This window comes from Winslowiella iniecta (assembly GCF_001267535.1).
GTDB classification, from domain to species: Bacteria; Pseudomonadota; Gammaproteobacteria; order Enterobacterales; family Enterobacteriaceae; genus Erwinia; species Erwinia iniecta.
In genome coordinates this window covers 95774-139128 of record NZ_JRXE01000013.1, presented here as the reverse complement: position 1 = coordinate 139128, position 43355 = coordinate 95774, and the positions used below count along the sequence as shown (strand labels likewise).

The window sequence follows — 43355 nt, the reverse complement described above, 5'->3', positions numbered from 1 at the left end:
CCTATGCTCAAACTGTAGGGCAGGATCGTCTACCGGGGTGGGGTCAGTCCAAACTGTAGGGCAGGATCGTCTACCGGGGTGGGGTCAGTCCAATACGCTCAGAATTACGCCCACGAACTAAGCGGCATATGTAATCAAACTGGTCACTGTTTAAAGGAACATATTTGGTGATCGTTGAACCTGTGGCCTGCGAGCACGTCTCCATTTGAAACGGAAGCGTACCCAACTGGCGTAACTCTGAATTATGCTTTTGAATCAGCGCATATAGGTTTTTGTGCTTAACCCCAATACGCTTCGCGAATACTCGTGAATCGATTCGAGACTCCTGCTTGTACTGGATACAAATTTCTTTCTGGCTGGCTTCAGGGTGAATCTGGCCGCTGCCAGCTAAGGCAGTAATTTTTTTCTGAGTCATTTCTATTGCTCCGAATTAGTCTTTAATTAGAGCCGCCGCGACAGCGTTTAAGATGCTGCAATACTTTGTGCGCAAATCCACGCAAATTAATTTCTTTTCGTTGATAAGGCGATTTTGCGTGTAATTGCACAGTGAGACTGCCAGGCCGATTTGCGGCTGTAAGGGTTGTTGACGTCCTTAGCAGTAGGTGGATTACGTCCCCACCACAGCACATCGGAAAGCAGCCAGGCGCAACTGCTGCGGGCAAAGTGATAACGGGCAGGAAAGCTCTACAGGATTGAATATTAAATTTTAATCTATTGATTTTTAATCAAAATCTCTATTTTAATTTCGATCCATGCCCCCAAATGTGCCCCCATTTCTTTTGGTAGGCTGTGATCGTAAATAAAACAGACACCCCACTACACGGTAACAAAAGTTATGACCTCAATAATGGGTGGCGAGAACATTTTCTGAACAATTTATCAGCTTGTAGTGTTGCTTGTCGGGAAACATATGATATTCTGTTTCCCGTCAGGAAACAGGGAGAAGGACTCGTGATAAAAAGCTGGAAGCACAAGGGACTACAAAAGCTTTATGAGAGAGATGACACCAGCGGGGTACAGGCTAAAGATGCTGAACGCATCAAGCTGCGGTTATTGGTACTCGATGAAGCGACAACAACGGATGATTTCAAACATTATCCTGGCTTCAAATTTCATCCGTTGAAAGGTGACAAACAGAATCTTTATTCAATAACCGTGCGTGCAAACTGGCGGATCACTTTTGAGTTCAGAGACGGTGACGCCTATATATTGAATCTGGAGGATTATCACTGATGACTATGTTCACCCCCCCACACCCAGGTGGCCTGATTACGGAGTATCTTGAAGACTACGACGTTAGCCTCCGCTCGCTGGCAAAAGATTTAGGCGTTTCGCCTTCTGCACTTAGCAAGGTCGCCGCAGGTAAAACAGCGATTAGCCCGGAAATGGCATTGCGGCTTGAAGTAGGTCTAGGTATCGCCGCCAGCCTTTGGTTATCAATGCAGGCAACATATGATTTGAGCAAAGCGCGTGAGACGGTCGATATTTCGCATGTGAAACCGTCACCCTATACTCAGAATGTCCGGCCACGCTAAAATTTTTCCTTTGCAGAAAAGCTGCCATAGATAATAAGTTCGCATGGATTATGCCCTGCGAGCTTTAATGTCTTCTGCTGATAACGCTGGCATCCCGGTAGCTGAACTTTGGATAGCTTCAGATGCGACACTTCAGACGTCAGCGAACCAGATAATCAGTGTTCACGGGTGTTGCTGGGGATTTGTAGACTTGAGGAGACAACAACAGAAGAAAAGATGGTACGCCCTACAGGATTCGAACCTGTGACCTACGGCTTAGAAGTGCGAAGGTAATAGGCTTCCAAGCCTCTAAATAATCGCATTGTATTTATAATATTTTAATTAAAACAACAGTATAAACAAAAAATCTCATTGACGGAAATTGATGGGCGTTGATCTTTATACCCTCAATTTACTTACACCAGCCGTTACATTAGCATCTGGTGTAAGTATTCAATAAGGAGCTACAAATGGCGTCTTCGAGACAAAAACTCACCTTTGAACGATTGCGTAGATTTGAACTATCTGAAGGTAAATCGCAAGAGTTTCTTTGGGATTCAGACGTAACAATGCTGGCCTGCCGTGCAACTAAAGGAACAAAAGCATTTATCTTCCAGAGTGTATTTCTGGGGAAAACTCTGCGCATGACGATTGGCAAGATTAGCGACTGGAAAATTGATGATGCACGTACTGAAGCACGAAGACTTCAGATGCTTATTGATACAGGGATCGATCCCCGCATTGCTAAGGCAGAGAAAATTGCTGCCGTAGAATCACAACAGGCCGAATCACGCAGAGGGAAAGTTATCTTCTCTGCTGCCAGGGAAGAATATCTCAAAGAACTAAAAACGGGCATCAGCGCCAAAACTAAACGCCCTTACTCACCACGCTACCTTGCGGACCATATCAGGCTATCGGATCGTGGGGGAAAGGCTAGAAAGATAGGTGATGGTGTAACTATTGCCGCACCATTAGCATGTTTCCTTGATTTACCTTTATCAGAAATCTCCACAGTGCTCATTACTGAGTGGCTAACAAGAGAGAGACAAACCCGCCCGACGGTCACAGCCAACTCATACCGTATCCTTCGAACATTTTTGAAGTGGGTCGAGGACCACAAGCAGTTTCAGGGGATTATACCTGTTGACCTCACCCAAGACCGTAATGTCAAAAAAATGGTGCCAGTATCTGCCAGTAAAGCAGATGACTGCCTTCAGAAAGAGCAGTTGAAGAGTTGGTTCACTGAAGTAAGACGGTTAAGCAATCCTGTGATTTCAATCTATCTCCAGGTTCTTTTGCTCACAGGGGCACGGCGAGAGGAAATAGCATCTCTACGTTGGACCGATATTGATTTCAAATGGTCCAGCATGCGGATCAAGGATAAGGTTGAGGGCGAACGTATTATCCCACTGACACCTTATGTCTCAACTATTCTGTCTGAACTTGCTAGAACGTCAAAAAGTGATGTTAGTGAAGATCGCTGGGTCTTCACCAGTAAAAGTAAGACTGGGAAAATTGTCGAGCCCCGAAAGGCACATAACCAGGCATTAGAGCAGGCAAATTTACCCCATATCAGTTTACACGGCTTACGTCGAAGCTTTGGAACACTATCAGAATGGGTGGAAGTACCAACAGGTGTTGTAGCTCAAATCATGGGGCACAAACCGAGCGCCCTTGCGGAAAAGCATTACCGCCGACGCCCGCTAGACCTTTTGAGAAAATGGCATGAAAAGATTGAGACATGGATCTTAAAACAAGCAGCAATTCGCGAAAAAAACAGTGTCGATCTGCGTTGATTTAATTAAAAATCAAATGGTTACATTTTGCATGAGTGAATTGACAGAAATGGATTTTCAGGTAAGAATTCCAACCGTATCCTTCATAACCACTTTTTAAACAGGAGATAAACATGATGATAGATTCAAGTATTGAATCCACTGTAATCAGCCAGGAGGCGATCAGAACTCGATGGGATTTGCATTCAACAGAACCTTATCAGGCTGATAAAATCTCAGTATCTTGGGAACAAGTCATCAAGCATTTGAAAGACGTGAAGTGTGGTTTTGATAAATCAGTGGCGCACGCCAAAGCAAAATGTTCATTGCTCAGGAAAAGAATGCGCAACATTACGCTGCATAATGTTGTTGCACGTCTTATGCCTTGCAAAGCCCAGGCATCAAGATCTCATCGATGTGGGACAAAATCAGCAAAAAACTCTTCATCGTCAGATTCAAGTGATGGTAGTGACCCCGATCCTGAAACTGTTTCCCCCTCGCTCAAAGTAGCTTCTTTCAAAAAACCCCTTCAAAAATTAATACAACCCAATGCTTTCTTTGCCCATATCTTAAACAATGAGGTGGCAAAATGAACGCATTCGAACTCTCAGACACCACCCAGCCACAACTCATTTCAACAACTGAGTTAGCTAAAATCATTAGCTATAAATCCCAAACCATTCGCAAATGGCTTTGCCAGGATAGATTACCTGAAGGATTGCCTCGACCAAAAAAAATCAATGGTCGCCATTATTGGTTACGTAATGAAGTCGCAGAATTTATTGCTACATTTTCTGTGCGAGGAAATCTGTAAACACATGAATCAGGCGGCTATTCTGCATCAACAGATGCAGAATAGCTCTCCTTTTATCGAACCCTGACAACTCTGGAATTCACATGGCAAAGAAAATAACATCCCTGAATATCAGCGATGTATCAATAGAAACGGCTGACATGATTGGAACCGCTTTAAATATATCGCGCTCCGCTGCTTTTGATTACGTAATGTATGCGTATCGCCCCTTTGCGAGTCGAGTTAGCCATCACAATAATGAAGTGAAAAAACTCAGAGAGCTTTTATTAAATCAAACGATGGATGCACATTTATCCTCCATACGAGGCATACCAGAAATCACTCGTGAGGAATTTTTTTTGGCGGGCTGGAAAAGCCATATCAAAAGCCAACTTAACATACCCAGCTTTGAACATTATCGGCATAACACCAGTAATGGGACAATGAGCAAAGGCGAGAAAAAAATCATAGAGGAACAGCTTGAAGGCTTTGTCGATACTTACCGAATGAGAGGAGCCATTCACATTAAAACCGATCGTATCGTTGATAAAAATGGTCCTAACGTCAAAGGGTATTCCAACACAATACTCATTAAAAAGACTTCGTGGAATGGTTATTTTTTTGACTTTAATAATATAGTGCTCCTACCTATTTCCGACCTTATCATTCATGGTGTCAGAGATGTTTTAAAACGCAAAGAAATTTATTCAAATTCTCCTTATGTTTGCTGGATAAACATTTATCACACCAATGAACTGGCAGTCATGGTTCCAATCATTCAAGAAGATGAGGTATCAGATCACCGTAGAAATGAAAAAGTGATTATTGTCATCAATCCTTTTACAGAGGTGTGAAAAAATAATTAATGACACCCAACTTATTAAAAATCGACATTACTATTAGTGGGTTTAGGCTAGCCACTATGAAAATGATAATTATTTGCAATAAGAAAAGTGAGGAGCATATGCTCTGCATGCACTCACCTTTGTCACGGAGATCATAGATGTGAACTTTTTCCACTATCAGTTATGCAAAAACTCACAAGAAGCAAGAGAAATAAAGAAACACCCTTCCTACCTAGAGATCAATAAGGAGTTTGCAATTTCAGAGGGAAATGTGGCAATTGAGATTGCTGGGTATGAGCGGCGAATATTAAAAGAACTCATAAACAAAATAGGCAAAGGAGACACACTCGTTCTGACAGATTTAAACAGTCTGGGAGATACTATTGATGATGTGTTGGATACGCTATTTTCTTGCTTCAAGAAAGATATCAACGTTTACTGTTATCATCCCTATAGCAGAATTGAACCATCTGCTGAAAGCTGTATGTCTTTTCTAATATCGGTACAAACAGGGATAGATATTCAGAATCTTAAATCAAGCAGAAGTAAGCATAGGAGAATCAAGAAACCGCTTGGACGAAAAGAAGGCAGTCAGCATAAACTCAGTATCTACACACTCAAGTTGAAAGGGTATAAACAATCAGAGGTAGCAAGAGAATTAGGAGTCAGCTTATCCACAGTTAAACGAAATTGGAGAAACGGAATTATCGGTTAATTCAGCAAGCTAATTGCAGAGTAACTTTTAAACAGTCATCACAGGCTGGGGCTTACTTCATCTCAAATTTAGATGTAGGAAATGGTATTATAATGGCTGCATACCCTTGCAACTAATTAATGGATAACTAAGGGTACTATTAATAATCAGTGTCCATACTAAGATCTGATGCCAGTATATACTCCTAATCTTGAGTAAGTATAGCCCTGCCTGTCTGGTGATAACGAATACGGTCCCTTATAGACCGTAGGATCAATTACACAGGTATATATATTATGAAAACGTACAGAGGGACACACGGATTACACAACGAAGATAATCTTGATCAAATGATCGAAGTAATTGAAAACGCGAACAATGAATTTAGCAGCATCATGGCTTTGCGTGTTGATCTTCATTATCCCCCTAACCTTGAAGATACAGTTTGCTGCTTCCACAATTGCGAACCAGGAGCAATATCCCGGTTCATTAACTCATCGAATGAGATACTGGAAGCCAGCGAGCGGCGCAGGGAGCGTAACGGAGTCAGGGTTCATCCTAATACCTTACGTAGTATGTGGGCCAAAGAATTCAGTAAGTCCGGGAAATGCCACTTCCATACCTGCCTGGTGTTTAACAAGCAGGCGTATTATTATTTAGGAGACGACAAGAGTGAAGACTCGTTGAAAGGGATGATCACCAAAGCCTGGTACAGTGCATTAGGACTGGAACTGGATGACTACCCAGGGCTGGTTCATTTTCCTGAGAACTGCAAATATATTCTGGACAAAAATTCACCTGACTATCTCTATAACTATGGCATGCTGTTTGTACGCTTGGATTACCTGACCAAGCTTGATAGTAAAATTTACGAAAAGGGTGAAAGGAACTTCGGCTGTAGCCGGAAATAGCAGTCTTAAAAGGCCTTCTCTGCGTGGGAAGGCCTTTTTACGTCAGCACACCAGCGATTAAGTAACCCTTTGACCGATTGTTATTGTCGAACTCAGCAACACTTCCATGAGTGAGCCTCGTGTTTCGTGGGCAGCCAGATAACGGTCTTCATCCATTCGTAACCCTTTCCAGTAGCGGAGATAGTAGTAGCCGAACTGTTGATAATCTCGTGGGAATTGCTGATCCAGCCATGTCATATCGAATTTAGCTCCTGGCTCCTGCGAGTGAACTTCAAAGATTGGTAAATCTTTCCCCAGATTGCTACGAGTGATATACCTGTGGGCATCTTCGATGGACTCAACAACAAAAAAAGAATTGAGGCGAGAGGGCAATTCCAGACATTTCAATTCAGGGTTACCTATTCTGAAAAATTCCAGCCAGAATTCTCTGTAGGCTTCGTTTCCCAGCAAGTTAGTTTGAGGGGGGACTATTTGCTGTGAAGGGAATTGTTTAATACCAACGTGGCGAAATTGTTTCCAGTACACGTGACCAAATACAGAAGTAGTTTGCTCTGATAGCTCAATTGTCATGCCCTGCCGTAATCGAGCGCCCATATCTACATGATAGAATTTATACAATGTCTGAAACTCCTTAATTATTTAATGACCATATTGCACGATAGCTGACCTCTGGCCTTCTCTGCATTAGTAGCCCTTTTTTATATCGGGGGCGGGCCCCTATCGCATGTTTGTAAGGCACAAGATTGAATGCAATTTACATGAAAAAAACGATGCCCATAAGCCAATGAATTATTCACAAGCGATATGAGATTATGATATATACCTGAAGTGCATCGGGTAATTATTCATCCTGCAATTGCTGATTGTTGAGAAGACCAACTCTGTACCGCTCAATTGAACGGGCAAAGCGTTCCTCCTGAGTCCACGTCGTGGCATCGCGTTCTGTCAACTTTGTGATTCCATTCACATAACTTTCTGATAACGGGATGATGAGGGGAAAACTGCTCTTTTTCTTACCACCGGTTATCTGAGTTCCGCCCTTCAGCCAACATGCGATCAGGTGCACATTCGCAGGATCCCAACTAGCTTGTTGAGTCCGGTTTATCCTTTTGATCCGATAGTAAAACTGGTGCTGCCCGTTGCGAGTTTCGTGATTTGCCATCAGCATTAGCATAAGGGGTATGCTCCACTCTGGTAGCCAGGTATGTCGCCACATCCCGATGCTGTCAGCCACTTCGACCATACGGGTAAATTCCTTAAGCGTGAGCTGGCCTTGCCCACCACGAAGGTGCCGACAAATCAGATAAGAGCCCAGAAAGGTTGCAGGCTCCATGAATCGCTCACGCCTTAAATGTGCTTCTACCAACGATAGCGATTTTTCATTGCGATCCAGTGCGTAAAATCTCTTCGACTCTGACCCTAAAGGGCAAAACTCCTCACTAGGTTCTTTTTTTGCGTGGCTAAAGCGTGGTGTAAAATCCTCACTTGCAACAAGAAGCCCCTTTTGGTGAACCGATTTGTCACAAACAATACAGCAAAGCTCCGGCCAGGATTTCTTCTCTTTACCCGATATCAAATTGGCGTATTGATCGAGCGTGATGATTCTCCTGATCCCGTTCTCAACTAAAATAGCTGTTTCCATAAGCCCTCTAATGATTTATCGCATCACTCTTCGTCAAAATCCCTTCCCCGCAATTTCCCCACCTTCATCCGCATTGTGTGCGACATTTGATCTTCATTATCATTTCGAAGCCCTAGCATGACGTTATAGCCTGCAAGCAGATCCCGGTCGCCAAGCCTCAGAGGTTCGTCCCGCAGCCGTGTTTTATCAGCTGGCACAATGTTATTAGGCTATCTGCATCTCCGATGCCTTAACCCCCTCAGGAGTTGGAATGAGCGACCACAGCCGTGCATCAATTCCGTCATTTTGCAGTTTGCGCATGAAATATCGGGCCTGAAGAGCATCATGCGTTGCAATTACAACCTGGAAACCATGATCAACTATGTAATCACGCAATAAATCGAATACGGATGCTGCGTGGACCAGGTCGTGATGCTGTGTCGGGTCATCCAGAAGTAGGCAGCGCCATGAGGACCACTGGTGTTCCAGTGCCATGGAGAGCAAGAAGGTAAGCTGTAAATCAGTAAGCTGAGCTTCGCTCGCTATCGCCGGAACCGGTACTGACTCCCCATGTAACGGAACAGATACTTCAGCATGTTCCTTTCTGTAGATACTACGAAAACCCAAACTGGTGCCAGTAAAGCGCGGTTCTCTGACTACGCGTTTGAGCAAAGCCTGCCACCTTGGAACGACAGAGAGCACATGTTTTTGTACATTCGATATCTCAGCAGATAGGCAACGATTGAGCGTCTCCATCGCTTCAGATAATTGCAGCAACTGCATCTGATTTGTTCTTTCGTTATCAATTCGCTGGTTAAGACTCGTAGCAAATTCCCCCTCCGATGATGTTCCTCGGCGACGATCTATAAGCCCTTGTGCCAAACGAGTCTGTTCAAGCTTGCTCCAGGTACCAATCTCAATTTTTAGTGTTTGCAATTGTTCTGAATGTCGGGATAGGTCAGCAACGGATGACTGCAGTTGAATCTCTTTACTGCTCGCCACTTCGAGTGCGGGATCGCCAGGGAAGGACAGTTGTCTCCATGAATATCGGATTGAGGATAACTGAGCCTGTGCGTCAGTGATCTGCTTTTCGAGGCCAGTTATCTTATTATTAGCCTCAGTTAAGGGGATATTCTGTCTATACAGTGCAGACTGCTCAGCTTCAATTTGCGATTTTAATTCAGAGAGTTGAATCGTATTTTTGTTTTGCTCAGTGGATAAATCAGCCAGCGTTTTTGAAGGGAGTGCACCTGCTGTTATTGCAGCTAGCGCAGCGGTTGTTTGTTCAAGACTAGCCAAGGCTCCGGCCCGATTCTGCCGCGCAGTATCCAGTTCGCGAGTTGCCCTTTGGTACGCGTTTTTAGACGCTTCCAATATTTCAGGTGTTGGTAAGGGGGAAAGGTTATGCTGTTTTTCGTCAAGCTGCTGTTTCGCTGAAGCATTTGATTCTTCACGATGTTGGATAGATGCTTTCGCTAGTTGTACACTATCTCCGTCAAGAAGAATGTTTGTTTTGAGTTGATTAATATCCGCTACTGAGCGAACTATATCGCCTCGCAGTTCAACAATTTTACTCTGGCACATTTTTAATTCTGTTTCGGCATGCGTCACTGTTTCTGTGCATTTACGCAAGTGATCGGATGCTGTTTTGACCCGCTGTTCTGCTTCGATAACTTTGGGATCTATAGCCTCTAATGATTTGGTAATGCGTTCATGAAGAACGACAGCGCCGTGTTCCACTCCGCATAAAGGGCAGTCCCCGCGATCCTCTGGTAAATGTGCTGCAATGGAGGCTACGGATTGCCTTATCGAGTCAGCAGTAGACGTGAGCATTTCATGAAACTGCTTCACTGAAAGCTCATCTGTTTCAGCTGATGCCTTTAACGAGTTCGCGGTATGAAGACGCTCCTGAAGTACACGCTCCTGAATTTCCTCATCGCTAACCGAGTCGGTGATGGTCGCAATATGTTGAAGAATGTCTTCCCAGCGCTTGATAAGTTGATGAGCGGCAAGTAGTTCACTATCTACAAGTTGCAGAGACTTACGCTGTTTACTTATAAGTTCGTGTTCAATACGGAGCTGTTCGCTCCCCTCATATGCGTGTCGCAAGGTTGATGCCACAGATTGGGCGTCGTCCAACGCTTTGTCAGCTGACGCCAAGTCAAGCTTACGTTGTTCGAAGGCCTCTTTGGTTCGCGCCTCACTATTGAGCCGGTTAAGCTGCTGTATAATCAAATCACGTTCAGCTTCAGCTGTGACGAGTTTCTCCTGGAATTTATCTTTTTTATCAACTAGCTGAGATCGCTCCTGTTGTTTTTGTGTCAGCTCCTCTTTAGCAGTTATAAGTGCATTGCCAAGCTGCTCAGAACGCGCTTGCTCAGAAACGAACCGGCCAATTAGTCCATCCACTTCCGTAAGTGCTGCAATCTGTTCGCGAAGACGGCTCAACTTTGCTTGTACTGTTTGCTCTAATGCATCGTGCATTGTTTCCAGATTGCTGATACCCACTGGCGGAACCAGTAAACCTACTGGCAATTGTTCTGCGCTCTGAGTATTGCGAGCGATGTCTGAGATTGATTCTGCAATGTTTTCTTTGCTGCGCAAGGCACCCTGAGATTGTGATGCGGCTTGGTCACGATCAAGAATCAGGCTTTGCCATTCCGCAAACTCAGCTTCCAGCGCCTCAAGGGCTCCCTTTGCTTGCTTTAGCTTCTCAGTGAGAACGCGGCGAATGCCGCCAAGAGCATTACTAACTAGGGTTCCATCTTTACCGATTGGCAAGCGAGCCAGCTGAGCGCCCGCAACTTTTGCATCCGCTTTTACCAGCCATTGTGCCTCGCGCTGATCCAGTAAGTGGGTAAGTCTTAGTAAAAAGGGGATGTCCTCCGGGTTTGTATCCGGAAAAAGAGAGCTTAAATCACCAGTCCTTTCGACGTCACCCTCGTTGCTTACCTGTGCAGAAGCTTGTACATCCCCAAAATCTAGGATCACCTTAGCGACTGTCTGGCTGTCCCGGATAATGGGTGAGAGATTCTCACCTAGACGAGAAATATTACCCGTGAGACTGAATTCGATCGCTTCGAAGAAGGCCGTTTTCCCTGTGCCGTTAGGGGCCAGTAGAATGGTTGCACCGCCACTGAGCTCAATTTTGGTGTCAGCACCGTATCGGCGGATGTTTGAGAGAGTAATAGATTTAAGTTGTTTCATTGGAAGTCCTTCTCTCCAAACGCCATATCCTTCAGGGAGTTAACAATTTCATCGCCAGATTTCTCAGAGAGCAGCAATTCTCGCCATGTTTCAAGGTGAGGCTCTACCCAAGTGTGCGCCAGACACATCGAGTTCAGAGACGCTAGCAGAGGATCGCTGATATCATTCCCGCCTTTCGCAGGTGTTAACGACGCCAGAAAACTCCGATCAAGGAAGGAGTCGATATCTTCCCGCTCTCTGAGCACCACCTTTCTGCAGAAACGGTCGTCCGTTTCTAAGCGGGCAGCATCTTCTGACTCAATTCCGTCGATGAGCATGAACATGTAAAGGTCTGCCGTCTGAGGCTCTGCAAGGATGTCCCGGATATCAGCGGCCCACCTGAAAGCACTCTGAATATTATCCCGATCACTAGGGAATGCAGTGATCAACACTGTCCGCCATCCGGCATTTTCCCGATTACTACGTTTGAGCTGTATTGTAGTAATGCCTAAATCAATTGAGGGTGAAACCATTCTATCCACATCTTGCAAATGAACGTCATAGCGACCTTCAGCACGCTTCGTTATAGCGGTAACGAGTTCTTGGATTGTCGGCATTTCAGGATCCTTTCGTATTCTTCTCAATGGCCGATTCACGAGCGAATTTCCGATCTTGCCATTGCTTAGCGAAATGTTGGCGAACGGAGTTAAGCGTCCCGTTTTGTAGATGACGAAACATACCAGACCGGGTGACGAGCAGGTGCGGTTGACGCTCCGCTGCCATACTGGTCACAGTCTCGGCGTCGTCAGCCATTCCTATATTTAATAACTCTGTTGGTGATGTACTCACACCAGACAAGATAACAATGGGGTCTGGATCAGGGCCGATAACGGCTATTAAAGGATCGTCAGAAAGCTCACGCACTCCCGAAAAACCACCGACAGGGCCAGACCAGTACTTAAGAGCAATGTTCAACACTGGGCCACCTTCCTGAAAATATTCCCAGTTATTGCTGCCCTCTGGGAAACCCACTGCAACCAGCAATAAGGTTTCAACAGCAGTAACGAGGAGATTTAAAGTACGAAGACCCAAGCGAAGCGCATGTTTTTCATTTTTTCTCTCAGTTTTCGGATACAGAAGCTGATCCATGAATTTTCGGCGGCTTTCAGGTGCAGCTGTGAACCCTATCAACCATGACTGCCAGACTGTCTCCATTGCATCCGCTAGCGCCGAATCTGAGATTGAGCCTAGCTTTGCTGAAACCCCTTGAAGGAGGCGTTGCCACAGCACATCGTCCATGGCTTCAGCCAGCGCTTCTGCTTCTCCTCGGGCTGCACTTAACGTCTTAAACTCATGATCCTGCGCACACACTAGACGTTCGGCATTTTCAAGCCAAGGTAGGTCGCTGAAGTCGTGTTCTGCACAGCCAAGTGTGTGGCCGATTTCATGACCAACGCTACTGCGCCAAGCTGGTTCACCTAACATTAGTCCATGACTGCCTTGGGGTAAGTGCAAAGCCATACGCACGATGGCAGTAAGAAGAGTCAGATTATCTCCTGTTGGGGACGAGTAATTGGCATAAACTCTGAGCTTGCGGTTGCCTGGCTCACTACTCCACATGTGCTCAACGACTCCTTTTGCGGACCTTGCTGTTGGACCGGCAAGATCAAGCGTTCCGGCTAATGACCAAGATTTGCTGGCCATTGTAGAACCGTCGCTTAACTGATACTGCGCCCAAGTTTCAACATCAGGGCGGAGTTCACTTCGCAGCTCCTGAACGACGTCATGGCATCCCAAGGCTGCTACGTCAGATGTCTCTGCCGCGATATAGGTAATTAAGCGGTCCAGTGTACGTTTCGGATCGCTGAAGTAACGGCCAAGCGAGTGAATTGTCCGATCTTTTAATGTCGCATCGTTACCGATACAACTGATTTGAACCCGGCGAAGGACATTGCGTATTTGGCTCCAGTCTTCAAATCCACACCAAGTTGTTAGCCATTGATAAGCCCTCGTGGTTGGGCCATCCTGACGCTTAGCTAATTCCTCTATACTGAGTCCTTTTTGGCGACAAAGATCACAGACTTCTTCTAAATTATTGACTGAAAAATTATCTTTTATCTGCAGATGCAGACCCACGAGGGTGAGTCTGAACTCACGGTTGGGAGATTCATCAAGTTTTCCCGCTTTCGCGATTCTGGCAAGACTGGAAAACGCCGAGTCTAAAACGGAATTAGTCGGGGAGGTGGGCGAGGAACCTTTTCTGGGTTTTTTAGCGAGTTGTACAGCTTTATCAGGATCTTTGGTACAAAAGTCAGTCGACTGGCGCTTAATCTGTAAATGCTCATAGTGGTCTGTGGTGTGCATGATTACCACATCGTCCCACTCGTCAATGTCACCTTGTTCAGCACCAATCGACAGAGGCGCCAGCCTACCACTTAAGAATTTCTCAAGCATGTCCGCCAGACGCTGAGCAATCACCAGCTTTTCATAATCAGACTTCCGCTCTAACCGGAACCTTCTGAGCATTCAGATTTTCCTTATTGCATTTTCTTTTATGAAAAAATATCAGTTATGCTAACTGAATTGGCAGGGATTTTACAGTGAGTTTGACTCTCATATTGCAGAAAAAACAAACGTTTTCTTCGTGATTCTTTATGGTCTACAGCGCTGATAATTTACTTATGATATATAAATTGAGTAGCGCACCAGTTGCCAGTGCTACCTTTCTGTAAGGTGTGATGGAAGTTATGCGGGTATCGTCTGAGCGGCCTGAGTGTAAAACGCAGACCGTATCGTAATGGTCTGACCAATGAAGTGTATTCGCTTCGGCGTCCGGATGCGCCGAACCTTACCTAATCGATGCATTTTGTTATGGATGCACTCGCCAGCAGCAGCCGTGTTAAATGCCTAACCTGTGTGAGTGATTTCACCATGTAGTGCCTGACGCTCACCGCCGCTTTCGGGATTTCGGGTGTTCAGCTCTCGCGTATTCTGGACAACATTGAGCTGTTTCGTGGCTATTCGGCTGCGAGACGAATCGATCTGGCTGGAGGCAAAGCGCTTGACCAGTGGGCTTATGAGCATGGCGTGGAGCTGCGTCTTATCCAGCCGGGCAAGCCTACTCAGAACGGATTCATAGAGGGTTTTAATGGCCTCTTTCACGATGATTCTTTGAATGAGTACTAGTTCAGCGATACTGTTCACGCCAAGAAAATCATTAATGGCTGGCGGCAGGATTATAACGAATGCCGTCCACACTCAGCGCTGAATTATCAGACGCCATCAGAGTTTGCAGCACGGTGGCGCAACGAGCAATTAAACAGTAAACAAATGACCCTGACCCGAAATCCTGCTCCATTCAGAAACAGAATTTCGGCATGATAAACACTCCCCTGAACGGAGATGGTGCCGATGAAAACATCTCGATGAACTGTGGCATTCAGTCGGCGTTACTAATTTTTATACACATCATTCGTTTTACGTTCTATCCGCACACGTAGCGCATGTCCATAACGACTCATTCCATCCCAATCCACAACCTCTTTACCGTCAGCATCCGTCATAACAGGGACCATGATACGGGTCTTTGCTAGGCGCCCTAACGTAGCACCGTTTCCTCCCCAACTGAACTTACCCATTTGCTGATTTATCAACGCTAATAAAATTAAGCCATTGTCGGCATTCATACATTCATGCCGGAGCACTTGTATATTCTGGCTCGTATAGAATGCCACCGGCTGATAAGCAACTGTTTGTGTGTCAAGACCAATCGTTATGGCATTTCCAGGCTCTGGTTCCTTCGCCTGACGAACACATATACCATCAATTCCATTATTTTCGCGGGTTCGAGATACAAACGGGTACCTTCCTTTACCGGCATGAACTAACTTCGACTTGTCGTAACTAGCCGATGATGCTTTCATCGTTCCAAAAACGTCGGTAATAAGTTTTGCTTTAAATTCAAGATGCTGTAACGTGTCACCATCGTTAGGGGAGGAAATCATAACCTCTCCCATTCGTTTCTCCGCAACCCGGAGCAAATTCTCACCCAACCGTGTCATCCCTTCCCAATCAACTGCTTGCTCTCCATCAGTACTGACTATTACTGGAACCATAATTTTCTGACGGCCGAGACGATGCAACGTCAATTTATATCCAAATCCAAACTTTGGAACGCATTGATGCGTAAGCATACTCACAATCAATAGTAAAGCGGCTTTAGTAGCTTTGTCAGAAAGTGGTTCAAGTGCAATTACATCATCAGACGCACTAAATGCAGTTGGTTGGTACTTAGCGTGGCCAGTCCCACCATCACCATTGTAAATTAAAGTCAACCAGCCTCCCGGAAAAAGCACAGGGGTGTTTGCGAAATCGGTAATACTATTATTTACTCTGGAAGCAGCAACAAATGGGATATTGCCGGGTTTTCGATGTGCAGCAATTAACCGCTTTCCTTTATGAGCACGGAATAAGCCAGGCTGCCGCCCTTCAATGTCAACCACATACACCGGGGCAAACACCAAGTCATCAAACGTACTCACGCTCCATTTCCCCCATTGCAAGGTGTGATGAGTTCACCATTCCCATGGACATGCATGTCTACTTGCCAGGCAACGTAATCCGCAACTGTCTTCATGAAGTCTTCAACAGCAGGAGGTTGATCATTAAAGTAGAAATAAGAATGTTGCCACTCGTCCTGAGCTGTAATCTCCGAACGCACTATAAATTTAGTGTCATCAACAGCATCTCCTCTCAGTACTTCAAGCAAATGTTTACGTCGCGAAGCCGCAGTTCCATCGTCCGTTAGCCCGCGATGCATCTGAACTTTATACCCGTCATTCTGGAAATTGATAAACTTCACCTTCGCATCTGATGGATGCGGTCGCCATGCTGTGAATAACACAATTACCGCATGCACACCGACACCAGAATCGGCGAAAGTTTCACCGTTCATTGTTATCACTGAGTCAAGAGTATGCTTTTTAAGGAGCGAGACTTTTCGGTCCTTGTCTTCCTTAGTCTTTCCGACCATAGCCGACTGCGGAACGATTGCTGCGAGACGCCCCCCAGGGTTTAAAAATTCCAATGCTCTTTCGATGAAAGCTAGCTCAGATAAATGGCGCGTGGTCTTGTCTTTTGCTTGTGAGTAGGGTGGGTTCAGCAATACTTTTGTGAAACCATGACCTGGTATCCAGCAATCCCCTTTGCCTCGCTTATCCCCACGCATTTCATGAATCGGAGCCTCAAAAATCGAGTCGCGGCGAAAATTCGCTTTGCCGTCACCACGGAGTATCATGTTTGTAGCTCCGATCGCGAACAGCTTGTCCTGGAGCTCGACACCATGAAGCCGATTCTTTCGAATATCCTCTTTCACATCCTCATCGCCACGAGCATCTTTAAACATGCGATGCATTGCCGCGATAAGGAACGACGCAGTGCCGGCTGTTGGGTCAATTACCCAATCACCAGCACCGACGTCAATAAGCTCTGTCATCAATGCTGTTACATGCTCAGGAGTAAGCACAATACCAAGCGTGTTACCATCACCACCGCCATAAGAGATGAACTCATGGTAGAAATTACCAAGTACGTCGAACGAACTCATCGAAGGATCTGTCACAACCTTTTGGACATCTGTTTTGAGAATCTGGGCGAACCATTTGAGGGGAGTCATCCCTAATTCTTTATGTACACGGTTAAGCGCTGGTGATTTCTCAATAAATGCAAATTGGTCGAGCAGCGTGCCTATCTTCTGCTGCGGTCCAAATCCCTTCGAAACCATATAGGCATGCGCAGCTTTATAGATCTTTACACCATCCCAATCGTCCGGCAAAACTTGGTCGTATGACCCCTTTAGCTCATCGAGATCGAAACCAGGCTTTTCAAGTGCGAGTAAGATTGCCGACACAAGAGGTGCCTTACGGTCATTCTCGACTGAACCAAAATTACGCATTCCTTCATGCAATTTTGAAGCCGCAATCTTCACTGTGTCGAGCTGAATTTCTGCCTGTGGTTTGTTTCCAAGTACTGCAACCGAATGATATTCACCGATCGAATCCATTCTGAAAACATCAAGGTTATCAAGGTCGTCGAGCAATTTAATCTGGCCGGGGCCCACGAACGCTACGGCGATCTCATGGTGGTACTCATTTCCTCCGATGCCAATAGCAAAGATGCCTTTTTTATGAGGGACACCGTTATGCAACATGACACTTGCATAGTGGACAGCCCCGTTGAGTGCATAATCCTGCTTGAATGGAAACTCAGTGGTGATTAAGCCATCTTCAATAAATCGTGAAAATCGAGCCTCTTTTTTATCTTCAACAATCACAATATAGTCATCAACAACGAAAACAAACTCAGGTTTACCTTCCCCCTTTCCTGCTTTTGATTTAGAGGCGCGGGCAAGGGCATCACGTTTCCATTTAGGACCACCATCTTGCTCCCATGGTTTGGTTACTCCAATGTCACGCAAAAGATCACGCACAAACTGATCTGTGGCTTTTTCATTATCCATCTAATAAGTACTCATTCTCCGCTCAAGACTACGATGATGATACCATAAATGTCATATTCTCTGAGTTCCTCCCGATGATTGCCCTTTATGATTTGATTTCTGCTTCTTACTGGCATACAGCAGCCTGTAAGGCTCGACGCTCTAAAATCACTACAATCGAAGCCATTGGTATTTGAATAGCATTCAAAAAAATTTCAGACAGATATTATCTCCGTGAATCCCTCCTCCGAAGCCTTCTTGGGTCGGGGGTTTTGTTTTTCTGTCTGAGGTCGTTTCATGAAAAAATCACAAGGTCTGCAGGCCATCGAAAAGCCGCTGGCATCGCTCCCCCATGCCATTGGTAAACACATTCTTGAGCATATTCAAAAGCTCACACACTACGAACCGGTAATCGGCATTATGGGCAAAACCGGAGCGGGCAAGAGCAGCCTGTGCAATGCGCTTTTCCAAAGTGAGGTCACGCCCGTAAGTGATGTCCACGCCTGCACCAGTGAAGTGCTGCGATTACGACTGAACAGCGGTGAACACAGCCTGATACTGGTAGACCTACCCGGTGTGGGCGAGAGTGAGCAACGGGATAGCGAATATGAATCTCTGTATCGCAAAGTCCTTCCTGACTTGGATCTCATTCTGTGGGTTATTAAAGCTGATGACCGTGCGTTTTCCGTGGATGAACGTTTCTACCGTCGGGTGATGTCTGACCACCAGCATCGGGTGCTTTTTGTCGTTAACCAGGCTGACAAAATCGAGCCATGCCATGAATGGTATGTCACCGGCAATGCACCATCCCTGCCTCAGTTGGTAAATATTGAGGCCAGGCTGGAGTCCATTCGCCAGCTGTTTTCACCGCATTATCCGGTATGTGTCGTTTCAGCGAGAACAGAATGGAATCTGCCTGCAATGGTAGAAACGATGATGCGCAGCCTGCCTGACCGTACCATCAGCCCATTGGCGACGCAATTGCACGGGAGGTTATGCAGTGAACCGGTAAAAAAGCAGGCGCGTGAGGGCTTTGGCGATGCGGTGGGAGAGGTGTTTGATTCTGCGGAAGCGGCATCGTTTATCCCCGCGCCACTAAAAGCGGTCATTCGTACCGTCCGCGAGGTCGTGGTTTCCGTTGCCCGTGCCGTTTGGGACTGGATTTTCTTCTGACCTGGTTTACCTGCCATTATCACCGGGACATACCCTGTCCGTTTTGACGTTTTATACGCTATCGAATTTGGTCTGTTTTCTCTCTACACCCCATCACGGTTGATTACGGTAACCGTAAAAAATACGTCTTCGAGTGTCCATTCCCTGTCCCACCCCCTCATTACAATAATCGTTTTATTTTCAGCCAATTATCCTGCTGGAGTAACAATCTCATGACTCAAGCTGAACGTCGCCATGACCGGCTTGCCATCCGGCTGTCGTTAATTATCAGCCGCCTGGTGGCGGGTGAAACGCTGGATTTGCGAACGCTGGCAACTGAATTTGGTGTGTCGGTTCGTACCCTGCGTCGGGACTTTCGTGAACGGCTGATGTACCTGGACCTGGAGTATCGCAAAGGCCAGTGCCGTCTGTTATCCGGCAGCCGACAGCGGGAACTGGCGGTAATGACATTTGCCCGTCAGTCAGGCGTTGAAGCTCTGTTTCCTGATATGGATAACCATCTGGTCAGTTCACTGCTGAGCGGTCCCGGTGAGTCCCCCTGTCTTATCTGGCAGGGGGCGGCCCTGGTGCCATCCCCGGACTCGGGCGTGTTCACCCGGCTGGTAAGCGCTATATCGGAACACCGGAAGGTGACGCTACTGGGAAGTTGTTGCCGCTGTACAGGCCTCGCGCCTTATCGTCTGGTGTTGCGTGAAGGCGAGTGGTATCTGACAGGCGAGCATCAGGCCCGAGTTGCCGCATTTCCACTTGCCGATATCAGGGCTGTCACGCTCCACAACGACAGCTTTACCCCGGATACCGCCGTGCGCGACATCCTGTCCCGCACAGATTTTCTTCAGGCGTTACCTCACTTTCGCTTTTTCCACTCATTGCTTGTCGCGACTGACGACGGGCTTATACCTCAGAAGGAATAACCACATGAAATTTCTGACCACGACGGTGTTGGCTGCCTGCCTTTGCCTGGGTACTGTTTTTCCGGCTGACGCTGGAAACACCGTCGGCACTGTTAAAGCCTGGCAATACATGCAGGCCGACGGCTGGAAATCAGCCGATGGTATGGATGACAACACGCTGCACAACATGCTCTATCAGGCCAGCGTGATTGATAACTACCCATGGACAAAACAGTTCCTGTTACGCACTCGTGGCGGTGGTGCAATTTTCCTGGCCGATAAGAAAACCCACACCATTCGTCAACTAAAGCTGAATCCGCTTAGCGGTAATTACAACGATATTGAAACAGTCTACCAGGGAGAGAACAACGGGAATGGATGCTATTTCGCCATTATTGATAACAAATTCTGGGCAAGAGACGAGGCCGAGCGGAGTGTTCTCTATGGTTATCCTCGCGCCGATAATGTGGATAACGAGTTGGCTAAAGTCAGGCAGCAATTCAGCCCTGAGGTTGTTATGGTCATGCCGGATAACTGTGTGAATAAACAACAGCAAGCGGCGCTGGCGGCTAAACGCTCGGAAGAAGACCAAAAACTCCAGCAATGGGTGGCAAAGCAGAGCCTGGCAGAATTATGTCGCCGCACCGGTAACTGTTGAGACAACGTTTTTTGGAATGAAGGAATACAATATGACCAAGGATTATCAGAAGGTTACAGCAGCATTGATTCTGGGGCTGTCTGCGCTGCTCTCAGGCTGCGACAACAAAGATGATGCCGAAGTAAAAGCCATCAGCGGGTTTAAAGACCTGACGGTTCCCCGCTTTAGCGACGTGATGTCAACCCAAAAAGATATTGCTAATCAGTGGGTGAAGAAAGACGCTTTCGGGGCGGAACAATACAAGGTTATTAAAACCCGCAAATCGCCGGAAGGATGCAAAGCAGGGAATTATTACTATCTGGTCGATATGCGGGAAAAGACGGTTCAGCCGCTGATGGCATCCCTGTGTCTTGCGAGCAATATCACCCTGAGCTTTCGCGAAAAAACCGATAGTTATACCGGTGAAAAGTACGTTGTTTATTCTCACGATGGCAAGGAAATGGGCAAAGTTTACTTACCTCAAAATCAGGAGCAACATCAGTGAGCCAATTTGCTAAAGCCTTATCTGTCATTGCCGGTTTAATGCTGTGCCATCCGTCATCCGCTTACGCAGATGAACAACGCTATATCAGCATCCGCAACACCGATACGGTGTGGACGCCCGGTAACATCTGTGCTTATCAGTTTCGCCTGGATAACGGCGGTAGTGGTGTGGGTTTTGGCCCATTGGCTGTTTCGCTGCGACTGAAAGACAAAGCGGGTAACACGCTGGCGACAGGTACTATGGACGTTGCCCCGTTCGGCAACAGCGATGCAACCCGTACTCAGGAGGCTTTTCTGGAGCATGAATGCGTTGAAAGCGTCAGTGCTGTTGAAATCATAAAAGCGACTGAAGAACGCAACGGCTATCAGTCTGACCTGCCGCTGTCTGTTTTTGACTCTCAATATTACCAGCCACTACCGGTTTCAGTTGCCGGGAATAAAGCATCGTAACACGGTCGGACTTACATCCGCTTTAACACCATTATTCTGCCATACACCAGGCCATGCCTCCTTCGGGAAGCAAGGCCTTTTTGTTTTTAATCGTCCAATAAGGAATCACCTATGACTCGTTTAGCCAGCCGCTTTGGGGCGGTCAATCTCGTTCGCCGTGACCGGCCACTCACCCGTGAGGAACTGGCGCATTACGTGCCAAGTGTCTTCAACGAAGATAACCGCTATATCTCCAGTTACGGTATCCGTAAGCCATAACCGGTTTCACTCAGACATTCACTTTCCCGCCAGCCCTTACCGGCTGGCTTTTTATTATTCGGAGATAACCATTATGAACACCGAAACCAACCACTCATCCGATGTTTTCACCCTGGCGGCTGATAACAACCCTGTAGCGCTGGCTGCCACTGTTGTACCCGATGAACAACGCCTCCGTTTCTGGCCGCAGTACTTTGGTGCTATCCCACAGTGGATTTTGCTGGAACCGCGTATCTTTGCCTGGCTTGACCGCCTGTGTGTCGATTACCGCGGCGGCATCTGGCAGTTTTATACCCTCAGCAACGGCGGCGCATTTATGGCACCTGAAGATGGTGAAAAATGGGCGCTGTTTAACCAGATGAACGGTAACGGCGCTGAACTAAGTGCGCAAGCTGCCGGTATCGCCGCCTGTCTGATGGCGTACAGCCACCATGCCTGTCGTACGGAGTGTGATGCGATGACGGAGCACTATTACCGTCTGCGGGATTATGCACTGACACACGCTGAGTGCCGCGCCATTATGGCGATAATCGACTGAGGAGTATGTATGTCTGAGCTCGCCTTATCTCCGTGCTTTCCGCTTAACGAACAACGTATCATCCGCCGTGCCCTGCGTTTGCTGGAGAAATACCAGCGCCAGCCGAGGGAATCATTTACCTCCACCGTCTTTACCAAAACCTGGTTGCAGCTGCAGATGGCTAACCTTGAACGGGAGGTGTTTATCGTGATGTATCTTGATAACCAGCACTGCCTGATTGAACGGGAAACGTTGTTTACCGGTACGCTGAGCCATACCGAAGTCCATGCCCGCGAGGTGGTGAAGTCGGCTCTGCGTCACAACGCGGCGGCAGTCATCATTGCCCATAATCATCCGTCCGGTACGACCGATATCAGCCAGGCCGACCGGGTTGTAACAAAGCGAATAGCGGATGCACTCGGCCTGGTAGACGTCCGTCTGCTGGACCACCTTGTGGTGGGTGGCAGCGATATCGTGTCGTTTGCTGAATGCGGCTGGCTGTAAGGAAACACCATGAAAATCATCAGTAAGCGCCAGGCGATGACACTCTACCGTCAGCATTCTGGTTCCCGCCTGTTTCGCTTTTGCACCGGTAAGTACAAATGGAGCGGAAGCATCTGTCATTACGCTGGTCGCGAAGTACAGGATATTACTGGCGTGCTGGCGGTATTTGCTGAACGCCGCCAGGACCGCAACGGCCCGTATGTCATTCTGCGTAGCGTCACGCTCAATTAACACCCCCTCTTCGTTATAAAGGAATACATAAATGAAATCTGTCGCCCTGGCCGGTACACCACCGGAGGCCAGACCCTGCCTGCAATGGGGATTGAATCGCGAAGTTACCCCCGTCTTTGGTGCGCGTCTGGTGCAGGAAGGCAATCGTCTGCATTTTCTGGCTGACCGTGCTGGCTCTAATGGTGCATTCAGTGAGGATGACGCGCTGCGACTCGACCAGGCATTTCCGCTGATGCTTAAACAGCTTGAACTCAGGCTGCTCTCGGGAGATCTCAATCCTCGTCGTCAACATTGCGTTACGTTGAACCACAATGGCCTGACCTGCGAAGCCGACACCCTCGGTTCTTACGGGTATGTTTATATTGCCATTTACCCGACCAGCCTGTGCTCACCTGTGTGACCTTCTTCGCCGTACTTACTGCACAACATCGTTAATCTGAAGAGAACCCAACTCATGCAAACTTTACCTTTACCCCCGCAACGGACGGCTTCGTCCTGCCCGTCACCTGTTGAAATATGGCAAAAACTGCTGACGCATCTGCTCGAACAACACTATGGTCTGACGCTCAGTGATACTCCATTCAGCAATGAAATCACCATTCGCGAGCATATCGACGCTGGGATCTCCCTCAGTGATGCGGTGAACTTTCTGGTGGAGAAGTATGAACTGGTGCGCACTGATCAGCCTGGTTTCACCACTATGGAGCAGTCACCGTTTATCACCCCAATCGATATTCTACGCGCCAGGCAAGCCACCGGTCTGATGAAGCGTTGTGGTTATAAAGTAGTCAGTGACATTACCCGTGGCAAAATGAGCCGGCTGGATCAACACCATTGAAAATCTCAATGAATGTTGAAGCTGATGGAATTAACGTCCTAGCGCTCAACATGGGCAAAATCGCCGTAGATGTGGACGGTGTTGAAATTGATGAGCTTATAAATGTGGTCAACGACAATGGTTACACACTTCGCATTGCCAGTACACCTGGTGAAATCATTTTTGAAGATCCTCTGCCAGTGACCGCCAGAACTAACGGTATTCGGTGCAGTACCGCTCATATCACCGACGCAGACAATGCGTTGCTGCACACACTTTCCCAGCAATATCAGAATTATGGTGATGCAGAATGGGTCCACTACACGGGCTCGGGTTATCTGATACGCCTCGATGCCTGGGCATTCCCGGTTCTGCGCCTGAAACGCTGTGGGCTGTCGAAAGCCTGCCGTAAATTGCTTGTGACGCTGATACGTCGCTATGCCATCAGCACCATTCACTTTGACTCCTTTGGCGACATTCTCCCCGGCTTTACCACCTTCGACTGGTAGTTCGCGCTCATTCTTAACCTGACGGAAAAACCAGATTCGTCCAGATACGGCTGTCTTCTTGCAGGCGAAAATCGACAACGCGAGCAACGATATCTCCACTCAAAACACATAACCTGCAAAGCGCCAGCCCTCATTCGGCTGGCGCTTTGCATTGATATAAAGGAAATAATCCATGTCTGAGATACAAGTCAATAACGACCCCGACGTAATAACTGGTCATACCGAAATCATCAACTCCACCAGCATTGAACGTATCGTGACAGGCCGCAATGCGGCACTGTTACAGATCGAAGAACTCATCCAGCAACTTGCCGACATCTCGACGCTGACCAGTAGTATCGGTGGCAAAACTGCCCGTGACTGGGCGATGCGTCAGGACTTTCGTTGTGGCTGCTGGCTCATGGAAAACGTGAAAACTGCAATGAGTACCATTACCTGTAATCTTGATCGCAGCATCTGGCGTGATCTGATGCAAAAATCAGGGATGATCTCGTTGATGGACGCTCAGGGGCGTAAGCAATGGGATAATAATCTCGACGGTGACGATATTCCTGAGATCAGCGAAGCCAACATTCTTAGCACTTTTGAGCAATTGCATCACAGTAAAGCGGATGTGTTTGAGCGGGGGATTATCAACGTGTTTAAGGGATTGTCATGGGATTACAAAACGAACTCGCCTTGCCAGTTCGGCAAAAAGATTATTATAAATAACCTGGTGGATCACAACCGCTGGGGATTTAAGCTCAACTGGGGATGGCGTAGGGATCAACTGGCTGACCTGGAACGCATGTTGTTTCTGCTGGATGGAAAACCCATTCCGGAAAATCGTAACGATGTGACGGTCAGACTAAGTGAGCACATTAACCATAAAAGCGCATCGGAGATCTTCGACGATGAGTATTTTTCGATACGCTACTTTCAGAAAGGAACCGCGCACATCACTTTTAAACGGATCGACCTGACAGAAAAGATGAATGATATTGTGGCAAAGCACTATCCAGGGATGCTGGCTAGTTCAAGATAACGTTGATTTGCGTTGAGAAATTTTACTTACACCAGCCGTTACATAAATTTCTGATGAGTAAGACTCAGGAGAGGGGGTTTAGTGTAACCGATTGATTTTAAATGGTACGCCCTACAGGATTCGAACCTGTGACCTACGGCTTAGAAGGCCGGTGCTCTATCCAACTGAGCTAAGGGCGCATAGTGATTGCGTCGAATTATACGGTGCGCACGTGGTGAGTCAACGTTTTTACTTATCGCAGCGTACTGTTGCTGCACTTATGAACAGTCACAGCCTTATCTGTGCCCGAAAGCGGTATAACTTACAGATTACCGAAGCTGAAATCGGGTCTGCGTATTGACTCAGTGCCGGTTCAGCCGTGAATTAATCGAATAGATATTATCATGTTGCGTCCCGCTCCCCTCTTCCGCCGGAGCAAAACGCGCATTGTAGCGCAGGCGGAAAGCGTGCATCTCCTGAGCGTCTGGCTCGATTTCCCGCAGAAAGCTCAGCGCCAGACGGACATGCTCACTGCTTAACGTCGTCGGCAGATAGGCCTTGCGCAGTACGCCGCGCCAGAACTGCATGCTTTCGTCGGATTCATCAACGATAAATACCTGATAAATAAACAGTACGCTGGCAGCATTGGCAAAGTGGGATTCATTATCGCGTGACAAATAATCGATAAATTCATCCGCTGCCGGTTTACCCATCAGGCTTATCAGCGATTCAACATATACCGGATCGAGATTCAACCTTTTGCTCAGCGCTTTTGACGCACGGCGGGTTTGCGAGTTCAGCACGCGAAAACCAATAATAAACACCAACACCAGAGTCACAAGCATCAGCCAGATCATGCACTATCCTGCCAAAAGGCGTTTTAATCGGGTAAACAAGGGCGTCAGAGTAGCAGTCAGTCCCGAAGCAGGCAACCGGCGGAAGGGGCTGGCAGGTGCTGATGCCGCTTAAGTAAAAAGATCTCATTATGGCGTTATCAATAAACAGAGACGATTCTGTGCCTGACAGCGGCGCTTGCTTCTGCCAGAATAGGCATATTCCCCCGTTTCAACTCAACACAGATGGATTTCCTCTCTGATGGTAGCAAAAATTATTGACGGTAAAACGATTGCGCAGCAGGTGCGCCTTGAGGTTGCGGAAAAAGTGAAGCAACGTCTGGCAGACGGTAAACGTGCGCCTGGTCTGGCAGTGGTGTTAGTCGGTGAGAACCCGGCATCACAGATTTATGTCGGCAGCAAACGCCGTGCTTGTGAAGAAGTCGGTTTTCTTTCTCGCTCTTACGATTTGCCCGCCACCACCAGCGAAGCCGAGTTACTGGCGCTGATTGATAAGCTGAATAACGATGCGGAAATCGACGGTATTCTGGTTCAGCTGCCGCTGCCTGCCGGCATCGATAATGTCAAAGTGCTGGAGCGTATTTCGCCGGATAAAGATGTGGATGGTTTTCATCCGTATAACGTCGGTCGTCTGTGCCAGCGCGCGCCCAGACTGCGCCCTTGCACTCCACGCGGCATCGTGACGCTGCTTGAGCGTTACAATATTGATACCCATGGCCTGAATGCGGTAGTAGTTGGCGCATCCAATATCGTCGGTCGCCCGATGAGTATGGAGCTGCTGCTGGCGGGTTGCACCACGACGGTTACCCACCGCTTTACTAAAGATCTGCGTCACCACGTTGAACATGCCGATTTGCTGGTGGTTGCGGTCGGTAAACCCGGTTTTATTCCGGGTGACTGGATTAAGCCAGGCGCGATTGTTATCGATGTCGGGATCAACCGTCTGGAAAGTGGCAAAGTGGTCGGTGATGTGGATTTTGACGCCGCATCTGAACGCGCAGCCTATATTACCCCCGTGCCAGGCGGTGTTGGCCCGATGACCGTGGCAACGCTGATTCAGAACACCCTACAGGCATGCGAAGAGTATCACGACGGAGCAGCAAAATAATGGCAACCTTTTCTCTGGGTAAGCACCCACACGTTGATTTATGCGATTTACTGAAGCTGGAAGGCTGGGCAGAGAGCGGCGCGATGGCCAAGACGCTGATTGCCGATGGTTATGTGACGGTAAACGGCGCGGTTGAAACCCGCAAACGCTGCAAGATTGTCGCCGGACAAGTGGTAGAGTTTGAGGGGAATCAGGTCACGGTAACCGCCTGAGACCCATGATTAACGGCAGCTAAAGCTGCCGTTTTATTACTTACCCTGCAAGGCACTTCCAGCGTAGCTTTTTTCGGGATGAGGAACATACTTTTCAACAAGTTCTTGCAGTTGCACGCTGTGATACATATCCAGACATTTCATCAGATTGAGCCTGGTGCCATGTCCATGCTTTGACTGATAGTCACGAGATAAATATTCCTTTACCAGCTCGGGTACTTTTCCACTACTGTTCTCCAGATCGTACTCGCCCCAATTATCAATGCCATTGGCACTTGCAGATGCATCAGCGTGAGCGTTTCCATCTGCAGCATATGCCTGTGAAACACAGTACGCCAGAGCAGCGTCTTTGTAATTTTGCGCATAGGTGCGATAAGCTGTTTCGGGTAGCTGAGCCGACCATGCAGAGGTGGCAATCAAACTCACACCCGCCAAATAAACACGGCAGCAGCGGGCAACGGCAATCATGGCATGCTCCAGAAGCTGGCTCGCTCTGTGCGATAAGTTACGCCTGGGTCATCGAAATAGCAGTTATCACAACATTTCGCGCAGAAGGATTCACAGGATGGTAAATCACTCTGGAAGCTGCCCAGGCTTTTGAAAAAAAGAGGTCTTGTCATTTCCAAACTCCATGTTGGTTAGAAATCCTTTTACTGACACTATTTTCTCGTTAACCAAAATCTGATTTACTTACGACGCCAGCTGGTTCCCTGCGGACCATCTTCCAGAATAATCCCCAGCTCGTTCAGCTTATCGCGGGCGATATCGGCTTGCGCCCACTCTTTCGCCTGACGCGCATCAAAGCGCATTTTGATTAACGCTTCGATCTCCGCCACTTCTTCGTCGTTACTCTGCGCGCCGCTTTGCAGGAACTGCTCCGGGTCTTGCGCCAGCAGGCCCAGCACGCCAGCTAACTGACGCAGTTTCGCTGCCAGGCCGTTGGCTGCATCAATATCTTCGCTTTTCAGGCGGTTAACTTCGCGCGCCATATCAAACAGTACCGAGTAGGCTTCTGGCGTGTTGAAATCATCATCCATCGCTTCGCGGAAACGGGCTTCAAAAGCCTCGCCACCCGCAATCGCGGCGGAGGCATCAGTATTACGCAAGGCGGTATACAGACGCTCCAGCGCGGCACGCGCCTGCTTAAGGTTGTCTTCACCATAGTTAAGCTGGCTGCGATAGTGGCCGGACATCAGGAAGTAACGCACGGTTTCGGCGTCGTAATGCGCCAGCACGTCACGCACGGTAAAGAAGTTATCCAGCGATTTTGACATCTTCTCGCGGTCAACCATTACCATGCCGGAGTGCATCCAGTAGTTAACGTACGGGCCATCATGCGCGCAGGTTGACTGGGCGATTTCGTTTTCATGATGCGGGAACATCAGGTCAGAACCGCCGCCGTGAATATCAAAATGCTCACCCAGCTGTTTGCAGTTCATCGCCGAACATTCAATGTGCCAGCCCGGACGCCCTTCGCCCCATGGCGACGACCAGCTCGGTTCACCGGCTTTCGACATTTTCCACAGCACAAAGTCCATCGGGTTGCGTTTCACATCCGCAGCCACTTCAACACGAGCACCGGCCTGCAACTGCTCAAGATCCTGACGCGACAGCTTGCCGTAATCAGCATCGCTTTCCACCGAGAACATCACATCGCCGTTGCTGGCAACATAGGCATGTTCACGCGTAATCAGTTTTTCCACCAGCTCGATAATTTCACCGATATGGCGGGTCGCACGCGGCTCCAGATCCGGCGGCAGAATATTTAACGCGGCGAAATCGGCATGCATCTCGGCGATCATGCGGTTGGTCAGCGTTTCCACGCTTTCACCCTTCTCATTGGCGCGTTTGATAATTTTATCGTCAATATCGGTGATATTGCGCACATAATTCAGCTGATAGCCGCAATAACGCAGATAACGTGAGACGACATCAAACGCCACAAAGGTCCGACCGTGGCCGATGTGACAGAGGTCATAAACGGTAATGCCGCACACGTACATGCCAATCTGACCAGCATGGATAGGTTTAAATTCCTCTTTTTGACGACTCAGGGTGTTGTAAATCTTTAGCATTGAGACATTCCGTATGACGTGTGCGGGTTAACGAAACTGATGATCCCCTCAGTAGTTAGCGTGGCCACAGCAACACCAATTACCAGGGTATATAAAGGCTTAATTTGACGTATTGTTAACGTAAGCGCGCTGCAATGCAAGAACATGGCAGTAACTCGGCTGATGTCGCCATGCTGACGCGTCATCACAATTTGTGATATAAGAAGCGTCTGTCAAAACTGGCCCGGCAATTTAACCTAGCTGCCGTGAGCACAGTCGTTTAAAACTCCCACCTTAACAGGACGAGATTATGGTTACTTTCCAGACCAATCATGGCGACATCGTTATCAAAACTTTCGACGATAAAGCCCCAGCCACCGTGAAAAACTTCCTGGATTACTGTCGTGAAGGTTTTTACGACAACACCATTTTCCACCGTGTCATCAACGGCTTTATGATTCAGGGCGGCGGCTTTGAACCTGGCATGAAGCAGAAAGCGACCAAAGAAGAGATCCGTAACGAAGCGAACAACGGCCTGAAAAACACCAAAGGCACGCTGGCGATGGCACGTACTTCTGCCCCGCATTCCGCAACGGCTCAGTTCTTTATCAACGTAGCAGATAACGACTTCCTGAACTTCAGCGGTGAAAACCTGCAAGGTTGGGGTTATTGCGTATTTGCTGAAGTGGTTGAAGGTATGGACGTGGTTGAGAAAATCAAAGGCGTTTCTACCGGTCGTAGCGGTATGCATCAGGACGTGCCAAAAGAAGACGTCGTGATCCAGAAAGTGACTGTTAGCGAGTAATGTCACGCACGCTGTTTATCGCAGATTTGCATCTGTGTGAAGAAGAACCGGCAATTACTGCCGGTTTTCTGCGTTTTTTACAGCGCGAGGCACTGAATGCCGACGCGCTGTATATTCTTGGCGATCTGTTTGAAGCCTGGATTGGCGATGACGACCCTGACCCGCTGCATGGCGAGGTGGCTGCCGCGCTGCTGGCGCTGAAGCAGCATGGCGTGCGTTGCTACTTTATCCATGGTAATCGTGACTTCCTGCTCGGCTACCGCTTTGCCCACGCCAGCGGCATGACCCTGCTGCCGGAAGAGCAATTGCTGGAACTGTATGGCAAACGCATTCTGATCCTGCATGGCGACACGCTCTGCACTGATGATGAAGGCTATCAGCGTTTTCGCCACAAGGTGCATCAACGCTGGCTGCAAAAGCTGTTCCTTGCCCTGCCGCTGTTTATCCGTCAACGTATCGCCGAAAAAATGCGCGCAAACAGTAAAAATGCTAACGCCAGCAAATCGGTAGCGATCATGGATGTTAATCCCCACGCAGTGACTGACGCCTTTCAGCGCCACCGGGCGCAGTGGATGATTCACGGCCATACCCACCGACCTGCGGTACATCCATTACAGATTAACGGTCAGCCAGCAGAACGCGTGGTGCTGGGTGCCTGGCACCAGCAAGGCTCGATGATTGAGGTGACAGCTGACGCCGTCACACTGAGCGCTTTTCCATTCTGACATCGCGAAATAAGCATGATTTTGCCGCCTGAAGCGGCTACGCAACCGTTTTCCTTGCTGCTGAGTCATGCTATTCTCTCTGCCCTTCCCACCCTGCTGCTTAAAGTTGCACGGGTGAAGTTTGTACAATCACAGGAGTCAGACTCGCATGTCATCCAACGCCGCCCCAGCCCGCATTGCCATAGTTATGGGTTCAAAAAGTGACTGGGCAACCATGGAGTTTACCGCAGAGATCCTTACCAGCCTTGCGGTTCCTTTCGACGTTGAAGTGGTCTCAGCCCACCGTACCCCGGATAAACTGTTTAGCTTTGCTGAAAACGCAGCGGAAAAGGGCTATCAGGTGATTATTGCCGGTGCCGGTGGCGCGGCCCATTTGCCCGGCATGCTGGCAGCGAAAACGCTGGTTCCGGTACTGGGTGTGCCGGTACAGAGCGCGGCCCTGAGCGGCGTTGACAGCCTCTACTCCATCGTGCAGATGCCGCGTGGTATTCCGGTCGGCACGCTGGCGATTGGTAAAGCCGGTGCGGCCAATGCCGCGCTGCTGGCGGCGCAGATTCTGGCGATCCACGATCGCGAGCTGGCGGCACGTCTGGCCGACTGGCGTCAAAGTCAGACGGATGAAGTGCTGAATAATCCTGATCCACGGGGTAATGCATGAAACCGGTTTGCGTATTAGGTAATGGTCAGCTTGGGCGCATGTTGCGTCAGGCTGGCGAGCCACTGGGCATTGCAGTCTATCCGGTGGGGCTGGATGCCGAACCGCAAGCGCTCCCCATTCAGCAAAGCGTGATTACTGCTGAGATTGAACGCTGGCCGGAAACCGCGCTGACCCGCGAACTGGCGAAGCACCCGGCGTTTGTTAACCGTGATATTTTTCCGATTCTGGCCGATCGCCTGACGCAAAAACAGCTGCTCGACCAGCTTGGACTGGCGACCGCCCCGTGGCAACTGCTGGCGTCTGACGATCAATGGCCGCAGGTGTTCTCAACGCTGGGTGAGCTGGCGATCGTTAAACGTCGCACCGGCGGCTACGACGGCCGTGGTCAGTGGCGTTTACGTGTCGATCAAATCCAGGAGTTGCCGCAAGAGTGTTACGGTGAGTGCATCGTCGAACAGGGCATTAACTTCAGCGGTGAAGTCTCTCTGGTCGGCGCGCGTAGCCATAACGGCGAGACGGTGTTTTATCCGCTGACGCACAACCTGCATCAGGATGGCATTCTGCGCACCAGCGTCGCGCTGCCTGAGCCGGATGCCGCACGGCAACAGCAGGCGGAGCAGATGCTATCTGCCATTATGAATAAGCTGAACTACGTCGGCGTGATGGCGATGGAGTGCTTTGTAGTGCCGGAAGGCCTGTTGATCAACGAGCTGGCACCGCGCGTGCACAACAGTGGTCACTGGACGCAAAACGGCGCATCGATCAGCCAGTTTGAACTGCATCTGCGGGCGATTCTTGATCTGCCGCTGCCGAAGCCGGTGGTCAGTTCGCCGTCGGTGATGGTCAATCTGATTGGTACCGATCTCAATTTGCAGTGGTTACAGCAGCCGTTAGTGAATCTGCACTGGTATGAGAAAGAGGTTCGTGCGGGGCGTAAAGTCGGTCATCTCAATCTGAATGATGTCGACAGTACAGCGCTTATCAACGCGTTAGACGCGCTGGTAACGATGTTACCGCCGGACTATGCCAGCGGCATTGAGTGGGCGAAAGAGCAACTGTAATGACTCCCCGCATGCTATCAGGACGGGAGCCGAAAACGGCTCCCTTATAGCTATGCTGACTCATAACCTCTGAACAACGCCTTACCTTTCAGCAAACGCACCCCCAGCCAGCCGCCACACACTGACAATAACAGCGCACCGGTCAGCGGCAACACGCCCCACAACAGGAAATCCGGCTGCCACGGGAAATCAAACACCTTACGTTGTAAGCCCCACAGCGCCGCTTCGGCACCTGTCGCGGCGGCAAGCCCGGACACCGCACCCAGCACCGCAAATTCACGCCATAATGTGCCGCGCAGCAGTTTCTTGCTGGCACCCAGCGTGCGATACACCACCAGCTCCTGACGCCGCTGGCGCATACCAACCTGAATCTGCGCCAGTAACAGCAGCACCCCGCAGGCGGTCACCAGCACCACCATAATCTCCAGCGCGCGACTGACCTGCGTCAGCACCTGCCCGACCTGCCGCAGAATGCTGTCAATATCCAGCAGGCTCAGGGTCGGGAACTGGCGATTCAGCTGCGCCAGCAGTGCCGGGTCGTTATCCATATGGAAACTGGTCAGCCAGGTTTGTGGCTGCTGATCAAGCGCCCCCGGCGGGAAGATAAAGAAGAAAAATGGCCGCAGACTTTCGCGGTCAATCGAGCGCAGGCTGGTAATTTTTGCGCTGAACGACTGCGTGTCGCCGGTAAAAGTTAGCGTATCGCCCAGTTTCAGACCCAGGCGTTCGGTCAGTTCCTCCGCCATCGACACCTCGCCTTGTTTCGGCGGCCAGCTTCCGGCCACTACCGGGCTGTTCTCCGGCAGTTGCTCCAGCCATGTCAGGTTAATCTCACGGTTGTAAGTGTTGTCCTCAGCCGGGTCAACCGGCGTATTATTGGTTTCAGTCAGACGCACGCGGGCGATGGGATAGAAGTCTTCCGTCTTAATCTGATGCTGTTGCAGGAAGGTTTTAACCTGCGGCACCTGCTCCGTGGCGATATTCAGCAGATAGTAATTCGGGCTATCCGGCGGCAGTTGTTGCTGCCAGCGATCGAGCAAATCTCCGCGCATCACCAGCAGTAGCGCCAGCAGCATAAACGACAGTGAAAATGCCGCCAGCTGACTCAGCGTGGTCAGCGGTTGCCGCAGCAAACGGTTAATTGCCAGACGGAACGCCAGATTACGCACCGACAGTTTACGCAACAGCAATAAACCGCCCCAGCCTGTCGCGCCGAGCAGCACAGCCAGCAACACAATACCGGCGACCAGCGCCCATAGCAGAATGCTGCCGCCCACCAGCAGCGCCAGCAAACCCGTCACCACCAGCGCCATCACCGGCAGATAAAACTTTAGCGGCCAGACGTCGGCAATGGCATCACGCCGCAGCACCCGCAGCGGCTGAGTTGCCAGCAGCAGGCGATACGGTCGCAGACCGACCAGCAGCGAGATAACAAACAGTGAGCCGATGGCCCATAACCATGGCCAGACGCCGGACGGCGGTAATGCCGCAGGCAGCACCGGCTTCAACATCTGTAGCAGGAGCGCTTCAAACCCCAGCCCCAGCGCGCTACCCACCACCGCGGCCAGCAGCAATACCGCCAGCCACTGGCCGATAATCAGTTTACGCAGCGCCGCACGATTGGCTCCCAGCGTTTTCAGCACTGCCACTAAATCATAGCGGCTGCGACAATAGTGGCTCATTGCCACCGCCACCGCCGAAATCGCCAGTATCAGCGTCAGTAACGCCGACAACAGCAAAAATTGCTGCGCGCGTTGCAGCGAACGGCCAAGTGCATCGTCGGAATTCTCCACGCTCAACCAGCGCTGATCGGCTTTCAGCTGCGGCTCAATCCAGCGGTCATAGCGGCTCAGCTGCTCCGGCGTGCCGGCAAACTTATAGCGCCAGGTCAGCCGGCTGCCCGGCTGCACCGCACCGGTTTTTTCCACATCCGCCAGATTCATCATCAGTCGTGGCGCGGTCTGAAAAGGATTAAAACCGGAATCCGGTTCCTGAATGACTTCCCCCGCGATACGCAGTGAGGTATCGCCAACATCCAGCCTGTCGCCGGTTTTGAGATTCAGCAGCGCCAGCAGACGCGGTGCCGCCAGTACGCTACCCGGTTGGGGTTTGAGATTGGCCGGTTCAGTCCTGAGCTCACCAAACATCGGATAGGCATCATCGACCGCTTTCACCGACGCCAGCTGCGGCGTATTTTCGGCAAAGGTCATGGTCATAAAACTGAGCTGACTGCTGACCTGCAAGCCGTCACTGCGCGCCTGCTGCAACCACGCTGGCGACACCGGATGCGAGCTGCTTAACGTGCGATCGCCCGCCATAAAGTCGCGACTTTGCTGGCTCAGTCCCTTCTCCATCCGGTCGCTTAGCGAGCCAAGCGCCAGCACACAGGCGACCGCCAGCGTCAGCGCCAGCCAGACAATCAGCAGCGACGGCGAGCGCCATTCGCGCCAGAACCAGCGCCAGATCATACTTCCTCCCACAATTTACCGTCGCGCAGCCGCAGCCGTCGGTCACAACGCGCCGCCAGTTGCTCATCATGCGTCACCAGTATCAGGGTGGTGGCAAAATCACGGTTAAGGGAAAACAGCAGGTCAGCGATGCGGTCACCGGTTTTACGATCGAGATTACCGGTCGGTTCATCGGCGAACAGCAAATCCGGACGACCATTAAAAGCGCGCGCCAGCGCCACGCGCTGCTGCTCGCCGCCTGAAAGCTGTGCGGGCAGATGCGTTAAGCGTTCCGCCAATCCCAGTTGTGCCAGCAACGCGCTGGCCTGCTGACGACTCTGACCATCGCTGTCGCCGCGCAGCAGCGCCGGGAGCTGGACGTTTTCCAGCGCATTCAGCGTCGGCACCAGCATAAACGACTGAAAAACAAAGCCCACATGCTTTGCGCGCAGCGCTGCACGCTGCTCTTCATTGTGCTGATGCAGCGGCTCGCCGCAGAGAAACACCTCCCCTTCACTGCCGTCATCCAGTCCGGCGAGAATGCCTAACAGCGTCGATTTACCCGATCCTGACTCGCCAATCAGGGCGATGGTCTCAGCCGGTTTGACAACCAGCTCAACTCCGGTAAGGATGGTTAACTGATGCTCACCCTGACCGACGGACTTACTAAGACGATGAACTTCAAGAATGTTTTCCGCTGGCATTACCCGTTCCTGTTATTATTGTTACTGATCTCGCGCGTGGCGTCGGCAGAGTCGCTGCTGATTCTCGGCGACAGTTTAAGCGCCGGATATCGCATGTCTGCCAGCGCGGCATGGCCTGCGCTACTCAATGATAAATGGCAAAAAAAACCTACCGTGATTAACGGCAGTATCAGTGGTGATACCGCAACGCAGGGTTTGAGCCGTTTGCCGGCACTGCTGAAACAACATCAACCCAAGTGGGTGTTGATTGAACTGGGCGGTAACGACGGTTTACGCGGTTTCCCGCCGCAAAATATCGAGCAGGATTTGCGTCAAATCATCACCGATATCAAGGCGGCGAATGCCCAGCCGTTGTTAATGCAGATCCGTTTGCCAGCGAACTATGGTCGCCGTTACAACGAGGCGTTCAGCGGGATTTATCCCAGACTGGCGCAGGAGTACAACATTCCATTGATCCCCTTCTTCATGGAGCAGGTTTATCTGAAACCTGAATGGATGCAGCAGGATGGCATACATCCCAATCCCGATGCGCAATCCTTTATCGCCGACCTGATGGCCAGACAACTGTCTCCTTTAGTTAAGCACGAGTGAAGGAAAACTGTGATCGCTAACAGGTAAAGTTATGAAAAAAAGCATATTAATCACCGGTTGCTCCAGCGGTATTGGCCTGGTCGCCGCGCAAGATTTACAGCGTCGTGGCTATCAGGTGTTTGCCGCCTGCCGCAAAGCGGACGACGTGGCACGGATGAATCAGCTGGGATTTACCGGTATTGAGCTGGATCTCGACGATGCGCACAGCGTGGAGCATGCGGCGCAGCAGGTGACCGAACTAAGCGGAAATCAACTGTATGCGCTGTTTAATAACGGCGGCTATGGCGTGTATGGGGCGCTGCATACGCTGTCGCGCCAGCAACTGGAACAGCAGTTTTCCACCAACTTCTTCGGCCTGCATCAGCTGACGATTTTACTGCTGCCGGCGCTGCTGGCGAATGGCGGCGGGCGGATTATCAATACCAGCTCGGTACTGGGATTACTCTCGACGCCACGCCGCGGTGCCTATGCCGCCAGTAAATATGCGCTGGAGGCCTGGTCTGATGCGCTGCGTATGGAATTGCACGGCACAGGCGTGCGTGTCAGCCTGATTGAGCCGGGGCCAATTCACACCCGCTTTACTGACAATGTTAATCAGACACAGCAGGATCGCCCGGTAAAAAATCCGTCGATTGCGGCACGTTTTACCCTGCCGCCAGAGGCCATTCTACCGAAATTGCACCATGCATTAGAGAGTAAACACCCGAAATTACGCTATCCGGTCACCCTGGTGGCGCATGCAATGACGATTATCCGCCGTTTGCTGCCAGGTTGGATGCTGGATCGCATTTTGCGCAGTAACTAGCACTGCAACAACAATTTCACTTGAAGCGAGGCGTAACGCCCCAATATTGTTACAAAGTCATCAGCCAAAGAGACGAATTCATGTCACCACAAGCTTCGATTATTAACATCAATGAATCTAACCTGCACCAGACGCTGGAGCAGTCGGTTGCCATTCCGGTGCTGTTCTACTTCTGGTCTGAACGCAGTCAGCACTGCCTGGAACTGACCCCGCTGCTGGAGCGGCTGGCGCAGGAGTATGCCGGTCAGTTTATTCTGGCGAAGCTGGATTGTGATGCTGAACAGGCGGTTGCCGCACAGTTTGGCCTGCGCTCAATTCCGACCGTCTACCTGTTCCAGAATGGTCAGCCGGTCGACGGTTTCCAGGGGCCGCAGCCGGAAGAAGCGGTACGCGCGTTGCTGGAAAAAGTGCTGCCGCGTGAAGAAGAGCTGAAAGCGCAGGAAGCGATGGCGCTGATGCAGGAAGGCAAAATGATCGATGCGCTGCCGCTGCTGAAAGATGCCTGGCAGCTGAGCAACCAGTCAAGTGAGATCGGCTTTCTGCTGGCCGAGGTGCTGATCGCCCTGAGCCGCAGCGATGAAGCCGAAGCGGTACTGAAAGTGGTGCCATTACAGGATCAGGATACCCGTTATCAGGGGCTGGTGGCACAAATCGATCTGCTGAAGCAGGCCGCTGATACTCCGGAAATCCAGCAATTACAGCAACAGCTGGAAGCTGAGCCGGATAACGCCGAACTGGCGTCAAAGCTCGCCCTGCAACTGCATCAGGTCGGCCGCAATGAAGAGGCGCTGGAAATTCTGTTTGTGCATCTGAAAAAAGATATGAATGCCGCAGATGGACAAGTGCGTAAAATGTTGCAGGAGATTCTGGCCGCGCTCGGTACCGGTGACGCACTGGCGGCAAAATACCGTCGTCAGCTCTATTCGCTGCTCTACTAAGCGCGAATCAAACGGGCCGGAATGAGTCGGCCCGTACATAAAACAACAGGAGGTTTTCTATGCTGGCCGTTATCCCGGTGCTGATTATTCTGGCACTGATCGTCGTCTGGTCCGGCGTTAAAATCGTGCCACAGGGCTTCCAGTGGACGGTTGAACGCTTTGGCCGTTATACCAAAACGCTCTCTCCCGGACTTAACATCATCGTGCCGTTTATGGATCGCATTGGCCGTAAGATCAATATGATGGAACAGGTGCTGGATATTCCGTCGCAGGAAATCATCTCCAAAGACAACGCCAATGTCACTATAGACGCCGTCTGCTTTATTCAGGTTATCGATGCCTCACGGGCAGCCTATGAAGTCAGTAATCTGGAGCTGTCGATTCTCAACCTCACCATGACCAATATCCGTACCGTACTGGGTTCGATGGAACTGGATGAGATGCTGTCGCAACGTGACAATATTAATACCCGCCTGCTGCATATTGTTGATGAAGCGACCAACCCGTGGGGCATTAAAGTCACGCGTATTGAAATCCGCGATGTGCGCCCGCCAGCGGAACTGATCGCTTCAATGAATGCGCAGATGAAAGCCGAACGCACCAAACGCGCTGATATTCTGGAAGCTGAAGGGGTCAGGCAGGCGGCGATTCTGCGCGCCGAGGGTGATAAACAGTCACAGATTCTGAAAGCCGAAGGCGAGCGTCAGTCGGCCTTTTTACAAGCTGAAGCGCGTGAACGTGCTGCCGAAGCCGAAGCGCGAGCAACCCAAATGGTTTCCGAAGCGATCGCCGCCGGTGATTTGCAGGCGATAAACTACTTTGTGGCACAAAAATATACCGATGCGCTGCAAAAGATTGGCTCCGCCAATAACAGTAAAGTGGTGCTGATGCCGCTCGATGCCACCAGTCTGATGGGTTCAATTGCCGGTATCAGCGAACTGCTGGCGGAAAGTAAGCAGGATCGGAGAAAAAGCTGATGCTGGCCGACGTCATTGCCCATCCTCACTGGTTCTGGCTGACCCTCGGCGGCCTGCTGCTGGTCGCGGAAATGCTCGGCACCAATGGTTATCTGCTGTGGAGCGGCATTTCCGCGGTGCTGATCGGTTTGCTAAGTTGGCTGGTTCCGCTGCCGTGGGCCTGGCAGGGGGGACTGTTTGCGCTGGTTACTCTGGTTACCGCCTGGCTGTGGTATTGCTGGATGCAACGACGCGAAAAAAAGCAGTTGCCAAATACCCTGAATCAACGAGGCAACCAGATGATTGGCAGGCAGCTAACCCTGCAAACGGCACTGGTTAATGGTATCGGTCATATTCAAACTGGCGACAGCAGCTGGCGGGTGCAGGCTGACAGCGATCTGCCGGCAGGCTGTGAGGTCACGGTGGTGGCGATTGAAGGCATTACCTTACGCATCAGACCACGAAGTTAAACCGACTTGGTTGTGTGACAGCAGCCAGCAAGATTATTGATAATCGGGCAATCAGCACTGTCATCGCCAGGGCAAGCGGCAGCCAGTTCCAGCAGCCGCTGGCGCATCAGGCTTAACTGATGAATATGCGCTTCGATCTCGGCGACCTTATTGAGGGTGCGCGCTTTTACATCCGCGCTGTGGCGCTCAGGATCGTTGAATAATGCCACCATTTCCCGGCACTCATCGAGATTAAATCCCACCTGCCGTGCCTGTCGCAGCAGCATCAGCTCATCCAGATGTTTGCTGGTGTAGCTGCGATAACCATTTTCGCTGCGCAGTGGCGGCGTTACCAGCCCCTTCTCTTCATAAAAGCGGATTGCTTTGCTGGTCAGTCCGGTTTTTTTCGCCACATCACTGATATTCATCGTTTTCCCCCTGACCTTACCTCTGGTGGCGATATTTTAGCAGATGCTGGCTCTGGCGGTACTGCGTCATCTCCCGATTTTACCGACCGGGTTCGGCGCGTTTTTTTGGCATGAATTGACCTGATGTTAACCTCACCTGCGATGGCTTATCACAATTTTCTATGACGCCCGGCGATAATTTTCTTTAATAATCAGCCTCTGATGGTTATGGTGTGAAATAATTCAGACCGTCCAGTCCACTTAAAATAACCAGATGAAAGGGAAGACCATGCGTAAAATCACTTATGCCCTCAGTGCTGCCTGCCTGCTTATTGGCCTCAGCCACAACGTAATGGCGAAAGAATCGGGACCGGCTCCACTCTGGCCAGGGGTGACAGTGGCGCAGCTTGCTCAGCAGGCACCGATACACTGGGTTTCTGTCGCGCAGATTGAAAACAGCCTGCAAGGTCGCCCACCCATTGCGGTTGGTTTTGATATTGATGATACCGTGCTGTTCTCCAGCCCTGGTTTTTATCGCGGTCAGAAAGAATTTTCCCCAAAAGGTCAGAGCTACTTAAAAAATCCGGAATTCTGGGAAAAAATGAATAATGGCTGGGATGAATTCAGCATGCCAAAAGAAGTGGGCAGCAGCCTGATCGCTATGCACCTGAAACGAGGTGACAGCATTTATTTCGTTACCGGCCGTAGCCAGACGAAAACCGAAACGGTGACCAAAACCCTACAGCAAGATTTCGGCATTCCTGATGCCAGCGTTAACCCGGTTATTTTTGCCGGTGACAAAGAAGGTCAGAACACTAAAACTCAGTGGCTGAAGGATAAAGAGATTAAAATATTCTACGGCGACTCTGATAATGATATTACTGCCGCACAGGAAGCAGGTGCACGGGGCATTCGCGTACTGCGGGCGTCAAACTCCAGCTATCAGCCATTGCCAAAAGCCGGTTCGTATGGCGAAGAAGTTATTGTAAACTCAGAATATTAAAGATAAAAAAAGGCGTATTCGTTTATCGGATACGCCTTTTTTATTTTCAGGACTGACTTTATTTAGCTATCAGGCGGCAAGAGCTGCGCTAATGATGCCCAGCGTCGCAGCGGATACCAGCACTACCAGAATCACCGTGGTAGCGGCAAACCCGCCGCCCACCAGCGAAGCCGTTTTACCTTTAGAAAAATCTTTTCTTTCCAGCGAAGCAATATCGGATATAGCGACAACTTTACCTGAATCACTGACAATAGTATTTGGTTCGACCTTACCTACAGTTAATTCACCTTCCCGGCCATCTTTTAATTTATATTTTATTTTATCACCGACATACAAAGGCGGATCCATTTTATAATAACTATAGTCACTACCAATTTTATCCTGATTAAGCCGCACAGAATTATATGAGGAACAGCCGCTCATAGTCAGCGCTGCCAGTAACATTACAGCGGAGATGCTTTTTTTGAATTTCATATTTCTTTACCCTACCCAAAGGCAATAAATCAGTACCGGAGTCGGTCACTACGGTTACAGTCCGCATTGCTGGAAATATCGTTGAATTTTTTTATCGGCTCATTACCACTTTATAATGACATAGCCAACCTGACTAAAGGTTAAACAAAACGAATCTGGTAGATGTCAGACCATTGGAATAGTGAAGGTGAACATCCCCCTGCTTAAACAGATGGAAGATAAAGGCTTGACCTTCACCTTGATGGAAGGTTTAACCTTATATTCAATCCAGACTGGCATTAACGTCAATCGGGAAAATCAGGAGCGATAACTATGTCACAGATTATTTTACTGGCGCTGGACGGGCTCTCCTGCCAGCACTGCGTTAAACGAGTAAAAGAGGTTCTGGAACAACGTACTGATGTTGAACAGGCTGACGTTTCACTTAACCAGGCGCGGGTGACCGGTACCGCCTGTGGATACAAGTTAATTGAAACTATCGAACAGGCTGGCTATCAGGCCACGCTGGAACAGGATAACGCACACCCAAAGGCTGAGCCGCTGACAGATTCAGAACACCAGCCGGAAGCGCTGACAGCGGACACTTCACAGCTTCCGGCATCCGCTGCCGTCGACAGCTATCAATTGCTGATCGACGGCATGAGCTGTGCCAGTTGCGTCAGCCGGGTACAGAATGCTTTACAACAGGTCGACGGCGTCGAGCAGGCGCGCGTCAATCTTGCCGAACGCAGCGCGCTGGTGCTGGGTTCGGCCTCACCGCAGGCGTTAGTGCAGGCGGTAGAAAAAGCCGGTTACGCTGCGGAAGTGATTGAAGATGAAACTGAGCGCCGCGAGAAACAGCAAAAAAACGCCCGTCTGGCCATGCGCCGGTTTAGCTGGCAGTCGGCGTTAGCGCTGGCACTCGGCATCCCGCTGATGATCTGGGGGATGATCGGCGACAATATGATGCTGAGCGAAACCAACCGCAGCGGCTGGCTGGTGGTTGGCGTACTGACGCTGCTGGTCATGGTGATTGCAGGCGGGCATTTCTACCGCAGCGCATGGCGTAGCCTGCTAAAAGGCACCGCGACCATGGATACGCTGGTGGCGCTGGGTACTGCGGCGGCCTGGCTCTATTCGATTAGCGTCAATATCTGGCCCGATTTCTTCCCGATGGCCGCACGCCACCTCTATTACGAAGCCAGCGCGATGATTATTGGCCTGATTAACCTTGGCCATGCGCTGGAGCAACGCGCGCGTCAACGCTCGTCGAAAGCGCTGGAGCGCTTGCTCGATCTTACCCCCGCTTCGGCGCGGGTGGTCACCGATGATGGCGAAAAAATTGTGCCGCTGAGTGAGGTGACGCAGGGAATGACCTTACGTCTGACCACCGGCGATCGCGTGCCGGTCGACGGCGAGATCGTTTCAGGAGAAGCCTGGCTGGATGAAGCCATGCTGACCGGCGAACCGATACCGCAGCAGAAAACCACCGGCGATACGCTGCATGCCGGTACGCTGTTGCAGGACGGCAGCGTGCTGTTTACCGCCGAGGCTATCGGTAAAAATACCACCCTGGCACGGATTATTCAGATGGTGCGTCAGGCGCAAAGCAGTAAGCCGGAAATTGGCAAGCTGGCCGACCGTATCTCTGCGGTATTTGTCCCGACCGTGGTGGCGATAGCGATCATCAGCGCGGCAATCTGGTATTTCGTCGGGCCGCAACCGCAACGGGTTTATACGCTGGTGATCGCCACCACCGTGCTGATTATTGCCTGCCCTTGCGCGCTGGGTCTG

General features: G+C 49.9%; 48 protein-coding genes, 1 tRNA gene and 3 pseudogenes (1 of these 52 cut by a window edge). 35 read left to right on the top strand and 17 right to left on the bottom strand.

The window, feature by feature from the left end; genetic code table 11:
* Positions 1–70: 70 nt before the first annotated feature.
* Both NG42_RS11090 and NG42_RS23500 read right to left on the bottom strand, forming a co-directional pair.
* A complete protein-coding gene (locus tag NG42_RS11090; protein WP_053115702.1) occupies positions 71–415 on the bottom strand; it encodes a Rha family transcriptional regulator in 345 nt (114 codons plus the stop codon).
* Between the two features lie 86 nt (positions 416–501).
* Positions 502–681 (bottom strand): annotated as a pseudogene (locus NG42_RS23500) (hypothetical protein); the annotation flags it as partial.
* A 270-nt stretch (positions 682–951) separates the two neighbouring features.
* Between NG42_RS23500 and NG42_RS11085 the strand changes: the two are divergent.
* From NG42_RS11085 to NG42_RS11060, 8 genes are all read left to right on the top strand, one after another.
* A complete protein-coding gene (locus tag NG42_RS11085) occupies positions 952–1233 on the top strand; it encodes a type II toxin-antitoxin system RelE/ParE family toxin (protein WP_052899382.1) in 282 nt (93 codons plus the stop codon).
* Positions 1233–1535, top strand: a complete 303-nt coding sequence (locus tag NG42_RS11080; protein ID WP_052899381.1) for a HigA family addiction module antitoxin — start codon at positions 1233–1235, stop codon at positions 1533–1535. Before NG42_RS11085 ends, NG42_RS11080 begins: the two co-directional genes overlap by 1 nt.
* 449 nt (positions 1536–1984) lie before the next feature.
* Entirely contained in the window at positions 1985–3310 is a 1326-nt protein-coding gene (locus tag NG42_RS11075) for a tyrosine-type recombinase/integrase (protein WP_052899380.1), read from the top strand.
* A gap of 113 nt (positions 3311–3423) precedes the next feature.
* A complete protein-coding gene (locus NG42_RS22000) occupies positions 3424–3882 on the top strand; it encodes a hypothetical protein (RefSeq protein WP_082203873.1) in 459 nt (152 codons plus the stop codon).
* The gene (locus NG42_RS21995) at positions 3879–4103 is read left to right on the top strand and encodes a helix-turn-helix transcriptional regulator (RefSeq protein ID WP_072133191.1); all 225 of its coding nucleotides are present in this window, start codon (positions 3879–3881) and stop codon (positions 4101–4103) included. Before NG42_RS22000 ends, NG42_RS21995 begins: the two co-directional genes overlap by 4 nt.
* A gap of 83 nt (positions 4104–4186) precedes the next feature.
* Positions 4187–4936: a hypothetical protein gene (locus NG42_RS11070; protein ID WP_053115701.1), complete on the top strand. Its 750-nt coding sequence runs from the start codon at positions 4187–4189 to the stop codon at positions 4934–4936.
* A 151-nt stretch (positions 4937–5087) separates the two neighbouring features.
* The gene (locus NG42_RS11065; protein WP_053115700.1) at positions 5088–5642 is read left to right on the top strand and encodes a recombinase family protein; all 555 of its coding nucleotides are present in this window, start codon (positions 5088–5090) and stop codon (positions 5640–5642) included.
* A gap of 275 nt (positions 5643–5917) precedes the next feature.
* Entirely contained in the window at positions 5918–6532 is a 615-nt protein-coding gene (locus NG42_RS11060) for an inovirus Gp2 family protein (protein ID WP_052899378.1), read from the top strand.
* Between the two features lie 57 nt (positions 6533–6589).
* On the opposite strand, the gene NG42_RS11055 is transcribed toward NG42_RS11060, so the two are convergent.
* The 5 genes from NG42_RS11055 to NG42_RS11035 all read right to left on the bottom strand — a co-directional run bounded on the left by NG42_RS11055 (position 6590) and on the right by NG42_RS11035 (position 13865).
* Entirely contained in the window at positions 6590–7150 is a 561-nt protein-coding gene (locus NG42_RS11055; protein WP_156322035.1) for a hypothetical protein, read from the bottom strand.
* 223 nt (positions 7151–7373) lie between these two features.
* Positions 7374–8174 carry a hypothetical protein gene (locus NG42_RS11050; RefSeq protein WP_052899376.1) on the bottom strand — a complete coding sequence of 267 codons (801 nt, stop codon included), beginning with the start codon at positions 8172–8174 and terminating at the stop codon, positions 7374–7376.
* A gap of 204 nt (positions 8175–8378) precedes the next feature.
* The gene (locus NG42_RS11045) at positions 8379–11360 is read right to left on the bottom strand and encodes an AAA family ATPase (protein ID WP_053115699.1); all 2982 of its coding nucleotides are present in this window, start codon (positions 11358–11360) and stop codon (positions 8379–8381) included.
* Positions 11357–11956, bottom strand: coding sequence for an ABC-three component system middle component 1 (locus NG42_RS11040; RefSeq protein WP_052899375.1), 600 nt, complete (start codon positions 11954–11956; stop codon positions 11357–11359). The genes NG42_RS11045 and NG42_RS11040 overlap by 4 nt, the downstream gene beginning before the upstream one ends.
* 1 nt (position 11957) lies before the next feature.
* Positions 11958–13865: an ABC-three component system protein gene (locus tag NG42_RS11035; protein ID WP_052899374.1), complete on the bottom strand. Its 1908-nt coding sequence runs from the start codon at positions 13863–13865 to the stop codon at positions 11958–11960.
* Between the two features lie 228 nt (positions 13866–14093).
* On the opposite strand from NG42_RS11035, the pseudogene NG42_RS21990 reads away from it, so the two are divergent.
* A pseudogene (locus tag NG42_RS21990) lies at positions 14094–14720 on the top strand (integrase core domain-containing protein); the annotation flags it as partial.
* Positions 14721–14791: 71 nt separating this feature from the next.
* Here the strand turns inward: NG42_RS21990 and NG42_RS23130 are convergent.
* Together NG42_RS23130 and NG42_RS11020 are read right to left on the bottom strand one after the other, a co-directional pair.
* Entirely contained in the window at positions 14792–15880 is a 1089-nt protein-coding gene (locus tag NG42_RS23130; protein WP_053115698.1) for a restriction endonuclease subunit S, read from the bottom strand.
* Complete coding sequence (locus NG42_RS11020; RefSeq protein ID WP_052899372.1) at positions 15877–17856, bottom strand: HsdM family class I SAM-dependent methyltransferase; 1980 nt, start codon at positions 17854–17856, stop codon at positions 15877–15879. Before NG42_RS11020 ends, NG42_RS23130 begins: the two co-directional genes overlap by 4 nt.
* Before the next feature lie 276 nt (positions 17857–18132).
* Between NG42_RS11020 and NG42_RS11015 the strand changes: the two genes are divergently transcribed.
* The 13 genes and pseudogenes from NG42_RS11015 to NG42_RS10955 all read left to right on the top strand — a co-directional run bounded on the left by NG42_RS11015 (position 18133) and on the right by NG42_RS10955 (position 25352).
* Positions 18133–19008 (top strand): GTPase family protein, encoded by an 876-nt coding sequence (locus NG42_RS11015; protein WP_052899371.1) that lies wholly within the window; start codon positions 18133–18135, stop codon positions 19006–19008.
* A 212-nt stretch (positions 19009–19220) separates the two neighbouring features.
* A complete protein-coding gene (locus tag NG42_RS11010) occupies positions 19221–19922 on the top strand; it encodes a WYL domain-containing protein (protein WP_052899370.1) in 702 nt (233 codons plus the stop codon).
* A 4-nt stretch (positions 19923–19926) separates the two neighbouring features.
* Complete coding sequence (locus NG42_RS11005) at positions 19927–20559, top strand: hypothetical protein (protein ID WP_052899369.1); 633 nt, start codon at positions 19927–19929, stop codon at positions 20557–20559.
* Positions 20560–20590: 31 nt separating this feature from the next.
* Entirely contained in the window at positions 20591–21043 is a 453-nt protein-coding gene (locus NG42_RS11000; RefSeq protein WP_052899368.1) for a YfjS/YafY family lipoprotein, read from the top strand.
* A gap of 38 nt (positions 21044–21081) precedes the next feature.
* A complete protein-coding gene (locus NG42_RS10995; RefSeq protein ID WP_053115705.1) occupies positions 21082–21492 on the top strand; it encodes an IrmA family protein in 411 nt (136 codons plus the stop codon).
* Positions 21493–21603: 111 nt separating this feature from the next.
* Positions 21604–21711: pseudogene (locus NG42_RS10990) on the top strand (DUF932 domain-containing protein); the annotation flags it as partial.
* A gap of 112 nt (positions 21712–21823) precedes the next feature.
* Positions 21824–22288, top strand: coding sequence for an antirestriction protein (locus tag NG42_RS10985; RefSeq protein ID WP_082203872.1), 465 nt, complete (start codon positions 21824–21826; stop codon positions 22286–22288).
* Between the two features lie 9 nt (positions 22289–22297).
* Positions 22298–22771, top strand: coding sequence for a RadC family protein (radC, locus tag NG42_RS10980; RefSeq protein WP_052899366.1), 474 nt, complete (start codon positions 22298–22300; stop codon positions 22769–22771).
* Between the two features lie 9 nt (positions 22772–22780).
* A complete protein-coding gene (locus NG42_RS10975) occupies positions 22781–23002 on the top strand; it encodes a DUF987 domain-containing protein (RefSeq protein WP_052899365.1) in 222 nt (73 codons plus the stop codon).
* Between the two features lie 31 nt (positions 23003–23033).
* Complete coding sequence (locus tag NG42_RS23020) at positions 23034–23402, top strand: type IV toxin-antitoxin system YeeU family antitoxin (protein ID WP_052899364.1); 369 nt, start codon at positions 23034–23036, stop codon at positions 23400–23402.
* 54 nt (positions 23403–23456) lie between these two features.
* Positions 23457–23840 carry a TA system toxin CbtA family protein gene (locus NG42_RS23015; protein ID WP_052899363.1) on the top strand — a complete coding sequence of 128 codons (384 nt, stop codon included), beginning with the start codon at positions 23457–23459 and terminating at the stop codon, positions 23838–23840.
* Positions 23837–24328: a DUF5983 family protein gene (locus NG42_RS10960; protein ID WP_046449521.1), complete on the top strand. Its 492-nt coding sequence runs from the start codon at positions 23837–23839 to the stop codon at positions 24326–24328. Before NG42_RS23015 ends, NG42_RS10960 begins: the two co-directional genes overlap by 4 nt.
* A 172-nt stretch (positions 24329–24500) precedes the next feature.
* Positions 24501–25352 carry a DUF4942 domain-containing protein gene (locus tag NG42_RS10955; RefSeq protein ID WP_052899362.1) on the top strand — a complete coding sequence of 284 codons (852 nt, stop codon included), beginning with the start codon at positions 24501–24503 and terminating at the stop codon, positions 25350–25352.
* Positions 25353–25454: 102 nt separating this feature from the next.
* On the opposite strand, the gene NG42_RS10950 is transcribed toward NG42_RS10955, so the two are convergent.
* Together NG42_RS10950 and NG42_RS10945 are read right to left on the bottom strand one after the other, a co-directional pair.
* Positions 25455–25531: transfer RNA gene (locus NG42_RS10950), tRNA-Arg, on the bottom strand.
* A gap of 162 nt (positions 25532–25693) precedes the next feature.
* Positions 25694–26188, bottom strand: a complete 495-nt coding sequence (locus NG42_RS10945; protein ID WP_052899361.1) for a DUF1198 family protein — start codon at positions 26186–26188, stop codon at positions 25694–25696.
* 238 nt (positions 26189–26426) lie between these two features.
* Between NG42_RS10945 and folD the strand changes: the two genes are divergently transcribed.
* Together folD and ybcJ are read left to right on the top strand one after the other, a co-directional pair.
* A complete protein-coding gene (folD, locus tag NG42_RS10940; protein ID WP_052899360.1) occupies positions 26427–27293 on the top strand; it encodes a bifunctional methylenetetrahydrofolate dehydrogenase/methenyltetrahydrofolate cyclohydrolase FolD in 867 nt (288 codons plus the stop codon).
* Complete coding sequence (ybcJ, locus tag NG42_RS10935; protein ID WP_052899359.1) at positions 27293–27505, top strand: ribosome-associated protein YbcJ; 213 nt, start codon at positions 27293–27295, stop codon at positions 27503–27505. Before folD ends, ybcJ begins: the two co-directional genes overlap by 1 nt.
* Before the next feature lie 36 nt (positions 27506–27541).
* On the opposite strand, the gene NG42_RS10930 is transcribed toward ybcJ, so the two are convergent.
* Complete coding sequence (locus NG42_RS10930) at positions 27542–27973, bottom strand: T6SS amidase immunity protein Tai4 family protein (protein WP_052899357.1); 432 nt, start codon at positions 27971–27973, stop codon at positions 27542–27544.
* 218 nt (positions 27974–28191) lie between these two features.
* On the bottom strand, positions 28192–29580 hold the full coding sequence (cysS, locus tag NG42_RS10925; protein WP_052899355.1) for a cysteine--tRNA ligase: 1389 nt from the start codon (positions 29578–29580) through the stop codon (positions 28192–28194).
* A 289-nt stretch (positions 29581–29869) separates the two neighbouring features.
* Between cysS and ppiB the strand changes: the two genes are divergently transcribed.
* The 4 genes from ppiB (at position 29870) to purK (ending at position 32808) form a co-directional block, all read left to right on the top strand.
* Positions 29870–30364, top strand: coding sequence for a peptidylprolyl isomerase B (ppiB, locus tag NG42_RS10920; RefSeq protein ID WP_052899353.1), 495 nt, complete (start codon positions 29870–29872; stop codon positions 30362–30364).
* Positions 30364–31089, top strand: coding sequence for a UDP-2,3-diacylglucosamine diphosphatase (gene lpxH / locus NG42_RS10915; RefSeq protein ID WP_052899351.1), 726 nt, complete (start codon positions 30364–30366; stop codon positions 31087–31089). The genes ppiB and lpxH overlap by 1 nt, the downstream gene beginning before the upstream one ends.
* A gap of 148 nt (positions 31090–31237) precedes the next feature.
* Positions 31238–31747 (top strand): 5-(carboxyamino)imidazole ribonucleotide mutase, encoded by a 510-nt coding sequence (gene purE / locus NG42_RS10910; RefSeq protein ID WP_052899350.1) that lies wholly within the window; start codon positions 31238–31240, stop codon positions 31745–31747.
* Positions 31744–32808, top strand: a complete 1065-nt coding sequence (gene purK / locus NG42_RS10905) for a 5-(carboxyamino)imidazole ribonucleotide synthase (protein ID WP_052899348.1) — start codon at positions 31744–31746, stop codon at positions 32806–32808. The genes purE and purK overlap by 4 nt, the downstream gene beginning before the upstream one ends.
* A gap of 50 nt (positions 32809–32858) precedes the next feature.
* On the opposite strand, the gene ybbP is transcribed toward purK, so the two are convergent.
* On the bottom strand, positions 32859–35276 hold the full coding sequence (ybbP, locus tag NG42_RS10900; RefSeq protein ID WP_052899347.1) for a putative ABC transporter permease subunit YbbP: 2418 nt from the start codon (positions 35274–35276) through the stop codon (positions 32859–32861).
* Positions 35273–35959: a putative ABC transporter ATP-binding protein YbbA gene (gene ybbA / locus NG42_RS10895; protein WP_052899346.1), complete on the bottom strand. Its 687-nt coding sequence runs from the start codon at positions 35957–35959 to the stop codon at positions 35273–35275. Before ybbA ends, ybbP begins: the two co-directional genes overlap by 4 nt.
* On the opposite strand from ybbA, the gene tesA reads away from it, so the two are divergent.
* The 5 genes from tesA (at position 35930) to NG42_RS10870 (ending at position 39719) form a co-directional block, all read left to right on the top strand.
* The gene (gene tesA, locus NG42_RS10890) at positions 35930–36550 is read left to right on the top strand and encodes a multifunctional acyl-CoA thioesterase I/protease I/lysophospholipase L1 (RefSeq protein WP_052899388.1); all 621 of its coding nucleotides are present in this window, start codon (positions 35930–35932) and stop codon (positions 36548–36550) included. The genes ybbA and tesA overlap by 30 nt on opposite strands.
* A gap of 31 nt (positions 36551–36581) precedes the next feature.
* Positions 36582–37355, top strand: a complete 774-nt coding sequence (locus NG42_RS10885; protein WP_052899345.1) for an SDR family oxidoreductase — start codon at positions 36582–36584, stop codon at positions 37353–37355.
* 80 nt (positions 37356–37435) lie between these two features.
* Entirely contained in the window at positions 37436–38293 is an 858-nt protein-coding gene (locus NG42_RS10880; protein ID WP_052899343.1) for a co-chaperone YbbN, read from the top strand.
* A gap of 59 nt (positions 38294–38352) precedes the next feature.
* Positions 38353–39270 (top strand): SPFH domain-containing protein, encoded by a 918-nt coding sequence (locus NG42_RS10875; RefSeq protein WP_052899341.1) that lies wholly within the window; start codon positions 38353–38355, stop codon positions 39268–39270.
* Positions 39270–39719: an NfeD family protein gene (locus tag NG42_RS10870; protein ID WP_052899340.1), complete on the top strand. Its 450-nt coding sequence runs from the start codon at positions 39270–39272 to the stop codon at positions 39717–39719. The genes NG42_RS10875 and NG42_RS10870 overlap by 1 nt, the downstream gene beginning before the upstream one ends.
* Here the strand turns inward: NG42_RS10870 and cueR are convergent.
* Complete coding sequence (gene cueR / locus NG42_RS10865) at positions 39716–40126, bottom strand: Cu(I)-responsive transcriptional regulator (protein ID WP_052899338.1); 411 nt, start codon at positions 40124–40126, stop codon at positions 39716–39718. The two genes, NG42_RS10870 and cueR, sit on opposite strands and share 4 nt — an antisense overlap.
* 268 nt (positions 40127–40394) lie before the next feature.
* Here cueR and aphA point away from each other — a divergent pair, with 268 nt between their 5' ends.
* Positions 40395–41108, top strand: coding sequence for an acid phosphatase AphA (gene aphA / locus NG42_RS10860; protein WP_052899336.1), 714 nt, complete (start codon positions 40395–40397; stop codon positions 41106–41108).
* 69 nt (positions 41109–41177) lie between these two features.
* On the opposite strand, the gene NG42_RS10855 is transcribed toward aphA, so the two are convergent.
* Positions 41178–41582 carry a hypothetical protein gene (locus tag NG42_RS10855; protein WP_052899335.1) on the bottom strand — a complete coding sequence of 135 codons (405 nt, stop codon included), beginning with the start codon at positions 41580–41582 and terminating at the stop codon, positions 41178–41180.
* A gap of 312 nt (positions 41583–41894) precedes the next feature.
* Between NG42_RS10855 and copA the strand changes: the two genes are divergently transcribed.
* On the top strand, positions 41895–43355 hold the 5' portion of the coding sequence (gene copA, locus NG42_RS10850; protein WP_052899333.1) for a copper-exporting P-type ATPase CopA. 1053 nt of this gene lie beyond the right edge of the window; 1461 of the gene's 2514 nt are visible here — the first part of the coding sequence; the start codon lies at positions 41895–41897; its stop codon lies beyond the right edge, outside the window.

Excerpts from the sequence above, each read along its gene's own strand:
- ybcJ (WP_052899359.1), top strand. The coding sequence starts at position 27,293 with ATGGCAACCTTTTCTCTGGGTAAGCACCCACACGTTGATTTATGCGAT.
- NG42_RS10875 (WP_052899341.1), top strand. The coding sequence starts at position 38,353 with ATGCTGGCCGTTATCCCGGTGCTGATTATTCTGGCACTGATCGTCGTC.
- NG42_RS11050 (WP_052899376.1), bottom strand. The coding sequence starts at position 8,174 with ATGGAAACAGCTATTTTAGTTGAGAACGGGATCAGGAGAATCATCACG.
- NG42_RS21995 (WP_072133191.1), top strand. The coding sequence starts at position 3,879 with ATGAACGCATTCGAACTCTCAGACACCACCCAGCCACAACTCATTTCA.
- NG42_RS11045 (WP_053115699.1), bottom strand. The coding sequence starts at position 11,360 with ATGAAACAACTTAAATCTATTACTCTCTCAAACATCCGCCGATACGGT.
- purE (WP_052899350.1), top strand. The coding sequence starts at position 31,238 with ATGTCATCCAACGCCGCCCCAGCCCGCATTGCCATAGTTATGGGTTCA.
- NG42_RS22000 (WP_082203873.1), top strand. The coding sequence starts at position 3,424 with ATGATGATAGATTCAAGTATTGAATCCACTGTAATCAGCCAGGAGGCG.
- NG42_RS10870 (WP_052899340.1), top strand. The coding sequence starts at position 39,270 with ATGCTGGCCGACGTCATTGCCCATCCTCACTGGTTCTGGCTGACCCTC.
- purK (WP_052899348.1), top strand. The coding sequence starts at position 31,744 with ATGAAACCGGTTTGCGTATTAGGTAATGGTCAGCTTGGGCGCATGTTG.
- NG42_RS11010 (WP_052899370.1), top strand. The coding sequence starts at position 19,221 with ATGACTCAAGCTGAACGTCGCCATGACCGGCTTGCCATCCGGCTGTCG.
- NG42_RS11060 (WP_052899378.1), top strand. The coding sequence starts at position 5,918 with ATGAAAACGTACAGAGGGACACACGGATTACACAACGAAGATAATCTT.
- cysS (WP_052899355.1), bottom strand. The coding sequence starts at position 29,580 with ATGCTAAAGATTTACAACACCCTGAGTCGTCAAAAAGAGGAATTTAAA.
- NG42_RS10945 (WP_052899361.1), bottom strand. The coding sequence starts at position 26,188 with ATGATCTGGCTGATGCTTGTGACTCTGGTGTTGGTGTTTATTATTGGT.
- NG42_RS10885 (WP_052899345.1), top strand. The coding sequence starts at position 36,582 with ATGAAAAAAAGCATATTAATCACCGGTTGCTCCAGCGGTATTGGCCTG.
- folD (WP_052899360.1), top strand. The coding sequence starts at position 26,427 with ATGGTAGCAAAAATTATTGACGGTAAAACGATTGCGCAGCAGGTGCGC.
- NG42_RS10930 (WP_052899357.1), bottom strand. The coding sequence starts at position 27,973 with ATGATTGCCGTTGCCCGCTGCTGCCGTGTTTATTTGGCGGGTGTGAGT.
- NG42_RS11080 (WP_052899381.1), top strand. The coding sequence starts at position 1,233 with ATGACTATGTTCACCCCCCCACACCCAGGTGGCCTGATTACGGAGTAT.
- NG42_RS23020 (WP_052899364.1), top strand. The coding sequence starts at position 23,034 with ATGAAATCTGTCGCCCTGGCCGGTACACCACCGGAGGCCAGACCCTGC.
- NG42_RS11020 (WP_052899372.1), bottom strand. The coding sequence starts at position 17,856 with ATGGATAATGAAAAAGCCACAGATCAGTTTGTGCGTGATCTTTTGCGT.
- tesA (WP_052899388.1), top strand. The coding sequence starts at position 35,930 with ATGAACTTCAAGAATGTTTTCCGCTGGCATTACCCGTTCCTGTTATTA.
- NG42_RS11035 (WP_052899374.1), bottom strand. The coding sequence starts at position 13,865 with ATGCTCAGAAGGTTCCGGTTAGAGCGGAAGTCTGATTATGAAAAGCTG.
- ppiB (WP_052899353.1), top strand. The coding sequence starts at position 29,870 with ATGGTTACTTTCCAGACCAATCATGGCGACATCGTTATCAAAACTTTC.
- NG42_RS10955 (WP_052899362.1), top strand. The coding sequence starts at position 24,501 with ATGTCTGAGATACAAGTCAATAACGACCCCGACGTAATAACTGGTCAT.
- aphA (WP_052899336.1), top strand. The coding sequence starts at position 40,395 with ATGCGTAAAATCACTTATGCCCTCAGTGCTGCCTGCCTGCTTATTGGC.
- NG42_RS10985 (WP_082203872.1), top strand. The coding sequence starts at position 21,824 with ATGAACACCGAAACCAACCACTCATCCGATGTTTTCACCCTGGCGGCT.
- NG42_RS11015 (WP_052899371.1), top strand. The coding sequence starts at position 18,133 with ATGAAAAAATCACAAGGTCTGCAGGCCATCGAAAAGCCGCTGGCATCG.
- lpxH (WP_052899351.1), top strand. The coding sequence starts at position 30,364 with ATGTCACGCACGCTGTTTATCGCAGATTTGCATCTGTGTGAAGAAGAA.
- NG42_RS10880 (WP_052899343.1), top strand. The coding sequence starts at position 37,436 with ATGTCACCACAAGCTTCGATTATTAACATCAATGAATCTAACCTGCAC.
- NG42_RS10855 (WP_052899335.1), bottom strand. The coding sequence starts at position 41,582 with ATGAAATTCAAAAAAAGCATCTCCGCTGTAATGTTACTGGCAGCGCTG.
- NG42_RS11070 (WP_053115701.1), top strand. The coding sequence starts at position 4,187 with ATGGCAAAGAAAATAACATCCCTGAATATCAGCGATGTATCAATAGAA.
- radC (WP_052899366.1), top strand. The coding sequence starts at position 22,298 with ATGTCTGAGCTCGCCTTATCTCCGTGCTTTCCGCTTAACGAACAACGT.
- NG42_RS10995 (WP_053115705.1), top strand. The coding sequence starts at position 21,082 with ATGCTGTGCCATCCGTCATCCGCTTACGCAGATGAACAACGCTATATC.
- NG42_RS11090 (WP_053115702.1), bottom strand. The coding sequence starts at position 415 with ATGACTCAGAAAAAAATTACTGCCTTAGCTGGCAGCGGCCAGATTCAC.
- NG42_RS11000 (WP_052899368.1), top strand. The coding sequence starts at position 20,591 with ATGACCAAGGATTATCAGAAGGTTACAGCAGCATTGATTCTGGGGCTG.
- cueR (WP_052899338.1), bottom strand. The coding sequence starts at position 40,126 with ATGAATATCAGTGATGTGGCGAAAAAAACCGGACTGACCAGCAAAGCA.
- NG42_RS11075 (WP_052899380.1), top strand. The coding sequence starts at position 1,985 with ATGGCGTCTTCGAGACAAAAACTCACCTTTGAACGATTGCGTAGATTT.
- NG42_RS23015 (WP_052899363.1), top strand. The coding sequence starts at position 23,457 with ATGCAAACTTTACCTTTACCCCCGCAACGGACGGCTTCGTCCTGCCCG.
- NG42_RS10975 (WP_052899365.1), top strand. The coding sequence starts at position 22,781 with ATGAAAATCATCAGTAAGCGCCAGGCGATGACACTCTACCGTCAGCAT.
- ybbA (WP_052899346.1), bottom strand. The coding sequence starts at position 35,959 with ATGCCAGCGGAAAACATTCTTGAAGTTCATCGTCTTAGTAAGTCCGTC.
- ybbP (WP_052899347.1), bottom strand. The coding sequence starts at position 35,276 with ATGATCTGGCGCTGGTTCTGGCGCGAATGGCGCTCGCCGTCGCTGCTG.
- NG42_RS11005 (WP_052899369.1), top strand. The coding sequence starts at position 19,927 with ATGAAATTTCTGACCACGACGGTGTTGGCTGCCTGCCTTTGCCTGGGT.
- NG42_RS11040 (WP_052899375.1), bottom strand. The coding sequence starts at position 11,956 with ATGCCGACAATCCAAGAACTCGTTACCGCTATAACGAAGCGTGCTGAA.